The sequence below is a fragment of the Streptomyces sp. DH41 genome, from assembly GCF_029813785.1.
Lineage (GTDB): Bacteria > Actinomycetota > Actinomycetes > Streptomycetales > Streptomycetaceae > Streptomyces.
On the sequence record NZ_JARVKY010000009.1, the window covers coordinates 111,617 to 168,418 of the forward strand.

The 56,802-nt window shown below is 72.1% G+C and carries 50 protein-coding genes (1 of these 50 running past the window's edge); 32 read left to right on the forward strand and 18 right to left on the reverse strand.

Going from position 1 to position 56,802, the window contains the following annotated elements:
• Positions 1-604, reverse strand: the 5' portion of a protein-coding gene (locus QC283_RS17045) for a class I adenylate-forming enzyme family protein (protein WP_279562380.1). 1,040 nt of this gene lie to the left of the window's left edge; the window shows 604 of its 1,644 coding nt (coding positions 1-604); its start codon is at positions 602-604; the stop codon falls past the left edge of the window.
• Between the two features lie 385 nt (positions 605-989).
• Here QC283_RS17045 and QC283_RS17050 point away from each other — a divergent pair, with 385 nt between their 5' ends.
• The 10 genes from QC283_RS17050 to QC283_RS17095 all read left to right on the forward strand — a co-directional run bounded on the left by QC283_RS17050 (position 990) and on the right by QC283_RS17095 (position 15,352).
• Positions 990-2,609 carry an ABC transporter substrate-binding protein gene (locus QC283_RS17050; protein WP_279562381.1) on the forward strand — a complete coding sequence of 540 codons (1,620 nt, stop codon included), beginning with the start codon at positions 990-992 and terminating at the stop codon, positions 2,607-2,609.
• 47 nt (positions 2,610-2,656) lie between these two features.
• On the forward strand, positions 2,657-3,625 hold the full coding sequence (locus tag QC283_RS17055) for an ABC transporter permease (RefSeq protein WP_279562382.1): 969 nt from the start codon (positions 2,657-2,659) through the stop codon (positions 3,623-3,625).
• Positions 3,618-4,652 (forward strand): ABC transporter permease, encoded by a 1,035-nt coding sequence (locus QC283_RS17060; RefSeq protein ID WP_279562383.1) that lies wholly within the window; start codon positions 3,618-3,620, stop codon positions 4,650-4,652. Before QC283_RS17055 ends, QC283_RS17060 begins: the two co-directional genes overlap by 8 nt.
• A gap of 17 nt (positions 4,653-4,669) precedes the next feature.
• Positions 4,670-5,710, forward strand: coding sequence for an ABC transporter ATP-binding protein (locus tag QC283_RS17065; RefSeq protein WP_279562384.1), 1,041 nt, complete (start codon positions 4,670-4,672; stop codon positions 5,708-5,710).
• Positions 5,707-6,714 carry an ABC transporter ATP-binding protein gene (locus QC283_RS17070; protein ID WP_279562385.1) on the forward strand — a complete coding sequence of 336 codons (1,008 nt, stop codon included), beginning with the start codon at positions 5,707-5,709 and terminating at the stop codon, positions 6,712-6,714. The genes QC283_RS17065 and QC283_RS17070 overlap by 4 nt, the downstream gene beginning before the upstream one ends.
• Positions 6,711-7,973, forward strand: a complete 1,263-nt coding sequence (locus QC283_RS17075) for an NADH:flavin oxidoreductase (RefSeq protein ID WP_279562386.1) — start codon at positions 6,711-6,713, stop codon at positions 7,971-7,973. Before QC283_RS17070 ends, QC283_RS17075 begins: the two co-directional genes overlap by 4 nt.
• A gap of 38 nt (positions 7,974-8,011) precedes the next feature.
• Positions 8,012-9,403 carry an amidase gene (locus QC283_RS17080; RefSeq protein ID WP_279562387.1) on the forward strand — a complete coding sequence of 464 codons (1,392 nt, stop codon included), beginning with the start codon at positions 8,012-8,014 and terminating at the stop codon, positions 9,401-9,403.
• Between the two features lie 122 nt (positions 9,404-9,525).
• Positions 9,526-11,358 (forward strand): glycoside hydrolase family 35 protein, encoded by a 1,833-nt coding sequence (locus QC283_RS17085; protein ID WP_443032620.1) that lies wholly within the window; start codon positions 9,526-9,528, stop codon positions 11,356-11,358.
• Between the two features lie 423 nt (positions 11,359-11,781).
• Positions 11,782-12,807, forward strand: a complete 1,026-nt coding sequence (locus QC283_RS17090) for a LacI family DNA-binding transcriptional regulator (RefSeq protein WP_279562540.1) — start codon at positions 11,782-11,784, stop codon at positions 12,805-12,807.
• Positions 12,808-12,985: 178 nt separating this feature from the next.
• The gene (locus tag QC283_RS17095; RefSeq protein WP_279562389.1) at positions 12,986-15,352 is read left to right on the forward strand and encodes a beta-N-acetylglucosaminidase domain-containing protein; all 2,367 of its coding nucleotides are present in this window, start codon (positions 12,986-12,988) and stop codon (positions 15,350-15,352) included.
• On the opposite strand, the gene QC283_RS17100 is transcribed toward QC283_RS17095, so the two are convergent.
• The gene (locus QC283_RS17100; protein WP_279562390.1) at positions 15,346-15,783 is read right to left on the reverse strand and encodes a DoxX family protein; all 438 of its coding nucleotides are present in this window, start codon (positions 15,781-15,783) and stop codon (positions 15,346-15,348) included. The genes QC283_RS17095 and QC283_RS17100 overlap by 7 nt on opposite strands.
• A gap of 274 nt (positions 15,784-16,057) precedes the next feature.
• Between QC283_RS17100 and QC283_RS17105 the strand changes: the two genes are divergently transcribed.
• A complete protein-coding gene (locus tag QC283_RS17105) occupies positions 16,058-16,795 on the forward strand; it encodes a lytic polysaccharide monooxygenase (RefSeq protein WP_279562391.1) in 738 nt (245 codons plus the stop codon).
• Positions 16,796-16,864: 69 nt separating this feature from the next.
• Here QC283_RS17105 and QC283_RS17110 read toward each other — a convergent pair whose 3' ends face one another.
• Positions 16,865-18,487: an amidase gene (locus QC283_RS17110; RefSeq protein WP_279562392.1), complete on the reverse strand. Its 1,623-nt coding sequence runs from the start codon at positions 18,485-18,487 to the stop codon at positions 16,865-16,867.
• Between the two features lie 215 nt (positions 18,488-18,702).
• Here QC283_RS17110 and QC283_RS17115 point away from each other — a divergent pair, with 215 nt between their 5' ends.
• The 3 genes from QC283_RS17115 (at position 18,703) to QC283_RS17125 (ending at position 21,250) form a co-directional block, all read left to right on the forward strand.
• Complete coding sequence (locus QC283_RS17115) at positions 18,703-19,134, forward strand: NfeD family protein (RefSeq protein ID WP_279562393.1); 432 nt, start codon at positions 18,703-18,705, stop codon at positions 19,132-19,134.
• A gap of 2 nt (positions 19,135-19,136) precedes the next feature.
• The gene (locus QC283_RS17120; protein WP_279562394.1) at positions 19,137-20,183 is read left to right on the forward strand and encodes an SPFH domain-containing protein; all 1,047 of its coding nucleotides are present in this window, start codon (positions 19,137-19,139) and stop codon (positions 20,181-20,183) included.
• Positions 20,184-20,266: 83 nt separating this feature from the next.
• A complete protein-coding gene (locus QC283_RS17125; RefSeq protein WP_279562395.1) occupies positions 20,267-21,250 on the forward strand; it encodes a TerC family protein in 984 nt (327 codons plus the stop codon).
• 280 nt (positions 21,251-21,530) lie between these two features.
• Here the strand turns inward: QC283_RS17125 and QC283_RS17130 are convergent, their stop codons facing one another.
• Complete coding sequence (locus QC283_RS17130) at positions 21,531-22,424, reverse strand: DUF3152 domain-containing protein (protein ID WP_279562396.1); 894 nt, start codon at positions 22,422-22,424, stop codon at positions 21,531-21,533.
• Between the two features lie 113 nt (positions 22,425-22,537).
• Between QC283_RS17130 and QC283_RS17135 the strand changes: the two genes are divergently transcribed.
• The 5 genes from QC283_RS17135 to ctaF all read left to right on the forward strand — a co-directional run bounded on the left by QC283_RS17135 (position 22,538) and on the right by ctaF (position 27,816).
• Positions 22,538-23,227 carry a response regulator transcription factor gene (locus QC283_RS17135; RefSeq protein ID WP_279562397.1) on the forward strand — a complete coding sequence of 230 codons (690 nt, stop codon included), beginning with the start codon at positions 22,538-22,540 and terminating at the stop codon, positions 23,225-23,227.
• Between the two features lie 11 nt (positions 23,228-23,238).
• Complete coding sequence (locus tag QC283_RS17140) at positions 23,239-24,735, forward strand: sensor histidine kinase (RefSeq protein ID WP_279562398.1); 1,497 nt, start codon at positions 23,239-23,241, stop codon at positions 24,733-24,735.
• Positions 24,732-25,400: a hypothetical protein gene (locus tag QC283_RS17145; protein WP_279562399.1), complete on the forward strand. Its 669-nt coding sequence runs from the start codon at positions 24,732-24,734 to the stop codon at positions 25,398-25,400. Before QC283_RS17140 ends, QC283_RS17145 begins: the two co-directional genes overlap by 4 nt.
• A gap of 272 nt (positions 25,401-25,672) precedes the next feature.
• On the forward strand, positions 25,673-27,361 hold the full coding sequence (gene ctaD / locus QC283_RS17150) for an aa3-type cytochrome oxidase subunit I (protein ID WP_279562400.1): 1,689 nt from the start codon (positions 25,673-25,675) through the stop codon (positions 27,359-27,361).
• Positions 27,358-27,816 carry an aa3-type cytochrome oxidase subunit IV gene (ctaF, locus tag QC283_RS17155; protein ID WP_279562401.1) on the forward strand — a complete coding sequence of 153 codons (459 nt, stop codon included), beginning with the start codon at positions 27,358-27,360 and terminating at the stop codon, positions 27,814-27,816. The genes ctaD and ctaF overlap by 4 nt, the downstream gene beginning before the upstream one ends.
• Here the strand turns inward: ctaF and qcrB are convergent.
• From qcrB to QC283_RS17175, 4 genes are read right to left on the reverse strand one after another with little or no spacing between them, the layout of a single operon-like run.
• Positions 27,744-29,357, reverse strand: a complete 1,614-nt coding sequence (qcrB, locus tag QC283_RS17160) for a cytochrome bc1 complex cytochrome b subunit (RefSeq protein WP_279562402.1) — start codon at positions 29,355-29,357, stop codon at positions 27,744-27,746. The genes ctaF and qcrB overlap by 73 nt on opposite strands.
• Before the next feature lie 54 nt (positions 29,358-29,411).
• The gene (locus tag QC283_RS17165; RefSeq protein ID WP_279562403.1) at positions 29,412-29,762 is read right to left on the reverse strand and encodes a hypothetical protein; all 351 of its coding nucleotides are present in this window, start codon (positions 29,760-29,762) and stop codon (positions 29,412-29,414) included.
• Positions 29,763-29,797: 35 nt separating this feature from the next.
• Positions 29,798-30,154, reverse strand: a complete 357-nt coding sequence (locus QC283_RS17170) for a DUF6479 family protein (RefSeq protein WP_279562404.1) — start codon at positions 30,152-30,154, stop codon at positions 29,798-29,800.
• A gap of 37 nt (positions 30,155-30,191) precedes the next feature.
• A complete protein-coding gene (locus tag QC283_RS17175; protein WP_279562405.1) occupies positions 30,192-30,596 on the reverse strand; it encodes a ChaB family protein in 405 nt (134 codons plus the stop codon).
• A gap of 152 nt (positions 30,597-30,748) precedes the next feature.
• On the opposite strand from QC283_RS17175, the gene QC283_RS17180 reads away from it, so the two are divergent.
• The 4 genes from QC283_RS17180 to QC283_RS17195 all read left to right on the forward strand — a co-directional run bounded on the left by QC283_RS17180 (position 30,749) and on the right by QC283_RS17195 (position 35,729).
• On the forward strand, positions 30,749-31,126 hold the full coding sequence (locus tag QC283_RS17180) for a four-helix bundle copper-binding protein (RefSeq protein WP_279562406.1): 378 nt from the start codon (positions 30,749-30,751) through the stop codon (positions 31,124-31,126).
• 354 nt (positions 31,127-31,480) lie between these two features.
• Positions 31,481-33,700, forward strand: coding sequence for a serine/threonine-protein kinase (locus QC283_RS17185; protein ID WP_279562407.1), 2,220 nt, complete (start codon positions 31,481-31,483; stop codon positions 33,698-33,700).
• 178 nt (positions 33,701-33,878) lie between these two features.
• Complete coding sequence (locus QC283_RS17190) at positions 33,879-35,456, forward strand: phytoene desaturase family protein (RefSeq protein WP_279562408.1); 1,578 nt, start codon at positions 33,879-33,881, stop codon at positions 35,454-35,456.
• An 81-nt stretch (positions 35,457-35,537) separates the two neighbouring features.
• The gene (locus QC283_RS17195; protein WP_279562409.1) at positions 35,538-35,729 is read left to right on the forward strand and encodes a DUF2795 domain-containing protein; all 192 of its coding nucleotides are present in this window, start codon (positions 35,538-35,540) and stop codon (positions 35,727-35,729) included.
• 52 nt (positions 35,730-35,781) lie between these two features.
• On the opposite strand, the gene QC283_RS17200 is transcribed toward QC283_RS17195, so the two are convergent.
• Entirely contained in the window at positions 35,782-37,557 is a 1,776-nt protein-coding gene (locus QC283_RS17200; RefSeq protein ID WP_279562410.1) for a serine hydrolase, read from the reverse strand.
• A 270-nt stretch (positions 37,558-37,827) separates the two neighbouring features.
• On the opposite strand from QC283_RS17200, the gene QC283_RS17205 reads away from it, so the two are divergent.
• The 4 genes from QC283_RS17205 (at position 37,828) to QC283_RS17220 (ending at position 40,553) form a co-directional block, all read left to right on the forward strand.
• Positions 37,828-38,070, forward strand: a complete 243-nt coding sequence (locus QC283_RS17205) for a DUF397 domain-containing protein (protein ID WP_279562411.1) — start codon at positions 37,828-37,830, stop codon at positions 38,068-38,070.
• Between the two features lie 161 nt (positions 38,071-38,231).
• Positions 38,232-39,137 (forward strand): universal stress protein, encoded by a 906-nt coding sequence (locus QC283_RS17210; protein WP_279562412.1) that lies wholly within the window; start codon positions 38,232-38,234, stop codon positions 39,135-39,137.
• Between the two features lie 257 nt (positions 39,138-39,394).
• Complete coding sequence (locus QC283_RS17215; protein WP_279562413.1) at positions 39,395-39,997, forward strand: CGNR zinc finger domain-containing protein; 603 nt, start codon at positions 39,395-39,397, stop codon at positions 39,995-39,997.
• Between the two features lie 58 nt (positions 39,998-40,055).
• On the forward strand, positions 40,056-40,553 hold the full coding sequence (locus QC283_RS17220) for a hypothetical protein (protein WP_279562414.1): 498 nt from the start codon (positions 40,056-40,058) through the stop codon (positions 40,551-40,553).
• Between the two features lie 8 nt (positions 40,554-40,561).
• Here QC283_RS17220 and QC283_RS17225 read toward each other — a convergent pair whose 3' ends face one another.
• Positions 40,562-42,586, reverse strand: a complete 2,025-nt coding sequence (locus QC283_RS17225) for an N-acetylmuramoyl-L-alanine amidase (protein WP_443032626.1) — start codon at positions 42,584-42,586, stop codon at positions 40,562-40,564.
• Positions 42,587-42,758: 172 nt separating this feature from the next.
• Positions 42,759-43,901 carry an aminoglycoside phosphotransferase family protein gene (locus QC283_RS17230; protein ID WP_279562415.1) on the reverse strand — a complete coding sequence of 381 codons (1,143 nt, stop codon included), beginning with the start codon at positions 43,899-43,901 and terminating at the stop codon, positions 42,759-42,761.
• A 288-nt stretch (positions 43,902-44,189) separates the two neighbouring features.
• Here QC283_RS17230 and QC283_RS17235 point away from each other — a divergent pair, with 288 nt between their 5' ends.
• Complete coding sequence (locus QC283_RS17235) at positions 44,190-45,698, forward strand: DNA-binding protein NsdB (protein WP_279562416.1); 1,509 nt, start codon at positions 44,190-44,192, stop codon at positions 45,696-45,698.
• Positions 45,699-45,713: 15 nt separating this feature from the next.
• Here the strand turns inward: QC283_RS17235 and QC283_RS17240 are convergent, their stop codons facing one another.
• The 4 genes from QC283_RS17240 to QC283_RS17255 form a co-directional block, all read right to left on the reverse strand.
• Entirely contained in the window at positions 45,714-47,036 is a 1,323-nt protein-coding gene (locus QC283_RS17240; protein ID WP_279562417.1) for a PP2C family protein-serine/threonine phosphatase, read from the reverse strand.
• Positions 47,037-47,308: 272 nt separating this feature from the next.
• Positions 47,309-48,328 (reverse strand): Gfo/Idh/MocA family protein, encoded by a 1,020-nt coding sequence (locus QC283_RS17245; protein ID WP_279562418.1) that lies wholly within the window; start codon positions 48,326-48,328, stop codon positions 47,309-47,311.
• A gap of 118 nt (positions 48,329-48,446) precedes the next feature.
• The gene (locus tag QC283_RS17250; RefSeq protein WP_279562419.1) at positions 48,447-49,541 is read right to left on the reverse strand and encodes a baeRF3 domain-containing protein; all 1,095 of its coding nucleotides are present in this window, start codon (positions 49,539-49,541) and stop codon (positions 48,447-48,449) included.
• Positions 49,542-49,651: 110 nt separating this feature from the next.
• Positions 49,652-51,256, reverse strand: coding sequence for an alpha/beta hydrolase (locus tag QC283_RS17255; protein ID WP_279562420.1), 1,605 nt, complete (start codon positions 51,254-51,256; stop codon positions 49,652-49,654).
• Between the two features lie 257 nt (positions 51,257-51,513).
• Here QC283_RS17255 and QC283_RS17260 point away from each other — a divergent pair, with 257 nt between their 5' ends.
• A complete protein-coding gene (locus QC283_RS17260) occupies positions 51,514-52,290 on the forward strand; it encodes a chaplin (protein WP_279562421.1) in 777 nt (258 codons plus the stop codon).
• A gap of 178 nt (positions 52,291-52,468) precedes the next feature.
• Here QC283_RS17260 and QC283_RS17265 read toward each other — a convergent pair whose 3' ends face one another.
• Positions 52,469-52,954 (reverse strand): nucleoside deaminase, encoded by a 486-nt coding sequence (locus tag QC283_RS17265; RefSeq protein WP_279562422.1) that lies wholly within the window; start codon positions 52,952-52,954, stop codon positions 52,469-52,471.
• Between the two features lie 161 nt (positions 52,955-53,115).
• On the opposite strand from QC283_RS17265, the gene QC283_RS17270 reads away from it, so the two are divergent.
• Positions 53,116-54,075 carry an SDR family oxidoreductase gene (locus QC283_RS17270; RefSeq protein WP_279562423.1) on the forward strand — a complete coding sequence of 320 codons (960 nt, stop codon included), beginning with the start codon at positions 53,116-53,118 and terminating at the stop codon, positions 54,073-54,075.
• Positions 54,076-54,088: 13 nt separating this feature from the next.
• Here QC283_RS17270 and QC283_RS17275 read toward each other — a convergent pair whose 3' ends face one another.
• Entirely contained in the window at positions 54,089-54,358 is a 270-nt protein-coding gene (locus QC283_RS17275; RefSeq protein WP_279562424.1) for a GlsB/YeaQ/YmgE family stress response membrane protein, read from the reverse strand.
• Positions 54,359-54,495: 137 nt separating this feature from the next.
• A complete protein-coding gene (locus tag QC283_RS17280; RefSeq protein ID WP_279562425.1) occupies positions 54,496-54,936 on the reverse strand; it encodes an SPW repeat protein in 441 nt (146 codons plus the stop codon).
• 200 nt (positions 54,937-55,136) lie between these two features.
• Here QC283_RS17280 and QC283_RS17285 point away from each other — a divergent pair, with 200 nt between their 5' ends.
• Both QC283_RS17285 and QC283_RS17290 read left to right on the forward strand, forming a co-directional pair.
• A complete protein-coding gene (locus tag QC283_RS17285; protein WP_279562426.1) occupies positions 55,137-55,304 on the forward strand; it encodes a hypothetical protein in 168 nt (55 codons plus the stop codon).
• Positions 55,305-55,443: 139 nt separating this feature from the next.
• Positions 55,444-56,766, forward strand: coding sequence for an aldehyde dehydrogenase family protein (locus QC283_RS17290; RefSeq protein ID WP_279562427.1), 1,323 nt, complete (start codon positions 55,444-55,446; stop codon positions 56,764-56,766).
• Positions 56,767-56,802: the final 36 nt, after the last annotated feature.

Below are 56,802 nucleotides of genomic sequence, written 5' to 3' on the forward strand. Positions count from 1 at the left end.
AGGTGCCCGACGTGTAGAGGATGACGGCCGGGTCGTCCTCGGCGACGTCGGCGGACGGCAGCGGCGCGTCGGGACGGGCGGTGAGGAAGCGGCGTACGTCGTCCTCCAGCGACAGCACCGGCACCGGGCAGTCGGCCAGCTTCGCCGACTGCCTCGCGTCGGCCACCACCAGCGCCGGCTCCGCGTTGTCGATGCCGTGGGCCATCTCGCGCGCCGACCACCACCCGTTGAACCCTACGGCCACCGCACCGATCGACACCGTGGCCCAGAAGGTCTGGATCCACTCGGGGGAGTTGGCGGCGGCGATGGCCACCCGGTCGCCCTTGGCGACGCCGTACTCCTCGCGCAGCACCCGCGCCAGTGAGGCGACCTGGGCGGCGTGCTCGGCGAAGGTGATGCGCCGGTCCGCGGTGACGATGTAGTCGCGGCCGGCGTGCGCGACGGACGCGTGCAGCACCTCGTGCAGGGCCCGCTGCCGGTGGGTGAACACCGGCAGCCGGGTGCCCAGCACGTCGTCGTCGGCAAGCTCGAACGGGCCGCCCGGGCCGGTGAGCGCGGCCACGCGGGCAAGGGCGGCGGAGCGGTGATCCGTGTCGCTGGGCATCGGGGACTCCTGGTGCGTCGGGAACTCCACTGGGATCGCGGTCGAGGTCAGTGTCGGCCTCGGACGGGGCATCGCCGCCCGGCCGGTTCCGGTCACTGGGACACCGTGTCACGGCGCGGACGGGCCCCGAAGGGGCACCCCACCCGCGCGGGACCCGCCCCACCGGGCTCCCGGTGAGTGGGATGCGTCACGTCGGCTGGATTTCGTCGGCCGTAGCGTCCCCCCACCCGGCGTCCCCACCGGGCGTCCCGACCGGGCATCCCGACAGGGCGCCCTCCCGAGCGTCCCTCACCCGGCGTCCCCCACCGCATCCGGCCCCGGACCGCCCCCCGCCTCCCCCCACCGCTCCCGCTCCCCGCCAGTCACCGGACATCTGGAGGAACACATGAAGCGAGCACCACGGGCGCGAGCCCGCCTCGCCGCAGCCCTGGCCGCCGCGGCGATGCTCACCTCCGCGTGCGTCTCGCCCGACGACGGGGACAGCGGCAGCGGAGAGCAGCAGAAGGCCGAGCGCGGCCGCTACACCTTCGGGAGCGTCGGCGAGCAGCCCGACGGGGGCAAACCGGTCCGCGGCGGCACCCTGCACTTCGCGGACTACGCCGAGGCCCGCAGCCTCAGCCCTGCCGTCACCTACGCCACGGGCGCCTCCGGCGGCTCCGCGCTCGCCGCCGTCTACGACGTGCTGATGCGCTACGACACCGCCGCCCAGAAGTACGAACCGTGGCTGGCCGAATCCCTGCGCTCCGCCGACGACGCCAAGACCTGGACCCTGCAACTCCGCGACGGCGTCGAGTTCTCCGACGGCACCCCTCTCGACGCGAAGGCCGTCATCGCCAGCATCGAGTGGTACCAGGAGAACAAGGGCGCCGACACGGCCCTGCTCGCCCCGAACCTCGCGAAGATGGAAGCCCCCAACGACTCCACCGTCGTCTTCACCCTCCGCAACTCCTGGGCCACCTTCCCCGCGATGCTCGCCCAGGCACCCGGCATGATCGTGGCGCCCGCCGCGTACGCCGGAAAGACGTTCAAGCCGATCGGAGCCGGCGCCTTCACCCTGGGCGAGTACGCCCCCCAGGAGGAGATGGTCCTCAAGGCGAACAAGAACTACTGGAAGGGCGAGCCCCACCTCGACGCGCTCCGCTTCACCTGGCCGCAGTCCGACCGCGCCAAGCTGGAGGCGCTGAACGACGGCACGGCCGACGTGGTGTACATGCGCGGCCCCGACGTCGTCGACGAGGCGGTCAAGGAGGGCCACCCCGGCGAACTGACCCTGACCGGCCTCGGCAACATGGTCACCATCAACACCCGCGACGGCCGGCCCGGCGCCGACCTCCGGGTCCGCAAGGCCATGGCCCTGGCCCTCGACCCCGCCCTCGACACCGAACGCGCCTACGACGGCAAGGGCCTGCCCGGCCAGGAGATCTTCCCGCCCGAGTCGCGTTGGCACTCCGACGTGAAGCCGCTCGGCATCGACCTCGACCAGGCCAGGAAGCTCCTCGCCGAGGCCAAGAAGGACGGCTACGACGGCACCCTCACCTACATGGACGGCACCGACCCCGTCTCCCGGGCCAAGGCCGTCGTCACCAAGGCGATGCTGGAACGCGTCGGATTCAAGGTCGAACTGGACATGGTCTCCTCCATCGCCGACCGGGTCGCCAAGACCTACGTGGAGCACGACTTCGATATCAGCCGAGGCGCGGCGAGCGTCTCCGAGAGCGACCCCTACCACCGCCTGCAGAGCGTCCTGAACTCCAAGAGCTACGGCAACCCCGGCGGCTACGCCAACCCGAAGATGGACCAGCTGCTCGTGGAACTGCAGGGCGCGGCCGACGAGACACAGACCCAGCGGGTCCTCGACGACATCCAGACGCTGTTCAACGAGGACGTCCCGGTCGTCAACCTCGGTGCCAGCGCCGCCTTCACCGCCTGGGGCGAGAACGTGCACGGCATCGTGCCGACCGACGAGTACATGGCCCTCTTCGGCGAGGCCTGGATCAGCCAGTGACCCCCGCGGCCCCCGGCCCGGCCACGCCGGGCAGATCTGGAGGAACCATGAGTCCCGCCGCGCTGCGCCGACTGGCCCTTCGGGTGCTGGAACTCGTCGGCGTGCTGTTCATCGCGAGCATCGGGGTGTTCTCCCTGGTGGTCCTGATGCCCGGCGACCCCGCGGTCGACATCCTCGGGGCCGGCCGGGCCCCCGCCGAGTACGCCGCACTCCGCACCGAACTCGGCCTCGACGAGCCACTGGTCACCCGCTACCTCGACTGGCTGGGCGGCGTGCTCACCGGCGACCTCGGGCGGTCCGTCGTACCGCCGCAGAGCGACGTCATGGACCGGGTGCTGTCCGCGCTGCCCGTCAGCTTCGAGATCGCGGCACTCGGTCTGCTCATCGCCCTGCTGATCGCGGTGCCGCTGGCCATGTGGTCGGCGTACCGGGAGGGCTCGGCCGCCGACCGGATCATCGGCGCCGGCACTTTCGGCGTGCTGTCCGTGCCCAGCTTCCTGGCCGGACTGCTCCTGATCCTCGTCCTGGTCAACTCGGCCGGCTGGTTCCCGCGTTCCGAATGGGTACGGATCGGCGACGGCGACCTGCTGGGCAACCTGCACCACGCCTTCCTGCCCGCCCTGACCGTCGCCCTCGCCGAACTCGCCATGTTCACCCGGGTCCTGCGCGGCGACCTCATCGTCACCCTGCGCGAGGACTACATCCTCGCCGCCCGCGCCAAGGGCATGAGCCCGCTGCGCATCCTGTTCACCGACGCCCTGCGCCCCTCCTCGTTCTCCCTGGTCACCCTGCTCGGTCTCAGCCTCGGCCGGCTGATCGGCTCCACCGTCGTCGTCGAGTACCTCTTCTCGCTGCCCGGCATGGGAACGCTCATCGTCAACGCCGCCGGCCAGGGCGACTACCCGATGGTCCAGGGCGCCGTGCTCACCATCGCCGTGATCTACGTGGTGATCAACGCCGGCATCGACCTCTCCTACGGCTACCTCGACCCGAGGACGCGACGTGTCCATGTCTGACATCGCTCCGCGCACGCGGACCGCCTTCCCGCCGCCCCTGCTCACCGCCGCGACCCTGACCGTCGCCGGCCTCGTCCTGCTGGTCTTCGGCGCGACCACGCCCCAGCTGGTCACGCCCGCCAAGGCCGCCGTCGCGCTGCTCGGCCTCGGCGTGCTGCTCGCCGGCGCCTCCCGGCTCGGCAAGCTGTGGGCGGGGCCCGGCTTCGACGTGGTCTTCTGGTTCGGCGCGGGCTGGCTCCTGCTGCTCGGCCTCGCCATCCTCTGCGCGCCGTGGCTGCCGCTCGCCGAGGACCGGGACGTCGCGAGCACCGTCGCCGAACCCGTCTTCGCCACCCCGACGTTCACCGGCACCCACCCCCTCGGCACCAACGCCTTCGGCCTCGACCTGCTCGCCAGATCCCTGTACGGGGCCCGCTCCTCGCTGCTCATCTCCCTGTCCGCGGTGGCCCTCGGCACCGTGGTCGGCGGCGCGATCGGCATGGTCGCCGGCTACTTCCAGAAGACCGTCGACCGGGCGGTGGGCATCGCGACCAACTCGCTGCTCGCCGTGCCCCCGCTCATCCTGCTCATCGCCCTGGCCACCGTGCTCCAGCCGCACCTGCGCAACGTCGCCTTCTCACTGGCGCTGCTCACCATCCCCGGCATGGTGCGCCTGGCCCGCGCCACCACCATGGCCTACGCGAACCGGGAGTTCGTCGTCGCCGCCCGCGCCATGGGCGCCACCCGCTCCCGCATCCTCCTGCGCGAACTGTTGCCCAACGTGCTGCTGCCCGTGCTGTCCCTGGCCGTCGTGATGATCTCGGTGCTCATCGTCGCCGAGGCCTCCCTCAGCTTCCTCGGACTGGGCATCCAGCCGCCGGAACCGACCTGGGGAAACATGATCGCCGAGGGCGAGGGCGAGGTCTTCGAGGAGCACCCGCACATCGTGCTCGTGCCCGGCGCCTTCCTCTTCCTCACCGTGTTCGCCTTCAACATCGTCGGCGAGAAGGCTCGCGGACGCTGGGACTCCCGGAGCGTGAAACTGTGACCCCGGAGCGAGAGACCGTGACCACCACACCGGCGCCCGCCCCCGGCACCGACGCACCCCCGCTGCTGAGCGCCACCGACGTACGCACCGCCTTCCACACCCTGCGCGGCCCGGTGCAGGCCGTCGACGGCGTCTCCCTCACCCTGTCCGAGGGCGAGACCCTCGGCATCGTCGGCGAGTCGGGGTCGGGCAAGTCCGTGCTCGGCCGCACCCTCATGGGCCTGATCACCGACGGCCCCGGCACCACCGTCTCCGGCACCGTCCTGATCGGTGGCAAGGACGTCCACGCCCTCACCGCCGCTGGACGGCGAGCCCTGTGGGGCACCGACGTCGCCATGGTCTTCCAGGATCCGATGACCTCCCTGAACCCGGTGAAAAGGGTCGGCACCCACCTCACCGAGAGCCTCCGGCTCCATCTCGGCCTGAGCCGCGCCGAGGCGCGGGACCGGGCCGTCGACCTGCTCCGCCAGGTCGGCATCCCCGAGCCGTCCCGGCGCGCCGGCCAGTACCCGCACGAACTGTCCGGCGGCATGCGCCAGCGCGTCGTCATCGCCATGGCCCTCGCCTGCGGCCCCCGCCTGCTCATCGCCGACGAACCCACCACCGCGCTCGACGTCACGGTGCAGAAGCAGATCCTGGACCTGCTGGCCCTTCTCGCCGAGGAACTGCGCATGGCGACCGTCCTCATCAGCCACGACCTCGCCACCGTCGCGGGCCGCACCGACCGCGTCGCGGTCATGTACGCGGGTCGCCTCGTCGAGTACGCGGACACCGCCGCCGTCTTCGACCGCCCCCGCCACCCCTACAGCAGTGCCCTCATCGCGTCGATCCCGCGCCTGGACCTGCCCCCGCACACCCTGCTGCCCGCCATCGAGGGCCGCCCGCCCAACCTGCTGCACCCGCCCCCCGGATGCCGGTTCGCCCCGCGCTGCGACGCGGCGACCGACCGCTGCGCCACCGACGCCCCCGACCTCACCGGATACGCCGGTGACCGCGACGCCGGCGGCGTCGTCGCCTGCCACCACCCTCTGGGCGCCGCCGAGGAGGCCACCGTATGACCACCACCCGAGAGGCCCCCGCACTGACGGCGACCGACCTCGTAGTCGAGTTCCCGGCCGGACGAGGGCAGAAGGTGCACGCGGTCTCCGGCGTCACACTGGAGGTCGCGGCCGGCGAAACCCTCGGCATCCTGGGCGAGTCGGGCTGCGGCAAGTCCACCGTCGGCCGGTCCCTGATCCAACTGCCGCCCCCCGACTCGGGCACCGTCCGCCTCGGTGACGTCACCCTCACCGGCCTCGCCCCCGGTCAGCTGCGCCGGGCCCGCGCCCGGATGCAGATCATCATGCAGGACCCCGTCTCCGCCCTGAACCCGCGCCGCAGGGTCAGGGACCTGGTGTGGGAAGGCCCCTCGATCTGGGGCGCCGGCGACGACACCCGCGACAAGGACGCCCGCGTCGACGCCGCCCTGCGCGACGTCGGCCTCGACCCCGCGACCGTACGGGACCGCCGGCCGCACGAACTGTCCGGCGGCCAGTGCCAGCGGGTCTGCATCGCCCGCGCCCTCATGCTCGACCCCGAGGTCCTGATCTGCGACGAACCCGTCTCCAGCCTGGACGTGTCCGTGCAGGCGCAGATCCTCAACCTCCTTCAGACGACGACCCGTCGGCGCGCGCTGAGCATGGTCTTCATCGCCCACGACGTGTCCGTGGTGAAGAACATCAGCGACCGCGTCATGGTCATGTACCTCGGCAAGGTCTGCGAGGTCCTGCCCTCCGACGGAATGCAGCACGAGGCCGCGCACCCCTACACCCGGCTGCTGCTCGCTTCCCTCCCCGAAGCCCAGCTGGGCACCGCCGAGGCCGCCGCCGCCGCCACCGACGACGGTCCCGGTGCGGCCGCCGAGCTCCCCTCACCGCTGAACCCGCCCTCGGGCTGCCGCTTCCGCACCCGCTGCCCGCTGGCCACCGAACGGTGCGCCGCCGAGGAACCCGCCCCGCGCGAGATCCGCCCCGGCCACCGGATCGCCTGCCACCACGCCGAACCGAGGAGGAACCACCCGTGACCACCAGCGCCACGCCCCCCACCCCCGACGCCCCCCGCACTCCCGAGGCCCCCGACGTCCTGGCTCCCGCCAAGCTGGGCCCCGTCGAGCTGCGCAACCGCGTCATCAAGGCCGCCACCTACGAGGGGCTCAGCCACAAGTCCCTGGTCACCAAGGACCTCGTCGACTTCCACGTCGCCTACGCCCGCGGCGGCGTCGGCATGACGACCGTCGCCTACTGCGCGGTCGCCAAGGAGGGACGCACCGACCGCCACCAGATCCACTGGACCGACGAGGCGATGCCGGGCCTGCGGGTCCTCACCGACGCGGTGCACGCCGAGGGCGCCGCGGTCTCGGCGCAGATCGGCCACGGCGGTCCCGTCGCCAACCCCAAGGGCAACGGCGCTCCCGCCCTCTCCCCGTCCAGGCACTTCCACGCCACCACCATCAGCTGGGCCCAGGAGGCGTCCCTCGCCGACATCCGGCGCATCACCGAGGCACACGCCGAGGCCGCGCGCCGCGCCATCGAGGCCGGCTTCGACGCCGTCGAGGTGCACCTGGGCCACAACTACCTGGCCAGCTCCTTCCTCAGCCCTCGGGTCAACCACCGCACCGACGCCTACGGCGGCAGCCTGGAGAACCGCGCCCGGTTCGCCCGGGAGATCATGCGAGCCGTCCGCGACGCGGTCGGCGACCGCATCGCGGTCATCGCGAAGATGAACATGGACGACGGCGTGCCCGGCGGCTTCTGGCTCGACGAGGCCATCCCCGTGACGCAGTGGCTCGAACAGGACGGCACCGTCGACGCCCTGGAGATGACCGCGGGCAGCTCCCTGCTCAACCCGATGTACCTCTTCAAGGGCGATGCCCCGCTCAAGGAGTTCGCCGCGATCATGCCGCAGCCGATCAAGCTCGGCGTGAAGATGGTCGGCGGCCGGTTCCTGCACAGCTACCCCTACCGGGACGCCTACCTCCTCGAGGACGCCCGGCAGATCCGCGCCGCCGTGAAGCTGCCGATGATCCTGCTCGGCGGCATCACCGACAAGCCCGTCATGGACCTCGCGATGCGCGAGGGCTTCGAGTTCGTGGCCATGGCGCGGTCCCTGCTGCGGGAGCCCGACCTGGTCAACCGCCTGCGCGACGACGCCGCCACGCCGTCGCTGTGCATCCACTGCAACAAGTGCATGCCGACCAACTTCACCGGCACCCGCTGCGTCCTGGTCGACCGCGGCACCACCCGCCGCGACACCTGGGGCAAGCCCGCGGGGTACGTGGCGTGAGGGGCCCCGACGGTGAGGTGAGGGGTCCTGGCGGCGGCGTGAGGAGCCCCGACGCGGTCGCCACCGCGGCCTCCGTCCGCAACGGCGAGAGCGACGCCCGTACCGTCACCGAGCAGGCGATCGCCCGCATCGAGAAGCTCGACCCCGGCCTCAACGCGGTCGTGCACACCCGGTTCGAGGCAGCCCTCGCCGAAGTGGCCGCGGGCCTGCCCGACGGCCCGCTGCACGGCGTACCGCTGCTCGTCAAGGACCTCGGCACCGAGGTGGAGGGCCTGCCCGCGACGGGCGGCAGCCGCCTGTTCGCGGACGTCGTGGCCCGGGGCGACAGCGAACTCGTGGCCCGCTACCGGCGGGCCGGCGCGGTCGTCCTCGGTACCACCAACACCCCCGAACTGGGCCTCAACGCCTCCACCGAACCGGCGCTCTTGGGCCCCACCCGCAACCCGTGGAGCGGCGCGCACTCGGCAGGCGGCTCCAGCGGCGGCTCGGCGGCGGCGGTGGCGGCCGGTATGGTCCCGGTGGCACACGCCAGCGACGGCGGCGGCTCCATCCGCATCCCGGCGGCGGCCTGCGGACTGTTCGGACTCAAGCCCAGCCGGGGCCGCGTCTCACCCGCGCCCCGGCCCACCACCCTGTCGGGACTCGTCTCCGCACACCACGCCGTCACCACGACCGTCCGGGACAGCGCTCTGCTCCTCGACGTGGCCGCCGGCCCGTTGCCCGGCGACGCGTACGCCGCCCCGGAGCCGGCCGCGTCCTTCGCCGAACTGGCCCGCCGCGACCCGGGCCGGCTGCGGATCGGCCTGCTGACGGAGCTGCCGCAGGGCCCGGCCGTGCACCCGGAGTGCGCCGGGGCGGCGCGCGCGGCGGCCCGGCTGTGCGAACGGCTCGGCCACGAGGTCGTCGAGACCACCGCCCGCTACCACCCCGCCGACGTGGGCCGCACCTCGGGCGTTCTGATGGGCGCCGACCTCGTCGCCCAGATCGACGCCCGGCTCGCACACCTCGGCAGGCCCCTGGCCGACGACGACGTCGAGCCGTTCACCCGCGTCCTGTACGAGCACTACCGGGCCCTTCCCGCGGCCGACGTCAGCCGGGCGCTGCGCCGGGCCCAGGAGATCGGCTGGGAGATGGGCACGGTCTTCGGCGAGTTCGACGTCCTGCTCAGCCCGACCCTCGCGCAGCCGACCCCGCCGCTCGGCACCCTCGACACGGCCGACCCGGAGTCGATCTACCGGCACGCCTCCGTCTACGCCGCCTTCACCAGCGTCCACAACGTCACGGGGATGCCGGCGATGTCCGTCCCCTTCGGCCACGACCGTGCGAACGGTCTGCCGCTCGGCGTCCAGTTCGCCGCGGACCTGGGCGGAGAGGGAGTCCTGCTGGCCCTGGCGGCGCGGCTGGAGGAGGCGGCGCCTTGGAGAAGCTGATGGCATCGCTCTCATAGGAAAGGATCAGCGAGGCAGCAACTGCTGGCGTACGGAAACCGAGTGCATTGGCATCGATAACATTCTCTGCCATAGTTCCAACTTCCGACCGCTGGTGCCCTCCTATGTCCTCGCCCCCTCCCGACCGCTGGAGCCGTCACGTGAGCACGTCCCCGCCCGCCACCCTGACGTACGGCGACGGCGTCCTCCTGCGGGACGGGCGCCCGCACCGCGTCCTTTCGGGATCGCTGCACTACTTCAGGGTCCGCCCCGAGCAGTGGGCCGACCGGCTCCGGCGGCTGGCCGCCCTCGGCCTGAACACGGTGGACACCTACGTCCCGTGGAACTTCCACGAGCGCGCCGAGGGCGACATCCGCTTCGACGGCCCGCGCGACCTGGGCCGGTTCGCCCGGCTGGCCCAGGCGGAGGGACTGGACGTCATCGTGCGGCCGGGCCCGTACATCTGCGCCGAGTGGGACAACGGCGGGCTGCCCGCCTGGCTGACCGGCACGCCCGGCATGCGGCTGCGCACCTCCCACGGCCCCTTCCTGGCAGCGGTCGACCGCTGGTTCGACGAGCTGATCCCGCGCGTCGCCGACCTCCAGACCATCCGGGGCGGGCCGGTCGTGGCCGTACAGATCGAGAACGAGTACGGCAGCTACGGCGACGACCACGCCTACGTCCGCCATGTGCGTGACGCCCTCGTCGCGCGCGGAGTCACCGAACTGCTCTACACGGCGGACGGACCGACCCCGCTGATGCAGGACGGGGGCGCCCTGCCCGGCGAACTGGCCGCGGCGACCTTCGGCTCACGTCCCGACCGGGCCGCGGAGCTGCTGCGCTCACGCCGGCCCGGGGAGCCCTTCTTCTGCGCCGAGTTCTGGAACGGCTGGTTCGACCACTGGGGCGAGAAGCACCACATCCGGTCGGCGCGGAGCGCGGCCGAGACCGTCGGCGACATCCTCGACGAGGGCGGCTCCGTGAGCCTCTACATGGCGCACGGCGGCACCAACTTCGGCCTGTGGGCGGGCGCCAACCACGACGGCGGCCGGATCCGGCCGACCGTCACCAGCTACGACTCGGACGCCCCCATCGCCGAGAACGGCGCCCTGACGCCGAAGTTCCACGCCCTGAGGGAGAAGCTGACCGCGATCGACGGCGCCGGAGCCGAGCGTCCGCTGCCCGCCGATCCGCCGCTGCTGGCGCCCCGTCGGCTCCCGGTCACCCGGCACGCGGCCCTGCTGGACGCGCTGCGCGCGGCGGCCGAGCCGGTGCACGCACCGCTGCCGCTCAGCTTCGAGGAACTCTCCCTGGCCTCCGGCCTGGCACTCTACGAGGCCGAGCCGCTGTTGCCGCCGGGGGACCACGAGGTGACCGTCACGGGTCTGCACGACCGCGCCCAGGTTTTCGTCGACGGCACACCCGCCGCCGTACTGGACCGCGAGAGTTCCTCGTTCACGGTCGCCGGCACCGGAGCACCCGTCCGGCTGGCGCTGTTGGTGGAGAACCAGGGGCGGATCAACTACGGCCCCCTGCTCGGCCAGGGCAAGGGCATCCTCGGCGGGGTGCGGGTGGAACGCCGGCTGGTGCACGGCTGGACGATCCGTCCGCTGCCGCTCGACGAGTGGACACGGCAGGACACGGCCCGCGCCGCGGCGGCGGCACGGCCGGACGGCAGGGCGGGCTTCGCCACCGCCACGCTTACCGTGGACGAGCCCGCGGACACCTTCGTCGCCCTGCCGGGATTCGGCAAGGGATTCCTCTGGGTCAACGGCACCCTGCTGGGCCGGTACTGGGAGATCGGACCCCAGACCACGCTCTATCTGCCCGGCCCCCTGCTGCACCCCGGCGACAACACCCTGACCGTGCTGGAACTCGAACGCCTCGGTGACCGGATCACCCTGCACGACCGGCCCGACCTCGGACCGCAGGAGGAGTACGTCGAGACGTTCGAGTGAGTTCTCACATCCGCGCGCGTCGGCTCGGCGGGCGGCGGCGGGGCGTTCACCCGGGACAGCCCGTAGGCAGGTTCACCGGTACGCCGTACACGCGCATCTCCGCGGCGGCCGCCCACTGGGCCGAGTCGCGGTGTTGTCGCTGCTGTCCAGTTGCCACTCCGTCCTCTCGGCGTCGCCTACGGCTCACTGCACAGAACTGACCAGCCCGGATCTCTGCGCCGGCGGGAACTTGGCAGAGGAGGATGTTATCGATGCCAATGGTGCCCACGTGGCTAGACTGCCGAGCGGGACACCATCTGCTACGGCGCGGCCGGGGCCGCGTCGTCTCCGGAGAGGCGAGCGATGTCATCGGAAACACCGGGTGCCGGCAAGAGGCCCGTGAGCAGGCGGACGGCCGACGACGGCGTCGCGCGGCATCCCGGCATGGCCGACGTCGCCCGGCTCGCCGGGGTCTCCGCCCAGACGGTGTCCCGGACCCTGGCCGGCCACCCCAACGTCCAGCAGAGGACCCGCGCCAAGGTGCTCGCCGCCGTCGAACAGCTCGGCTACCGCAAGAACAACGCGGCGCGCGTGCTGTCGTCGGGGCGCAGCCGGACGATCGGGGTCGTGACGCTGCAGACCAACTTCTACTCGCGCACGAACCTGACGTTCGGCATCGAGACCGCGGCACGCGAGGCCGGGTACGCGGTCAGCACCGCGACCACCGCGTCGCTGGACACCGCGGCGATCGAGGGGGCGTTGTCCCGGCTGGCGGAGCAGGGCGTCGAGGGGGTCATCCTCTCGGTCCCGCTGGTCCATGTGAGTCCGAGGATCGAGCGGCTCACCCGCTCGGTGCCGACCGTCACCGTCGACGGATCGAGGACCTCGGCAACCGAGGTCGTCGCCGTCGACCAGACCCTGGCGGCACGTCTGGCGACACGTCACCTGATCGAGCTGGGCCACGAGACCGTCTGGCATGTCGCGGGGCCCCAGGAGTGGCTCGACGCCGCCAGCCGCCGCGTCGGCTGGCGCGACACCCTTCAGGCGGCCGGACTGTCCGTGCCGCCGGTGCTGGAGGGCGACTGGACACCGGCCTCCGGGTATCGCAACGGGCTGGTCCTGGGCAAGATCCCCGACGTCACCGCGGTGTTCGTGGCGAGCGACGAGATGGCCTTCGGGGTGATCCGCGCCCTGCACGAACTGGGCCGGCGGGTGCCGCAGGACATCTCCGTAGTGGGTGTGGACGACATCGCGCTGGCCGAGTACTGCTCGCCCTCGCTGACCACGGTGGCCCAGCCCTTCACCGAGATGGGAGCCCTCGCGGTCGCCCACCTGCTGCGGCACATCACGGACCCGGGCGCGGCGCCGGAGCCCGCGTCCGTCGAGCCCGAGTTGGTCGTCCGCGCCAGCACGGCGCCGGTCGGGCCGGCGGCGTTGGCCAGAGTAAAGGTGACCGGGCGAGAGGTCTAGACCCCATACGTCTTACCTCTGCCTGCCTCCATCCCTCATCATCGTCAGGACAGGGCAATTAATGGTCCAGACCATGCGTGGAGGTCTCATGGCAAGACGTGCGAAAGCCACCGCAGCGGCCGGTCTCTGCTTCGCAATCGCAAGCACCATGATGCTCGAGGCACTACCGGCCACCGCCGTGACGGAAACCGCCCTGACCGGTTCCGCCCCGACCGATGCCGCCGTGACCGATGCGGCCGACCACGCGGCCGCGTCCCCGCTGCCGCCGGTGTCACCGACCCCGCGGAACCTCGCCCGCGAGGGGCGTGACGCCGTGGTGACCGGCCGCGTGCTCGTCGTGGCCGACGAGGGTACGGACGCCGGTGCCCGCGACCGTCTCGTCCGGGAGCTGAGATCGCACGGCGCCCACCGGGTCGACATCGTCGCCCCCGAAGAGATCCCCGGTGCCGCCGCCGGCCTGCTCACCGTACGGCTCGGCCCGGCCACGCGCCCCGACATCGCGGCGGCACTGGGGGACACCCGGGCGCCCGGCCGCGACGAGGGCTACGCCCTGCGCGTCAAGGGAGCCCGGCCGGGCGCGGAGGTCACCCTCGGCGGCGAGGACGCGGCCGGGCAGTTCTACGCGGTGCAGACCCTGCGTCAGCTGTTCGTCCGGGCCGGCGGCAAGGCCTGGAAGGTCGCGGGTGCGCGGGTGAGCGACTTCCCGTCGATGCCGCTGCGGGGCACCATCGAGGGCTTCTACGGACAACCGTGGACGCACGCCGAACGCCTCGACCAGATGGACTTCTACGGAGACGTCAAGGCGAACACCTACATCTACGCGCCCAAGGACGACCCGCACCACCGGGGCAAGTGGCGCGAACCCTACCCGGCGGACAAGCTGAACGAACTGGGTGAGCTCGTGCGGCGGGCCACCGCCAATCACGTGCGCTTCACCTTCGCCGTCTCTCCGGGGGAGTCGATCTGCTACTCCGACCCCGCCGACCGCGAGGCCCTCAAGGCCAAACTCCAGGCGCTGTACGACCTGGGCACCCGCGCGTTCTCCATCCCGCTCGACGACATCAGCTACACCCGGTGGAACTGCGAGGCCGACCGGGAGGCGTTCGGCGACCCCGGCCGGGAAGCGGCCGCGCGGGCCCAGGTCGACCTGCTCAACGACGTCCAGCGCGACTTCGTCGCCACGCACGAGGGCGCCCAGCCGTTGCAGATGGTGCCCACCGAGTACGGCGACCTCACCGACACCGCCTACAAACAGACCCTGCGCAACACCCTGGACCCCGCGGTCGAGGTGATGTGGACCGGTACCGCCGTCGTACCACCGAAGATCACCAATGAGGAGGCAGACAAGGCGTCGGAGCTCTTCGGACGCAAGGTCTGCGTCTGGGACAACTATCCGGTCAACGACTTCGGCAACACCAGCGGCCGGCTGCTGCTCGCGCCCTACGACAAGCGTGAGGCGGGCCTGTCGGCGCACCTCTCCGGCGTCGTGGCCAACCCGATGAACCAGCCGTACGCCAGCAAGGTCGCCGTCTTCGGCACCGCGGACTTCGCCTGGAACGACGGCGCCTACGACGCGAGGAAGAACTGGCCGCGCGCCATGGCCTACCTCGCGGACGGCGACCGCGAGGCCACCGAGGCCCTGCTCGTCTTCGGCGACCTCGAACACCTGGCCCCCACCTTCGGCGCCACCCCCTGGCAGCCCCAGGCACCCGAACTCGCCCGCCGCGTGACGGAGTTCTGGACGTCATGGGACGAAGGGGACCGTGCCGCCGCCGTCACGGCACTGCGGGCCTACGCGACCACCGTCGAACGAGCCCCGGCCACCATCCGCGGCGGCGCGGTGGAGGAGGGGTTCACCGTCGACGCGGCCGACTGGCTGGACGCCACCGAACTGTGGGGCAAGGCGATGGTGAGGATGCTCGACGCCCTCGCGAAACGCCAGGCAGGGGACAAGGAGGCGTCGGACCGGCTGCTGGCCGAATCGAACGAACTCCAGCGGCAGGCCCGCGCCGTACGGGTGGACCCCCCGCGCAATTCCTGGGGCAAGGTCCAGCCCAAGGTCGGCGACGGAGTACTCGACTCCTTCCTCGTGCGGGCCGACGTCCGGCTGCGGTTGTGGGACACGGCGGGAGGCGGGAGGAACCTGGCCCTCGAGGGGACGGCGTCCGCGTCCAGCGTGGAGCGGAACCTCGACCACCTGGCTCCCCGGCACGTCAACGACGGGCTGACGGGCACCCGCTGGGCGTCGGGCTACTCGGACGACGAGTGGGTGCGGGTGGAGCTCTCCGCTCCGGCGACGGTCGCGGCGGTGACCGTCGCATGGGAGAGCGCGTGCGCGACGGAGTACACCGTCCAGACCTCCCCGGACGGCGTGAACTGGACCACCGCCTCCACACAGCGCCCGGACGCCTGCGGCAACGACGTCGTCCGGCTCGCCGCCACGGAGGCGGTGCGGTACGTCCGTGTGCGGGGTGTCGAGCGGAAGACCACCTGGGGCTACTCGATCCACGAGCTGGGCGTCTACGGAGAGCCCGTCTCTCAGTGAAGTGACGGCGCCCCGATCCGCCGGGCGCCGGTCCGTCGCCGGAGGCGGAGAAGGGGGGTGAGTGTCCAGCGGCCCGGGCCGATGGCGGCGAGGAGAAGAAAGGACCAGCAGAACATGACTGCCGGTTCGCCGCCGTTCTCGATGGGAAACAGCGCGTCGGCCTGGTGCTCGGTGAAGTAGGCGTACGCCATGGACCCGGAACACAGGACCGCGGCGGCCCGGGTCCCCAGACCGCACAGCACCAGTGCGCCGCCGAGCAGTTGGACGACCGCGGCCCACCAGCCGGGCCACTCGGCGAACCCGGGCCCGGCTCCGTGCGGACCACCCAGCACGTCGAACAGGGTCGCGGCTCCATGGCAGGCGAACAGCAGGCCTATGACCATGCGGAAGAGTCCGATCGCGTACTCACGGCTTCTTTCCAGCGCTTCCATCGTGGTGCTCCTCTCTCGTGGGCGACCTCGGGGGACCGGCCGCCGAAGGGGGACGCCGGGCCGGCCTGCGGTCCGAAGTCGGCGCCCGGGCTTGCCGGTTCACTTCGCTCAGGCACTTGACCGAATCCCGTCCATGGCTATGGTCTAGACCTAGTGCTGCTAGGTCTAGACCTATATCGGCCTCCGTCCTCGGTCACCGGTGCCACTCGCGCCGGTGACGGCAAGCCCCGCGGGGTGGACGGCGGCATGGACGTATCGGAAGAAAGGGCATGGCATGAACACGAAAAGACGGGTGGCTCTCGCGGTCGGAGCGCTGGTCGCACCCCTGCTCGCCGTCAGCCTGCCGGCGAGCACGGCGAACGCCCACGGCTGGGTGACCTCGCCCGGAAGCCGGCAGGACCAGTGCGCCGCGGGTGTCGTCGACTGCGGACAGATCAAGTACGAGCCGCAGAGCGTCGAGGGGCCGAAGGGCCTGAGCAGCTGCAGCGGCGGCAACAGCCAGTTCGCCGAACTCGACGACGACAGCCTGGGCTGGCGGGTCACGCCGGTCGGCGCGACGCACACCTTCACCTGGCACCACACGGCACGCCACGCCACCGACACCTGGCAGTACTTCATCGGGAACCAGAAGATCGCCGAATTCGACGGTCACGGCGCCCAGCCCGCCCCGGACGTCAGTCACCAGGTGGACTTCGGGGGCTTCACCGGCCGTCAGAAGGTACTCGCGGTCTGGAACGTGGCGGACACCGGCAACGCCTTCTACTCCTGCATCGACGTCAACATCGGCGGTGGCGGCGACGGCGGCGGTGACGGGGGAGGTGACGGCGGCGGCGGTGAGCCGGGCGACTGCGCCGCGGCGGCGTGGAACGCCGGGAGCGTCTACAACGGCGGCGACACCGTCTCCCTCGACGGGCACAACTGGCGCGCCAAATGGTGGGTGACGGGCGAGGAGCCCGGCACCACCGGTGAGTGGGGCGTCTGGGAGGACCTCGGCGCCTGCGCGGCCGGGTGAGCGACGCCGGGTCGGCGCGCGCTCGGCGGAGCGCGCGCCGACCCGGCCGAAGGCCCGCGGCCGGTACGGTCAGCGGTCGCTCGGCCGGGGCGCGCCGGACGGCGACGTGGGCAGGTACCGGGGTGCTCGCCAGGCGTCCAGCCGGTGCTCGACCGCCGCTCCCAGGGACAGCAGTTCGGCGTCCTGGTGGTCCCCGGCCATCAGGAGCAGACCGACCGGCAGCTCGCCCACGGACCCGGCGGGAACGGACAGCGACGGGTACCCGGCGACGGCCGCCGGGGTGGACGACGGGATCACGTCGTCGTCACCCCGCGCGCAGTCGGTCGTCCACGCGGGCGGATTCGCCGGGGAGGCGATGGCGTCCAGGTCGTGCGCGGCCATGGTCTCGTCGATGGACCGCCGGGAGAGATCCGTCAACTCGGCACGCATCGCCCGGTACTCGGGATCGGTGGTGGGAGGGGCCGCCAGCGCCTGCTCGAACAGTTCCTGACCGGCGAAACAGGTCTGTTCGGCCGGGTGGGCGCGGTTGAACTCGATCAGCTCGGCGAGGTTCCGGGGCCCGCCGCGGGTGGCGAGGTAGGCGTCGATGTCCCGGTGGAACTCGCTCAGCAGCGCCGGGAACTCGAGTTCGGCGAGGCGCTCCTGGTACGGCGGGGTCACCTCGACGACCCGGGCACCCGCGGCGCGCAGTCGTGCCGCCGTGCGGGTCATCAGGGCGTCCACCTCCGTGCCGAGCGAGGGAAGCCGCCACAGGCCGATCCGCTTGCCGCGCAGACCGCCGGGACGCGTGCCCGCGTCCGTGAGGCCGAGGGCGCCGCCGGCGCGCACGGTGTCACGGCCGCTGAGCACCGAAAGGGTGAGCGCCGTGTCGACCACGTTGCGCGCCATGGGGCCCGCCGTGTCCTGCTCGGCGGAGATCGGCACGACGCCCGACTGGCTGACCAGCCCGAGGCTAGGCTTGTGGCCGACCACCCCGTTCATCCCGGCCGGGCACACGATGGAGCCGTCCGTCTCGGTGCCGATCGCCACCTGGGCCAGTGACGCGGCGAGCGCGGCGGCCGAACCGGAGGACGATCCGCAGGGATTGCGGTCCAGGACGTAAGGGTTGTTCGTCTGTCCGCCGACCGCCGACCACCCCGACGTCGGCTTCGCCGCGCGGAAGTTGGCCCATTCGGACATGTTGGCCTTGCCGAGGATCACCGCGCCCGCTGCCCGCAGCCTTTCGACCAGGACCGCGTCCGTGTCCGGCGGGTCACCGGCCAGCGCCAGCGACCCGGCGGTCGTCGGCATGTCGCGGGTGTTCACGTTGTCCTTGAGCAGGACCGGGATGCCGTCCAGCGGGCCACGGACCGTGCCGCGACGATGCCTGGCGTCGCTGGCGGCGGCCTGCCGCAGGGCTGTCGGGCTGGTGCGCAGCACCGCGTTGATCCTGGGGTCGACGGCCTCGATCCGCCGCAGGTACGCCCGGGTCAGGGCCGACGAGGTCAGCGACCCGCGCTTCATGCGCGCCTGCAACTCGGGGATCGTCACCGTGTCGAGGTCCACTCCGTGGACGAGCGGCGCGCCGGCGGGCGGCGACGAACCGACGGCATGCGGTGCGGAGGCCTCCGCGCGCTGCCCCGGCGCACCCGCCGTCAAAAGGGGGACGACGACCAGGGCAGCGGTCACCGCCGCGAGATTTCGCTTCTTCATGAGGCACAGCCCACTCCACGGCACCACACGGCGCAAGGGGCCGTCCCATACCACGTTGACCCCCATGGCGGTGACCAGGGGGACCCTCTTCCGGCGCACGTTCTTCGGACAGACCGGTGACAGTACCGAATGGGTTCTGTTTTCCTGTAAGCAGGTGAAAATAGAGGTATACGTCCAGCCATTCGCGCACCCGCACCGTTCAGGAGGGGGTCGTCATGGATCCATGGCTGATCTGGTTGATCGTCGCGGCGGTTCTGATCGTGGCGGAGATCTTCACCCTCACCGCCGCGCTCGGAATGCTGGGTGCGGCCGCGCTGATCACCGCCGGGTCCGCGGCGGCCGGACTTTCACCGCCTTTCCAGTTCCTCGTTTTCACCGTCGTCGCCACGGTCACCGTTCTCTTCGTGCGCCCCGTCGCGCTGCGCCACGTCCTCCAGCCCCAGACGGAGCGGTTCGGTGTCGACGCCCTGGTCGGCCAGGCCGCCTACGTCGTCTCCGAGGTGACGGGTATGGAGGGCAGGGTCCGTATCGGCGGTGAGGAATGGACGGCCCGTTCCTATGACGAGACGCTGGTGATTCCTCGGGGAAAGACCGTCGACGTCATGGAGATCAGCGGGTCCACCGCCCTCGTCTACCCCCGGGAGTGACCATGGAAGCCTCGGCGTTTCTCGTCGCCGGTGTGATCGTCGCGCTTCTCGCGGTTTTCACCGTGGTGCGGGCGGTGCGCATCGTTCCGCAGGCCCGCGCCCGCAATGTCGAACGGCTCGGCCGCTACCTCCGCACGCTGAAACCCGGACTCAACCTCGTCATTCCGTACATCGACCGCGTCTATCCGGTGATCGATCTGCGGGAACAGGTCGTCTCCTTCAAACCGCAACCGGTCATCACCGAGGACAACCTGGTGGTCGAGATCGACACCGTGCTGTATTTCCAGGTGACCGATCCGCGTGCGGCCTTCTACGAGATCGCGAATTTCCTCCAGGCGGTGGAGCAGCTCACCGTCACCACCTTGCGCAATGTCGTCGGGTCCATGGATCTGGAGAAGACCCTCACCTCGCGCGACACCATCAACAACCAGCTCCGCGGGGTGCTCGACGAGGCCACCGGCAAGTGGGGGCTGCGAGTGAACCGGGTGGAGATCAAGGCCATCGACCCGCCGCAGTCCATCAAGGACGCCATGCAGAAGCAGATGCGGGCCGAACGGGACAAGCGGGCCGCGATCCTCGGCGCGGAAGGGCAGCGCCAGTCGCAGATCCTCACCGCCGAGGGTGACAAGCAGGCCGCCGTCCTGCGCGCGGAGGGCAACCGTACCGCCGAGATCCTCAAGGCCGAAGGGCAGTCCCGGGCCATCGACGAGGTCTTCCAGGCCGTGCACCGCAACGACCCCGACCCCAAGCTCCTCGCCTACCAGTACCTCCAGGTGCTGCCTCAGCTCGCGCAGGGCTCGGGCAGTACCTTCTGGGTCATCCCCAGCGAGGTCACCTCCGCGCTCCAGGGGGTGTCCCGCGCCTTCACCGAGGCTCTGCCGCAGTCGCCCGCCACCCGGGAGAAGCCCTCCGACGAGGGCGTCGCCCAGGCGGCCAGCGACACCGCGCAGGCCGCGGAGGCCGCCGCCCAGGCCCTCGCCGACGCGGCCAAGGCCAATGGCGTGACGTCCGAGGCACTGCGGCCCCGTCCGGTGACCGAGGACCGGTGAGCGGCGCGAACCACCCCGGCCGGCGTCACATGGGGCACACTCGTGTGTAGGGGTGTGTCCCTGCGGATCATTGCGAGGCCCGCATGTTCGATGTGCCGTTCTGGCTCTGGATAGCCTTCGCCGCAACCGTGGTCGTGTCGCTCGTCATCGACCTGCTGGCCCACCGCGGCGCTCATGTCATCGGGTTCAAGGAGGCGGCGGCCTGGAGCGCGCTGTGGGTGGGGCTCGCCCTCGTCTTCGGCGCGGTCGTCTTCCTCGTCCTCGGCACGACGGCGGGCACGGAGTACACCACCGCGTGGCTGCTGGAGAAGAGCCTTTCGGTCGACAACCTCTTCGTCTTCGCCCTGATCTTCGCCTATTTCAAAGTGCCCCGCGAATACCAGCACCGGGTTCTCTTCTTCGGCGTCATCGGCGCCCTGGTGTTCCGCGGCCTCTTCCTCGCCGCCGGCATCGCCGTGGTCAGCAGGTTCACCGCCGTTCTGTTCGTCTTCGCGGCCATCCTCTTCTACAGCGTCTACAAGATTCTCAAGGGCGAGGAGGAGAGCTTCGACCCGGGCAAGAGCTTCGCGGTCCGGCTCCTGCGCAAGGTCATCCCGGTGCGGGACACCTACGCGGGCCAGAAGTTCTTCGTGAAGGAAGCGGGCAAGCACGTGGCGACGCCCTTGCTCGCCGTCGTCGCCGCGATCGAAGCGGCCGACCTGATCTTCGCCGTGGACAGTGTGCCGGCGGTGCTCGCCGTCAGCGACGACACCTTCATCGTCTACACCAGCAACGCCTTCGCCATCCTGGGCCTGCGGGCCCTGTACTTCCTGCTGTCGGGGCTGCTGGACCGCTTCCACTACCTGAGCAAGGGCCTGGCGGTCATCCTCGGGTTCATCGGTGTCAAGCTCATCCTCCAGGCGACGCACAAGATGGTCAGCCCGTCCGTGCCGGAGATTCCGTCCCCGGTGAGCCTGGCGGTCATCGTCGTGATTCTCGCGGTATCGGTGATCCTGAGCCTGCGGCGCCCTGCCGACGAGACGAATGAGGGTAAAGTGGAAGCAAAAGCTTCCAAAAACTCTCACTGACGTGGACGTGAGGATCATGGACAGTCACACGCAGCGGACAGAAGCGACGCGGACCACAACGCGGGACGCCGAATCGCAGCAGACGCGGCAGACGGAATCGCAGCGTGGGAAAATCTGCCCGTCCTGCGGGCACCATGTCCCCGCGGAGATCAAACGACACAAGACTCTCGGGATCTACGTCCCGGAGTGGCACCCGGGCACCTGCCGGAATCCGGACTGCTCCTCGTCCGAACCCGACCGGCACCGGTGACTTCCCGGTTCTCCACAGCCGCCCGAGCGCTCAGCCGACGGCCGGCCCGGTGACGGGCCGGCCCTCGCCGTCGTAGGGCCAGACATTGGTCCGGCACCCGTGCAGCCCCTTGATCTGCTGCATCATCACCGGGGCCGGCCGCCCGGATCCGGGGCACCCCTCGTGGCCGTGACCGAGGAAGTGCCCGACCTCGTGGTTGATGATCAGAGCCCGGTAGGACGTCACGTCGTCGGCGTAGTACTGCGTGGCCAGCAGCCACCGCTTGAGGTTGACCATGACGTCCTGTCCCACGTTGCAGTTGACCTCGCCGCCGGTGTCCAGACCGTACTGGCCGCATATGTCGTCCACCGTCGCCGCCGTGGCCAGCCGTACCCGGAAGTCGGACGTGCCGCCGGAAACCCGCCGGAAGCCCACCTCCCCGTCGGCCGTCCAGCCCCGCTCGTCGGCCAGGATGTCCTCGACCTCGACCGCGACGTCCCGGGCCGATATCCCGATGCCGTCCTCGACCTGGACCACGTAGGTCAGCGTCCGTCCGCTCCCGCCGACCCGGTCGCCGCCGCCGCCCGCGGTGGCGAACGTCCCGGGTCCCGAAGACGGAATCGAGTCGGGGTCCGGGCTCTTCTCCGTCTCCTTCTCCTCCTCGGCCCCGGGCTCGTCCTTCTTCGCCTCCTGCGTTTCGACGGCCTCGCGTGACGCGGGCCGCTCGGAGGCCGAGGGCGCCCCCGCGGCATCGGAGGAGCCCCGGGAGGACTCCTGTGTCCGGTCCTCGAGGACAAGACCGCCGGCGAGCAGCAGCACGACGCCGGCTGCGAGTCCCACCCACAGCAACGGCGGCCTTCCGCCCCGTCTGCGGCGGGCGCGGCGCCCGCGGCGCCGACGGGCCGCGTCGGAGGACGGCGAGGGTGTCGAGCGGTGCGCGTTCATGATCACGAAGCCTGCACCGGCCGTGTGATCGTCCGTGGACGGCTTGTGGACCGCTGTGTAACAGCCGCCACCCGAGCGAGGGCGTTCGCACGTTCATACGCATACTGAGATCCATGCCACGGGTCCTGATCATCGAAGACGACCGCGCCGTCCGGGAGGGCGTGCGCCTCGCCCTGCGCCGCCAGGGACACGAGGTCGCCGCGGCCGCTACCGGCGAGGACGGACTGGAGCAGCTGCGGACCTTCAGGCCCGACGCCGTGATCCTCGACCTGATGCTGCCCGGCCTGTCGGGCCTGGAGGTGTGCCGTCGGATACGTGCCCACGACCAGCTGCCGATCATCATGGCCACCGCCCGCGGCGACGACACCGACATCGTCGTCGGCCTGGAGGCCGGCGCGGACGACTACGTGGTCAAGCCGGTCCGCGCCCGCGTACTGGACGCCCGCATCCGCGCGGTGCTGCGCCGTGTGGGCGGCGCGTCGGAGGACCACGGCACGTCCCGTCCCGAACACCACGGTGACCTGGTCATCGACCGGGCCGGGCTCACCGTCACCCACCAGGGACGGCCCGTCGCCCTCGGCCCCTCCGAACTGCGGCTGCTGCTCACCCTGTCCGCCTCGGCCGGGCAGGTGTTCAGCCGCCAGCAGCTCCTGGAAGCCGTGTGGGAGCACAACTACCACGGGGACGCACGGCTCGTGGACGCCTGCGTCAAGCGCCTGCGGTCCAAGATCGGCGAGCCCGCGGGCAGCCCCCGGTACGTCCACACCGTGCGCGGCTTCGGCTACCGTTTCGGGCCCCGGTGAGAGTTCCACGGGTGCCGCGCGCGCTGAGCGGCCTGCGCGTGCGGCTGGTGGTGGCCTTCACCCTGGTCGCCGTCGTGGCCACGGTGACCACCGGCGCGCTGACCTTCCGCGAGGCGCGTACCGGGGTCCTGCAGCAGAGCCAGGACACGGTGATCGAGGACTTCCGGCACCGGGTCAACACGCTGGTTCCCAACTACCGGTTCCCACCCGACGAGTCCGACCTGCGGTCGTTCGCCATCGACGTGTCGCGCGGCGGGCGGTCCCCGAGCTGGCGCGTGCTGGTCGCCTACCGGGAGACGAGTGCCACGTCGGTCCCCGGCGACCTGTTCCGGGAACTGTCCCCGGCGATGCGCGAGTCCGTCCGATCCCGCCGCGCCACGGTGTTCCAGCGGGTGACCCGGGACGGCCGCTCCGCACTCGTCGTCGGCATGCCCGTCACCTACGCGGGCCCGTACGGCACCGAACGGCGCGCCTCCGGACTCGAGGTCTACCTCACCGTCCCCCAGCAGGAGGAACAGGGCTACGTCGACGCGCTGGTCAGCGCGATCGAACGCGCCACCGTGCCCGCCCTGGCCCTGGCCGTACTGATCGCCCTCCTGGCCGCGCGCGGGGTGCTGCGGCCCGTGCGGGCGCTGCGGCGGGCGACCCGCAGTATCGCCGAAGGCCGCCTGGACACCCGGCTCGCGGTGCAGGGCTCCGACGAACTCGCCGATCTGTCCCGCACCTTCAACGAGACGGCCGCGGCGCTGGAGGGGTCGGTCTCGGAACTGCGCCGCATGGAGGCCGGCGCCCGTCGCTTCGCCGCGGACGTCTCGCACGAACTGCGCACCCCGCTCGCGGCGATGTCGGCGGTGACGGACGTGCTGGACGAGGACGCGGCCGGCCTGGACGACGACACCGCGATGGCGGTACGCCTCATCAGCGAGGAGACCACGAAGCTGGCCGGCCTGGTGGACGACCTGATGGAGATCTCCCGGTTCGACGCGGGCGCGGCCGCCCTGCACCTGGACGAGATCGACCTCTCCGAGTCCGTACGGCGCACGCTCGCCTCCCGCGGCTGGCTGCACACCGTGGAGACCAGCCTGCCGGAACCGGGCACGCTGCGGGGCCGGGTGGACCCGCGCCGCCTCGACGTCGTCGTCGCGAACCTCGTCGCCAACGCCTTTCGCCACGGCGCTCCACCCGTCCGACTCCGACTCCGCGCAGAGGACGGCCCCCACGCGGGGAGGCGGGCGGTCCTCGAGATCAGGGACGGCGGCGAGGGCATCCCCGACAGTGTCCTGCCGCACGTCTTCGACCGCTTCTACAAATCGGACAGCGCCCGGACCCGGAGCGAGGGCAGCGGCCTCGGCCTGGCCATCACCACGGAGAACGTACGCCTGCACGGCGGTACCGTCCGGGCGGCCAACCACCCGGACGGCGGCGCCGTCTTCACGGTCGTCCTCCCACTGCGACCGGACGACGCGCAGGACCGGGTGACGCACGAGGCGAAGGAGGAACAACCATGAACCCGCCGACGCCGACGCCGACGACCACGACGGGCCCGGACACGAGACCGTCCGCCGGCGGCTCCCGACTCGCGCTCCCCCTCCTGCTCACGGCGGTGCTGCTCCCGCTCTCCGCCTGCGGCATCCCCCCGACCGGTGTCGTCGAGGCGGGCGAACCCGCGACCGGTGTCCTGGAACCGGGCAGGGCCCCCACCCCGTCGAAGGCCGAGAGCGAGGCCGTACCCGTCCCCACGGTCCCGGTCTACTTCGTCGAGGACGGCGCTTTGGTGGCGGTGCCCCGCCCGGCGCCCGGCGGGACCGATCTGGGCAGCACCGTACTCACGCTGTTCGAGGGACCGGACGGCCCGGAACAGCGGGCGGGGCTGACGACCGAGCTGCCGCGGGCCTCCGTGGCCCCCACCATCCGGACCGACGGAGCGGCGGTCGTCGTCCAACTGCCGCGGAGCGCGGGAAGCCTCAGTGACACGGCAGTCGACCAGCTGGCCTGCACGGTCGCCGTCGCCCGGCTGCGCCAGGACCCGGCGCTGGGCAGCGCGCAGGTGACCGTGGAGCAGCCCGGCGGCCGACTGGCGGGCCGCTCCAGCGACGACTGCCCGCCGGGCGGGCCCCGGGAGGCCGACGGGACGGGCGGTGACGACGGCACCGGCGGGACCGGCGGCGGCTGACGCCGCCCGGGCGACCCGAGGGAGTTCGTCCTCCCCGCGCTGGAATCCAGGTCCCGGACGACGATCGCGAGGCCGTGGTGGACGGAGGGGGTACCCGCCAGGTGGCCCACCCCGACCGTCTCGGCACCATCCCCGCGCACAACCGGCGCGCACCGCCTGAGCTGGGGCAACCCGCGCGCGAGGCTTCCGTACGGGGGAGGGGCCGGATGCCCGGCCCCGGCCCCGGCGTGGCCGCACGCCTGGCCCCGTGACGCCTGGGTACCCTCCGCCGCATGGCGGTGGACAGGAGGACCGAGCCGCCGCGCCGGACACCGGCGCGGCCGCGGACGAACCGCACGCTCGGGCGGGCGCTGACCCGGTGGGCGACGACGACCGATCACAAGGTGATCGGCAACCTCTACATGACGACGTCCTTCGGGTTCTTCCTCTTCGGCGGCGTCCTGGCCCTGCTGATGCGCGGCGAACTGGCCCGCCCGGGGCTCCAACTGGTCACCAGTCACCAGTACAACCAACTCTTCACCATCCACGGCACGATCATGATGCTGCTGTTCGCGACCCCCCTGTTCGCCGGGTTCGCCAACGCGATCATGCCGCTGCAGATCGGCGCCCCGGACGTGGCGTTCCCCCGGCTCAACGCGCTCTCCTACTGGCTCTACCTGTTCGGCGGCCTGATGGTGGTGGCCGGGTTCCTGACGCCCCAGGGAGCGGCGGCCTTCGGCTGGTTCGCCTACGCGCCGCTGAACAGCGCGGTGTTCAGCCCCGGCACGGGCGGTGACCTGTGGACCATGGGCCTGGTGGTGACCGGTGTGTCCACCACACTCGGCGCGGTCAACTTCATCACCACCATCCTGTGTCTGCGCGCCCCCGGCATGACCATGTTCCGGATGCCGATCTTCACCTGGAACGTGCTGTTCACGTCGATCCTGGTGCTGCCGGCGTTCCCCGTGCTCACCGCCGCGCTGCTCGCGCTGGAGGCCGACCGGAAGTTCGGCGCGCACATCTTCGACGCGACGAACGGCGGGGCGCTGCTGTGGCAGCACCTGTTCTGGTTCTTCGGCCATCCCGAGGTGTACATCGTCGCGCTGCCGTTCTTCGGCATCGTCTCCGAGATCATCCCGGTGTTCAGCCGCAAGCCGATCTTCGGCTACGTCAGCCTGGTCGGCGCCACCATCGCGATCACCATGCTGTCGGCCGTGGTGTGGGCCCACCACATGTTCGCCACCGGGGCCGTGCTGCTGCCGTTCTTCTCGATGACCTCGTTCCTCATCGCGGTGCCGACGGGGGTGAAGTTCTTCAACTGGATCGGCACGATGACGCACGGCTCGCTGTCCTTCGAGACACCCATGCTCTGGTCGACGGGCTTCCTGGTGACGTTCCTGCTGGGCGGCATGAGCGGCGTGCTCATCGCCTCCCCGCCCCTGGACTTCCACCTGACGGACTCGTACTTCATCGTCGCCCATCTGCACTACGTGCTGTTCGGCACGGTCGTCTTCGCGATGTTCGCCGGCTTCTACTTCTGGTGGCCGAAGTTCACCGGCAGACTGCTCGACGAACGCCTCGGGAAGATCCACTTCTGGACGCTCTTCGTCGGCTTCCAGACCACGTTCCTCGTCCAGCACTGGCTCGGCCAGCAGGGAATGCCGCGCCGCTACGCCGACTACCTGGCCGCGGACGGCTTCACCACGCTGAACACCATCAGCTCCATCGGCGCCTTCCTGCTCGGCCTCTCCACGCTGCCGTTCCTCTACAACGTGTGGCGCACCCGCCAGTACGGCACGAAGGCCGAGCACGACGACCCCTGGGGCTACGGGCGTTCACTCGAATGGGCCACCGGCTGCCCGCCCCCGCGGCACAACTTCACGTCGCTGCCCCGGGTCCGCTCCGAATCCCCGGCGTTCGACCTGCACCACCCGGACATCGGCCGGCACGACCAGAGGCACGAGCAGAGGAAACAGCGGTGAGGACCGAGGCCCGTCTGTTCACCGGCGTGGCGGCGTTCTTCGCCGTCACCGCCGCCGCCTACGGCTGGTTCTCCCAGGAGCCGGCCGGTACCGCCGCGCTGGTCCTCGCCTTCCTGATGGGCTCGCTCATCGCGTTCTTCCTGCGTGTGCAGTACCGCAGGCGCGGCCTGCGGGCGCAGGACCGTGGTGACGCCGAGGTCCTGGACACCGCGGGCCCCCTGGACTTCTTCCCGCCGCACAGCCCCTGGCCCGTCACGGCCGCCCTGGGGGCCGTCGTCCTCGCGCTCGGCATCGTCTACGGCCTGTGGCTCGCGCTGATCGGCTTCGGCGTGCTCGCTTTCGCCGTGTCCGGCCTCGTCTTCCAGTACGCCGACCGGGACCCTCAGCGTTTCAACTCGCCCACGGACGACCCCCGTTCCGACTCCGGCTTCTCCACGTCGACCCGGTCGCCGTAGTACCACTCGCTGAGCGTCGCCCGCAGCCGTCCCACGTGCGGTGCGTCCCCGTCGGCAGCCGTCTGCGCGAGCGGCTCCGGCTCCTCGCTCGACCGCAGCACGTACCGCTCCTCGGCGTCGAGGGGTTCGTGGCTCTCGACGTAGCCGCCCGCGAGCGTCTGCCGCAGCTCGCCCGTCTCCTCGCCCTCGGCCAGCCGCTCCCGCTCCCGCTCCCGCAACGCCATGCAGACCCGCCTGGTGGTCATGAAGGAGACCGGCGGCAGCAGCACCAGGGAGGTCCGGAACACCCAGGTCAGCAGATTCAGCGGGATGTCGAAGACGTAGGCGAGGATGTCGTTGCCGCCGGCCAGGAGGAGAACCGCGTAGAAACAGATCGCGGCGACCCCCAGCCCGGTCCGCACGGGCTTGTCCCGGGGCCGGTCGCACAGATGGTGCTCCTCGTGATCGCCCGTCACCCAGCGCTCGAAGAACGGATACGCGTACAGCACCGCGAACAGGGCGCCCGGCAGCACGACCGCGGGCACCAGCACGTTCCACATGACGGTGTGGCCCGCCACCGCCGTCTCGAACGGCGGCATCAGCCGCAGCGAACCCTCCAGGAAGCCGACGTACCAGTCCGGCTGCGAGCCGAAGGAGACGATGTCCGGCCGGTAGGGGCCGTACGCCCAGATGGGGTTGATCTGCGACACCGCCGCGAGCAGCGTCAGCACGCCGAAGACCATGAAGAACAGGCCCGCCGAGTCCGTCACGAACTGCGGGAACATCGGTTTGCCCACCGCGTTGCGGTTGGTGCGGCCGCGCCCCGCCCACTGGGTGTGCTTCAGGTAGAAGACGAGAATCAGGTGGAGCGTGAGCAGCGCCAGCAGCAACCCGGGGACCAGCAGGATGTGCAGCGAGTACAGCCGCGGGATCACGTCCTCGCCGGGATACTCGCCGCCGAACACGAACATGCTGATATACGTGCCCACCACCGGGATGGACAGCATGATGCCCTGCGCGATGCGCAGCCCCGTCCCGGACAGCAGGTCGTCGGGGAGCGAGTAGCCGGCGAAGCCCTCGACGAGCGCCAGCAGGAAGAGCGTCACGCCGATCAGCCAGTTCACCTCACGCGGCCGGCGGAACGCCCCGGTGAAGAAGACCCGCAGCAGATGCACTCCGACGGCCGACAGGAACACCAGGGCTGCCCAGTGGTGCGACTGCCGGATCAGCAGCCCGCCACGGACGTCGAAACTGATGTCCACCGTCGAGCGGTAGGCCTCCGACATGCTCAGCCCGAGCAGGGGCTCGTACGACCCGTCGTAGACGACCTCCGTCATCGACGGCTTGAAGAAGAGGGTCAGCCAGACGCCGGTCAGCAGCAGTACGACGAAGCTGTAGAGGGCGATCTCGCCCAGCAGGAACGACCAGTGCTGGGGGAAGGCCTTGCGGAGCAGCCTCCCGCCTTCCAAGACGGGTAGCCGACCGTCGGCTACGTCGACGGTGCGTTCGGCCGCGTAGCGGGCCCGCGCGCCCGCGCGGGCCCTTCTCCTCTTCAACAGCACGGCGCATGGGTTCCCCGGCGCCCGCGCCGGAAACTACGCCGCGGCGGGTACGGACTACGTACGGTCACCCTTCGGCTTGCCCCGCTGGTCCGGTGTGCCGTGCGGCGGCGAGGAGAAGGGCTGCGGGGAGGTCGCGGGCGTCACGGGGGAGCCCGTCCGGCCCTGCCCCTGCTCCGGGCGTACCGCGCCCGGGTCGCCCGAGGACGGCTCCGCGCCGGACCGCAGCTGCTCCAGCCGGGCCGCCAGCAGCTCCGTGGCGGGCAGACGGTCGGCGTGCGACCTCTCGTACGCCAGCAGTTCCTCCACCTGCTCCGCGCCCAGCGAGCGGATACGGCTCTCCAGCCCGCCGATCGGCAGGTGGTCGTAGTCGGGCAACGGCAGGGTGTTGCGAGCGGGGTCCGCCATGATTCTCACTTCCCTCTGTACGACACCTCGGGGGCTCAGCGTCCGCCCGGTCCGCCACTGCCGAACGAACCGCTGCTGCCCTCGTCCCAGCGGGGCCGCTCCTGCCCGGGGGCGGTGTGGCTGCTCTGATGTCCGAGGTCGTGCGGCAGCGTCCGCTCGTCACTCTTCGGCATCTCGTCGGGCTCGCGCCGCTCCCGCGTCTCGTGGACGGGTCCCTCGTCGGGCATACGGGGCTGATCCTCCGGACGCGGCGGGGGCGACTCCCGGCGCTTCTGCCGGCTGCCGAACGCGAACGCGCCGATCAACAGGCCCACGACCACGACGGCCGCGGCACCGATGCCGATGGCGATCCCGCCGGAGCTGACGGCCAGGTCCATCCATGCGTTGGTCATGCGGCGCGGGTACCCCCGCTCCACGTCACCAACCCGCTCAGCCCGACCGGGATGCTCGCGTCTGCGAACGGTTCGCCTTCCGGATCGCCGTGAGCAGTTCCGCCTTCGACATCCGGGACCGGCCCTCGACGCCCAGCCGCTTGGCGACGCCGTACAGGTGCTCCTTGGAGGCCTTCTCGTCGACACCCTCGCCGCTGTGGCCGCCCTGCCCGCGGGGCCGCCCGGACCGCGGGTCGGAGGGGCCCTTGCGGCCGCCCTCCTTGCGCTCCCAGTGGTCGCCGACCTTCTCGTACGTGTGCTTCAGCGCCCCGTACGCCACCCGGTGGGCCCGCTCGCCCTCGCCGTACTCCTCAACGGCCGAGTCGTGGGCCTCGATCCAGGTGCGCTGTGCGTGACGGGGGGAGCGCTCCAGGGTCGACGGCAGTTCCTGTCGTCCCGGCATGTCGTGCACCTCCGTGTGCGGTCGACGTCATCGCTGTCACCAGCTTCACAAGGTCCACGGGTGCCCGGCGGCCCACCCGGAAAACGGGCCGGAAGCCTTGGGAACACCGGGCCCGGCGGTTTGGCGGCGTCCGCAGCGGCAACCCGCGCCATGTGACATCGACGACGACTTCCCAGCAGGAACTGTTCCGCTTCCTCGAAGACCGCTTCGCTTGTGCACAGGCGTGCACCGAGTGCGCACGGGCGTGCGCACTGCGGGCGAGCCTCGTGGACCCGGACGGGACCGAGAATCAGGAGCTCGTACGACGCAAGGGCATCATGTGCGCGGAGGTGTGCGACGCCACCTGCCGGGTGCTGTCCGAACAGAACCAGGTGGACGAGTCCGCGATCCGCGTCCAGCTGGAGTGGTGCCGGCAGGTGTGCCTGGAGAGCGCGCACGTCTTCGACGAGCACCCGGGCGCCGAGGAGAGCGCCCAGGCGTGCCGCGCCTGCGCCCGGGCCTGCGGGGAGTTCCTCGCCACCCTGCGCTGAGGCACGGGCCGCCGCCGGGCGGACCGAGGCCCACCTGAACCCTCGCACGCGAGCCGATGTGGCAGCGGGCCGCACATCTGGCGTACGACCCTCCTACCGCCGTACGCGCACGAGTTCTACGACGGACCGTCCCCCGCACCCACCACCCTCACCCGGCGTCCGCGCGTCACGGGCGCCCGCCGTGAGATGTTCCCGCACGTCCGCGCCGACAGCCGCCGCCCAAACACCTTCCGTCGGCCATGGCACCGCTCGGACCGGCCGCGCGCCCGGCACCATACAAACCCGGACCATAAACCGCCATACTGGACCGGCCAGGGGAGGGCGGGGCGGACTGCTACGGGGGCGGGCGGCGAGATGGGGGACAGCACGCTGATCCAGGGCCGGTACCGGCTGCTGGAGCGCATCGGACGCGGTGGCATGGGCGAGGTGTGGCGGGCGAAGGACGAGTCCTTGGGCCGTCGCGTCGCCGTCAAGTGCCTGAAACCGCTGGGCACGCAGCACGACCACTCCTTCACCCGCGTCCTGCGGGAGAGGTTCCGGCGCGAGGCCCGGGTGGCCGCCGCGCTCCAGCACCGCGGGGTCACCGTCGTACACGACTTCGGCGAGTGGGACGGCATGCTGTTCCTGGTGATGGAGCTGCTGGAGGGCCGCGACCTGAGCCGGCTCCTGGAGGACAACAAGCATCATCCGCTGCCGGTCCCCGACGTCGTCGACATCGCGGAACAGGTCGCCTCCGCGCTCGCGTACACCCACGAACAGGGCATCGTGCACCGCGACCTGAAGCCCGCGAACATCGTCCGGCTCGGCGACGGCACCGTGAAGATCTGCGACTTCGGCATCGCCCGGCTCGGCCACGACGTCGGGTTCACCGCCCGGCTGACCGGCACCGGCATCGCCATGGGCACCCCGCACTACATGTCGCCGGAGCAGATCGGCGGCGACGAGGTCGACCGGCGCAGCGACCTGTACTCGCTGGGCTGCGTGCTCTACGAGATCGCCACCGGCGTCCCGCCCTTCGACCTCGACGACGCCTGGGCGATCCTGGTCGGCCACCGCGACACCGAGCCCGAACCGCCGCGCACCCACCGCGCGGAACTGCCCGCCTACCTGGACCGGATCATCCTGGACCTGCTGGCCAAGCGGCCCGAGCGGCGCCCGGACGACGCCCGGGAGCTGGGCCGCCGGATCACCGCCGGCCGCACGGTACCGGCGTACGTGCCGGCCGGGCCGGCATCCCGGACGCGGACGCCCCAGCCGGTCGGAGGGCGGGCCGTGCTGCCGTCCTGGACCCGTGGCATGACCACCGGCCACAAGGCGACCGGCACCGGGCCGCGCTCCACCCCCCCGGACCCCGCCGCCGGCCTCTCCGGCGAGTGGATTCCGCGCCCCGCCGGCGAGGCCGCCGCGCCCGCCCCCGACGAGCGGCCGGCCCCGGCGCCCGAAGCGGTCGCCGCGCTGGCCGGGCGGCACAACGCGGGCCTGAGCCTGGGGCGGCTCGGCCGCTGGGAGGAGGCGGGTGAGGTACACCGCGCGGTCGCCGACGAGCGCGAGAGCCTGCTCGGCGCCGACCACCCCGACACGCTCGCCAGCCGCTACGAGATCGCCTTCACCCTCAGCCGCACCGGCCACCCCGCCGACGCCCTGCGCGCGTACAAACGCGTCGCCGAGGCCAGGATCCGGGTACTGGGCCCCGACCACACCGACACGCTCGCCGTCCGCCAGGAGATGGCGTACGCCCTGGGCCGGCTGGGCCGGCACGCCGACGCCCACCAGGTCTACACGTCGGTCCTCGCCGCCCGCGAGCGTGTCATGGGCGCCGACCACCCCGACACCCTGCGCTGCCGGCACAACCTGGCCTTCAACCTGGGCCGGCTCGGCCGCCCGGAGGACGCCCACCGCATGGCCCGCGAGGTGGCCGCGGCCCGTGCCCGTGTGCTCGGCCCCGACCATCCCGACACGCTCGTCACCCGCTACGAGGTGGCCTACGAACTGGGCCGGCTGGGCCGCTGGCAGGAGGCCCTCGCGACCTACCGGGAGGTGGCCGAGGCCCGCGGGAGGGCACTGGGCCCCGAGCACGCCGACACCCTCGCCGCCCGCTACGAGATAGGCATCAGCCTCGGCCGCCTCGGCCGCAGCGCCGAAGCGCTGGCGCTGTACGAGGAGCTGATCGACGACCGCACCCGCGCCCAGGGGCCCGACCATCCCGAGACCCTGCGGGCCCGGCACGGCCTGGGCGTCAACCTCGGCCGGCTCGGCCGCTGGGAGGAGGCCCTCACCGAGTCCCGCGAGGTGTGCGCGATCCGCGAACGCGTCCTCGGCCCCGACCATCCGGACACCCTGGTCAGCCGACGCGAGGTCGCCGTCGGCCTGGGCTGGCTGGGCCGCTGGTCCGCCGCCCTGACCGAGTACCGCGGGGTCGCCACCGCCCGCGAACGCCTCCTGGGCCGCGACCACCCCGACACCCTCGCGGGCCGCGACGACGAGGCCCACTGCCTGGAGCAACTCGGCCGGGGCGCCGAGGCCGTGGAGCTGTACCGCATGGTGGCGGTACAGCGCAGAGCGGGAGCCCGCTGAGCCGGGGCCGCGAGCCGGGGCCGCGAGCCGGTCCGGCGCCGGACCGGCCGGCCGTCCGGACGCCGCCACACGCCTGCCGCCGGCCGGCCCGTGGGCACCGCGCCCGGCCCGGTCACCGTCGGCCACCTGCCCCACCGCACCCCTGGCAGCCCGCTCCCACCCCGTGTTACCAAGGGCCATGACCCCGCCCACCGCGCCCCCGACATCCCGCACCTACGACGCCGTCGTCGTCGGCGGTGGCCACAACGGCCTGGTCGCCGCCGCCTACCTGGCCCGGGCCGGCCGCTCCGTACTGGTGCTGGAACGGCTGGACCACACCGGGGGCGCGGCCGTCTCCACGCGGCCGTTCGCCGGGGTCGACGCCCGGCTGTCGCGGTACTCGTACCTGGTCAGCCTGTTGCCGAAGAAGATCGTGCGGGACCTGGACCTTGACTTCCGGGTGCGCGGGCGCGGCGTCTCCTCGTACACGCCGGTCGAACGGGACGGCCGGCCCACCGGGCTCCTCGTCGGCGGGGGCGAGCGTCGGACACGGGAGTCCTTCGCCCGGCTCACCGGGTCGGACCGGGAGTACACGGCCTGGCAGCGGTTCTACGCCATGACCGGCCGGGTCGCCCAGCGGGTCTTCCCGACCCTCACCGAGCCGCTGCCCACCCGGGACGAGCTGCGCCGCAGGGTCGACGACGAGGCGGCCTGGCGAGCCCTGTTCGAGGAGCCGATCGGGGTCGCGATCGAGGAGCACTTCGCCGACGACCTGGTCCGGGGAGTGGCCCTCACCGACGCTCTGATCGGCACCTTCGCCGACGCCCACGAGCCGTCCCTGAGCCAGAACCGCTGCTTCCTGTACCACGTGATCGGCGGCGGCACCGGTGCCTGGGACGTGCCGGTCGGCGGCATGGGCGCCCTCACCGACGCCCTGGCCGACGCGGCACGCGCCGCGGGCGCGGTGCTCGCCACCGGCCACGAGGCGGTGCGGATCGACACGGACGGGCGAGCGGCCGAGGTCACCTACCGTTCGGCCGACGGCGAGGGCGTGGCGGCCGCACGCCACGTCCTGGTGAACGCCTCACCGCGGGAACTGGCGGCGCTCACGGGGCAGGCAACGCCGCCGCCCGCCGAGGGTGCCCAGCTCAAGGTCAACATGCTGCTGACGCGGCTGCCGGAACTGCGCGACCCCGCGGCCGACCCGCGCGAGGCCTTCGCCGGCACCTTCCACATCGCCGAGGGCTACGAGCAACTGGCCACCGCCTACGCCCGGTCCGCGGCCGGCGAACCGCCCGCCGTCCCGCCCTCCGAGATCTACTGCCACTCCCTGACCGACCCCACGATCCTGGGTCCGGACCCGGCCGCGAAGGGCATGCACACGCTCACCCTGTTCGGCCTGCACACACCCGCCCGCCTCTTCGCCCGGGACAACGACGCCGTACGCGAGGAACTGCTGAGGTCGACCCTCGCCCAGCTCGACGCCCACCTGGCCGAGCCCCTCGCGGACTGCCTGGCGACCGACGCCGACGGGCGGCCCTGCGTCGAGGCCAGGTCGCCGCTCGACCTGGAGCGCGACCTGCGCCTGCCGGGCGGCAACATCTTCCACCGCGATCTCAGCTGGCCCCACGCCCAGGAGGGCACCGGCCACTGGGGCGTGGAGACCGGTCAGGCCAACGTACTGCTGTGCGGCGCGGGCGCGGTGCGCGGGGGAGGGGTCAGCGGGGTGCCGGGCCACAACGCGGCGATGGCGGTGCTGGAGCGGACGCCGAACTGACGGCGCATGCGTCGGACGGGGCTGGGTACCGCGACATAGCGGACATTCCGCATCTGTCACCCGCACGACAAGGAGCCTGCCATGGCGGACCTCAGCCCCATCGACCTGCAGAAGGCCCTCAGCGGCATGGACTACCCGGCGGACAAGAAGTCGCTCGTCGACTGCGCCCGCAAGAACAAGGCCGACGGCAAGGTGGTGAGCCGCCTCGACGGCCTGAAGGAGAACAACTTCGACGGACCGAACGAGGTCCAGAAGGCCGTCTTCAACGACTAGCGGACACGGACGGCGGACGCGGACGGCGGAAGGCGAACGGCCGCCTACTGGATCAGTCGGCCGACGCCGTCCACCCCACCGCCTCGATCCGCGCCGCGTCCGCGGGGCGCGCGTCGTGGAACAGGACGTCGCCCGCCGCCTCGGCGCGCAATCCGTCGACATACGCCCCGCGCCCCACGTACAGCCGGTCGGTCGTGTACCGCCAGCGCAGCGTGAGTCCCCGGGCGGCCGGGAGACCGGCCGTCAGCCGGTGCCACGCGCGGCCCGACCAGCCGGTGGCCGACCCGGCCGCATGCTCCAGCGGTGCCTCGCCTCGGCGCGTGGTGGTGAACGGGACGGGCTCCCACGTGGTGCCGTCGTCGGTCGTGCTCTCCAGAACGAGGGCGTCCGACCCGGGTTCGGTGTCCCACCACAGTGCGCAGCGCAGCCGCGCCCCGCCGGTGGACGTGTCCAGCACGGGCAGCGTGAGCGTCGCCGTCGTGGAACCCGCCGTCCCGGAGAACCACGCCGTACGCCCGTGCGCGGGACGTACCGGCACGGCCCGCGCCAGGTGGGTGCCGGCCGCGACTCTGGGAGCCGACCCCGAGCGCCAACCGCGCACCGGGTGAACCGAGTTGCCCAGCACCACCAGGAACGAGTCGGTCGTCGGGTCGAGCACCAGCGAGGTGCCCGTGAAGCCGGTGTGCCCGGCCGTGCGCGGGGTCGCCATGGCACCCATGTACCAGTGCTGGTACAGCTCGAAGCCGAGGCCGTGCTCGTCCCCCGGGAAGTCGGTGTTGAAGTCGGTGAACATCAGCTCCACCGACTCCGGCCGCAGGATGCGCGCCCGGCCGTAGGAGCCGCCGTTGAGCAGCGCACGGCCGAGTACCGCCAGGTCCCAGGCGCAGGAGAACACCCCCGCGTGACCCGCCACACCGCCGAGACTGAACGCGTTCTCGTCGTGCACCTCGCCCCACACCAGCCCCCGGTCGAGACCGGACCAGGGCAGGCGGGCGTCCTCGGTGGCCGCGATCCGCGGTCTCCAGGAGGCGGGCGGGTTGTAGCGGGTGCGGTCGAGACCGAGCGGACGGGTGATCTGCTCGCGCAGCAGGACGTCCAGGGTCCGGCCCGTGATCTCCTCCAGCACCAGCTGGAGCGAGATCATGTTCAGATCCGAGTACAGGTACGCCGTGCCGGGCGGACTGACGGGTGCCTCGTCGTAGACGAGCCGCACCCTTTCCTCGTACGTGGGCGCGCTGTACAGCGGGATCCACGCCCGGAAGCCGGAGGTGTGCGTCAGCAGCTGCCGGACCGTCATGTCCTGCTTGCCCGCGCGCCCGAAGCCCGGCAGGTACGAGGCGACCGGCGCGTCCAGCTCCAGCGCGCCCCGCTCCAGCTGCTGCACCGCGAGGATCGAGGTGAACAGCTTGGAGATCGACGCCAGGTCGAACACCGTGTCCTCGGCCATCGGGATCTGCTCCCCGGCCGGGAACTCGACACCGGTGTCGGTCTGCTCGTCGTAGGCCCGGTAGCGCACCGCCATGCCGATCGGCTCGTGCAGGGCCACCGTGCCGCCCCGACCGGCGAGGAGCACGGCGCCCGCGTACCACGGGTGCTCGGGAGACGGGCCGAGGAACGTTTCGGCGTCGGTGACGAGCTGACGCAGATGGCCCGGGAGCAGCCCGGCGCGCTCGGCGGAGCCGCGCCGCAGAGTGGGGCGGCGGCCCTTGTCGCCGACCGCCTCGGCCGGCCCGGCCGCGAACGGCGCGATGGCCAGGGCGCCGCCCAGGGCCAGGGCGCCTGCGCCCAGTTGGCGCCGCGTGAATCCGCTCGTCGCCTGTCCGGCCATCGAAGAGCCTCCCGCCACCGAAGCTGAAAGTATCTTTCCCGGATCGCCGTGCGGAGTGAAACTTTCCTGTCAGTGACGGGGTCGTGTCAATGGGGCGTGCGATGCGGAGCCCCTCCCCGCCCGCCGAGGCCGCCCGGTCGGCGCTGCCGCGTGCGACGGAGGGGAACCACGGCGCCGATCCTCCGAAAGGCACCCGTCACGTGGCCTGTCGGCGGCCGGACCCGATCGCTAGGCTGACCCGCGGACGACGAAATCGGGAGGAGCACGGACGTGGCCGAGAGCACCACCCAACAGCGCCCGCTCATGGGCTGGGACAAGCCGGAGCTGGATCTCAGCGACGCGCAGTGGCAGTCGAGCAGCCGGGGCCTGGGGGATGTCCAGATCGCCTTTGTCGAGGGGTTCATCGCCATGCGGAACAGCGGCAGCCCGCAAAGCCCGTCCCTGATCTTCACCCCCGCGGAATGGGGCGCGTTCGTCTCCGGAGCGCGGGAAGGGGAGTTCGACCTCACGTGAGAGGCCTGCCGGGGAGGTGAGCCGGGCGGATCCGTCCGGCCGATCCGGGGGTGTTGCACCCCATTTTCCGGACACGCGACCGTGAGCGCCCTTTCGGGCCGACGCCTGAGCGAGGCTGACGCCATGAAGGTGAACGGTCGTACTCCGGAGGTGAGGAACCCATGAGCACCACCCTGCCGGTCATCGCGGCGGTCGACGGTTCGGACGACAGCCTGCGCGCCCTCGACTGGGCTCTCGACACCGCCCACCGGCGCGAGGCACGTCTGCGGGTGGTGCATGTGCGCCAGTACGCCGCCTGGGCGCAGACCGACGTCCTGGTGGCGGGCCCGCCGGACACGGGCGAGGACCCGGTGCTCGACCAGGCCCGCGAGCACCTCCAGGGACGGGCCTTCGCGGTGGCGACGGAGTACGTCGGCATGGAGGGCGTACCGAGTGCGGCCCTGCCGGAACTGGGCGCCGACGCCCAGTTGCTGGTGCTCGGCTCCCGGGGCCGCGGCGGCTTCGCCAGCCTGCTGCTCGGCTCCAACGGCCTGGCCGCCGCCCGCGACGCCGAGTGCCCCGTCGTCGTGGTGCCCCGCCCCGGACGCGAGGTCCACGGCGAGGCGCCCGCCGCCCAGGGGCCCCGGGTGGTCGTCGGCCTGCACGTGGACAGCCCCGACGACGCCACGCTGTCCTTCGCCTTCGCCGAGGCCGCACTGCGCGGCGCCCGCCTCCAGGTGGTCGCCGCCTACCCGTGGCCGGTGCAGACCTGGGCCGCCGCAGGCCAGATCATGCCCCCGGTGATCGACGAGGTCTCCATCGAGAGCGAGACCCGGGTCCTGGCCGACGGCTTCCTCGCCCCGTACCGGGAACGCCACCCCGACGTCCGGGCCGAACCGTACGTCGTGCCCGGCGACGCCGCCGGACACCTCGTCGCCGCCTCCCGCGACGCCGAGCTGGTCGTCGTAGGCCGCCACCGCCGACGCCTGCTGGCCCCGGCGCGCATGATGGGTTCGGTCACCCACGCCGTCCTGCTGCACGCGGTCTCCCCGGTCGCGGTGGTGCCGCCGGCTGTGCCGGAGGGGTGAGGGCGCGTACGGCCCACGACTCCGCCCAAGGGCCACGGTCCCGGGGGACCGGGCGCGGAACGACGAGGCACCGGGGGAAGGGGAGGGACCGCCGCGGGCCCACGCCCCGCGCCCGAGGTGTGACGGGCTCGTCGGGAGGGCAGGGGCGGGTGGCCGGTCCCTGGCGAGGACACGGGTCGCCGTCGCCCCGCGCGCGGCGCCCCGAGGCTTCCACACCCCCCTGCCTCCGGCGGAACCCGGTGCCTATCATCGGCCCCATGCAGGACTCGCCCGCCAGTGACACCCGGATCGCCCTCGACCTCGCGCTGACCGTCCGGCACGACGGGCACGGCGGTGTCGCCGACGACCTCGGCGACGTCGCCGGGCTCACCACCTGGGTCCGGGCCCACCCCGGCACCGTGCCGGACGCCGAGGCCTTCACCGCCGACGAGCCCGTCCTGGCCGGCGTCCGCGAGGTACGCGCCGCCGCCCGCGCGCTCTTCGCCCGCACCGTGCGCCCCGGCGAGCCGAGCCCCGCCGACGCCGCCCGCCTGCCGTCCGTCCCCGAGGCCCTGCGGCGTCTGAACACGGCCGCCGCCCGTACACCCACCGTCCCCGTCCTGGACTGGTCCGACGGCGCCGCACCCGTCGTGCGTACGGAGCCCGCGCACAGCGGCCGGCCCGACCTCGCCGCGGCCCTCGCACAGGCCGTGATCGGCTTCCTCGCGGGGCCCGACCGGCAGCGGCTGCGGGCCTGCCACGCACCGCGCTGTGTGCGCTACTTCCTCAAGGAGCACCCCCGCCAGGAGTGGTGCAAGCCGTCCTGCGGCAACCGGGCCCGGGTGGCCCGCCACCACGAACGCCAAAAGCGGACCGGGTAGCCCGCCCGGACACCCGCCCGCACGCCGTTCGCGGGCTCCGGCCACGTACCATGGCGGCATGTCGTTCCTCCGCCGCCGCAGCGCCACGCCCGCCGGGCCCGACTTCGACGTACTGGCCATGGACCCCGGCGACTGGCCCGGGAACCTGGGCGCCGGCCTGCTGCCCGCGCCCGACGGCAGCTGCCAGGGCGTCTTCCTGCGCTACGACCTCTTCGGCGGCCGCGGCCCCGCGATGATCATCGGCAACCTGCCGACCGGCTCCCCGGCCCGCGAGGTCCCCGAGGGGGAGATCCCCTTCGAGGTCGCCCAGCTGCTGCTGGCGCTGGAGAACGACGAGGAGATCACGGTCGCCGGCGCCGAGGACGTGCCGGTGATGCAGGGCGACAACCTGCTCATCGTGCGCCGCCTCAAGCTCTCCGAGAGCCGGATCTCCTGCGTGCAGTTCGACCGCAGCGACGGCGTCCTGGTGACCATCGCCGCCTGGGACCGCCCCATCACCGACGACCTGTACGCCCTGCTGAAGCCGCTCCCGGCGGAGCTTTTCCAGCAGGGCTGACCCGGCCGCTACCTCTCGGTCGTGAGCGTGACGTCGGCGGCGCGCACGTACCCGACCCGGTGGCCGTACTGGATCTCGTAGTACATGTCCTCGCCGGTCACCACCCGGTGGGAGGCCGCGTCGAAGGTGACCGCGTAGTAGTACTCGCCGGGCACCTTCTCACCGACCACGTACTTCTGCCCCTTCGGCAGCCGGTACGGCAGCGGTGACACGGCCTGCGCGGGCACGTCCGCCGGGTAGGCGGCCTTCTCCGGGTAGGCGCGTCCGTACACCGGGACGCTCTCCAGGCCCTCCCTCGGAGTGATCACCCGGCCCGAGGCGGGCACCGCCGCCGGGTTCTTCCTCGGGTTGTGGAACCAGGCCTTCTGACCCAGGTACCAGATGGCCGTCCAGTCGCCCCAGCGGTCGGCCACCGCGTACTGCTGGCCCGTGGAGACCCGGGAGGACAGGTCGTTCACCCCGGTCGTCGGAGTGGTGCCCAGACCGACGTCCTTGATCAGGGGCGCGTTCACGTCGTGGTCGGAGTACAGCCGCACCTCGCTGGAACCGTGCGCCGCGCAGGGCACGCCCTTCGTCTCGCAGCCGGTGTACTCGGGACGGTTGGTGGCGTAGTCGGGGCGGATCGTCACCAGGGTGGACTTCTTGCCGGCGGTCGGAGTGAAGGGGCGGCCCAGGAGCCGGAAGTAGTGCCCCCAGTCCCAGTACGGGCCCGGGTCGGTGTGCATGCCCGGGATCGTCGCGGTGGTCGTGCCGGGGACGTTGCCGTGGCCCAGGATGTGCTGCCGGTCCAGCGGGATGTCGTACTTCTTGGCCAGGTACTTCACCAGCCGCGCCGACGAGCGGTACATCGCCTCCGTGTACCAGGCGTCCGGATCCGCCAGGAAACCCTCGTGCTCCAGGCCGATCGACTTCGCGTTGACGTACCAGTTGCCCGCGTGCCACGCCACGTCCTTCGCCTTCACATGCTGGGCGATGTGGCCGTCGGTGGAGCGCAGGGTGTAGTTCCACGACACGTAGGTCGGGTCCTGGACCATGTTGAGCACCCCGTTCCAGGCGCCCTCCGTGTCGTGCACGACGATGTACCGGACACGCTGGGAGGCCGGCCGGTTCCCCAGGTCGTGGTTGCCGTAGTCGCCGTCCCCGAACTCCTCGTACGGTGCCGGGATCCACTCGCAGGACACCGTCCTCGGGCACTCGGTACCGGCGGCGGAGGCGGCGCGCAGACCCGCGCCCGCGAGCTGCGAGACGTCCGGAGTCACGTCGGGGCGGGCGGCCAGGACGACCCGCTGCCCGGCGTCCGTGGTCCGCCGCTCGCCCGCGCGGATCACCTCGTAGACGTCGTTCGCGTACGCCGCCGCCGTCGCGGAATCACCCGCGCCCGAGAAGCGGGCCACCGCCCCGTACCAGTCGGCCGGGTCGGCGCTGAGCGGTTCGCCCAGTTCCCGCTGGGCCGCGGCGAGCAGCGCGGCACCGCCGGACACGTTCGCGGCCGGGTCCTCGCGCAGCTCGGCGGGGCTCAGCCCGGTCAGCTCGGCCGCCTTCGGCAGCGTGGTCAGCCGGGCCGGCAGGTCGGTGGGGACCTGGACCGGCGCTGTCGGGTGCAACGGGGCGCGGGCGTCGTCGCCGCGCGGGTCCTCGGCGCCCTCGCTGTGGTGCGAGGCCCCGGCCAGTGCCGTGCGCGCGTCGGTGAGGTGCAGCGGGCCGTAGCCGCCACTCACGCTCGGCGCGCCGCGGTGCGCGTCCCAGCGGGACTGGAGGTAGGAGACGCCGAGCAGGACGCTCTGCGGTACCTGGTACTCGGCCGCCGCGGTGGCGAACGCCCGTTGGAGGCGGTCCGGTCCGGGCGGGGCGCCGGAGGGCCGGGCGGCGGACGGCGCCGCGCCGAGCAACGGCAGCAGCAGTGCCGCGGTGGCCAGGGCGGGCACGACGGGGGAACCTCGCAAAACGGCCTCCTGTGACGGTCGGGCGTGGCGGGGCGTGCGGGGCCGGGCGTGGGTCAGTGGTACCCGGCGGTCCGACGATCCGTCAATCATGCCGTCCAAACGGAGATTCCCCACGTCAGCCGGGGGACGGGCGGGTTTCGTGGCGGCGGCTCACGGGCCTGCGCGGCGTCAGTGGCGTACACCAGTGGCCACCGCGAGATCAGGACGCACAAAATCCGCGGTGCGCCCTCGAAGGGCACACCGCGGACCGTCGTCCTTCGTGTCAGCGCGTGCCGACCGCCGCGCGCACCGCCCGCCGGGCCATCTGGCAGTCGTCGTGCAGCCGGCGCAGCAGCAGCCGCTGTTCCTCGCCGGACGGCGCGGCACCCGGGTGGGCCGACGCCGGCGGTGCCGGGACCGTCTCGTGCATCGAACGCTGCACGGCCGTCTCGTACGTACGGATCTCCCGGGTCAGCACCAGCATCAGGTTCACCAGGAACGCGTCGCGTGCGGCGGTCCCCGCCGACTGGGCGATCTGGCTGATCTGGCGGCGGGCCGCCGGGGCGTCACCGAGGACCGCCCACAGGGTCGCGAGGTCGTAACCGGGGAGATACCAGCCCGCGTGCTCCCAGTCCACCAGCACTGGACCGGCCGGTGACATGAGGACGTTGGACAGCAGTGCGTCACCGTGGCAGAACTGGCCCATGCCCTGGCGTCCGCCCGCGTGCGCGATGCCGTGCAGCAGCTTCTGCAGGTCGCCCAGGTCCCGGTCGGTGAGCAGCCCCAGCTCGTGATAGCGGGAGATCCGGGCCGCGTAGTCCAGCGGGGCGTCGAAGGTGCCGGCCGGCGGCCGCCAGGCGTTGAGCCGGCAGATCGCGCCGAGCACCGCTCTGATGTCCGCCCGCGGCGGGGCTTCCAGCGGGTGCCGCTGCAGCGCCGCCACCCGCCCCGGCATCCGCTCGATCACCAGCGTGCAGTTGTCCGGATCCGCTGCGATCAGCCTCGGTACCCGCACTGGGGGGCGGTGCCGGACGAACGAGCGGTATGCCCCTATCTCGTGCCTGATCCGCTCCGCCCACGCGGGGGAGTGGTCCAGTAAGCACTTGGCGACCGCCGTACTGCGCCCGGTCGTACCGACCAGGAGCACGGACCGCCCGTTGCGGCGCAGTACCTGCACCGGGGCGAACTCCGGGCAGATCCGGTGCACGGAGGCGATCGCCGCGCGCAGTTGGGCGCCATGAGGGCCGGACAGGTCGATTCTCCCGCTGAGCGGCTGCGTGCCGGGACCCGCGCCGTGCCGCGCCCTGCCCGCCCCGAGCACCGGGGCCGCCGGACGAGCGGGGGCGAGATAGGGGCCGCCGCCCGCCGCCGGGCGGGGGTGCAGCGAACGCTGCGGGGCGGACACGGAGGACGATGCTGCGTACATGGGCGAGACAGATCCCTTCGTGTGCCTGCTGTACCTGTCTGAAGCGGTGCCCGACCGTCGTGTACGGAAGGGAACGCCATCTGAGAGCCGTCGCGCCGCCCGCCCGGCCGCCCGGGGGCCACCCTGGGGAGTAACCCCGCGGCGACCGGGTCGGGGTGGCGCATTCCTACCTGACACCGGGCCGCCCGTGGCACACCATCTGGCGCACCCTGGCGAACGGTGGCGAATAGTCGCCCGGCAACCCGCACGGGGCTACATTCAACTCAGCCGAGAACCTGGGGGCTTGACGTGAGCGGCGAACCCAACACCCGTCTGACGGACCTGTTCGGCCTGGCCGGCTGGTCCAAGGGCGAGCTCGCGAGGCTGGTCAACCGGCAGGCGGCGGCCATGGGCCACCCCCAGCTGGCGACCGACACCTCGCGGGTGCGGCGGTGGATCGACATGGGAGAGATCCCGCGTGATCCGGTGCCGCGGGTGCTGGCGGTTCTGTTCACCGAGCGTCTCGGCCGTGTCGTGACCATCGAGGACCTCGGTCTGGTCCGGCACGGGCGTGCGGGGAAACGGTCACGCGGCGGGAGCGAGGAGCATCCCGACGGAGTGCCGTGGGCGCCCGAGCGGACTGCGGCGGTCCTCACCGAATTCACGGGAATGGACCTCATGCTCAACCGACGCGGCTTGGTGGGCGCGGGCGCCGCGCTCGCCGCGGGATCAGCACTCAGCAACGCCATGCACGACTGGCTGCACACCGACCCGGCACTGGTTGCCGACGCTCCCGACCTCCACCATCCCCTGCACGCCGACCCCGCCGGGTTCGACCGCTACGAGGCCGCCCCCATCGGGTCGCAGGAAGTGGAGGAACTGGAGCGCTCGGTCGAGGTGTTCCGCGCCTGGGACGCCGCCCGTGGCGGCGGGCTCCAGCGCAAGGCCGTGGTGGGCCAGCTCAACGAGGTGGGAGGCATGCTCGCCTACCACCACCCACCCCATCTGCAGCGACGCCTGTGGGGCGTCGCAGCCAACCTCGCCGTCCTCGCGGGCTGGATGTCGCACGACGTCGGCCTGGAACCCACGGCCCAGAAGTACTTCGTCATCGCCGCCCACGCCGCGCGCGAGGGCGGCGACCGGCCCCGGGCCGGCGAGGCGCTCTCCCGGGCGGCCCGTCAGATGGTCCATCTGGGCCGGGCCGACGACGCGCTCGACCTGATGAAGCTCGCCGAGTCCGGTTCCGGCGAGGAGGTGCTGCCGCGCACCAAGGCCATGCTCTACACCATCGAGGCCTGGGCCCAGGCCTCCATGGGCAAGGGCCAGGCGATGCGCCGCACCCTGGGGCGGGCCGAGGACCTCTTCGTCTCCGACAAGGCGGACGTGCCGCCGCCGGACTGGATGCAGACGTTCAAGGAGGAGGATCTGTACGGCATGCAGGCCCTGGCCTACCGGACGCTCGCCGAGTTCGAGCCCGGGGCCGCCGCACACGCGCAGCACTACGCGGAGAAGGCCCTGGCCCTGCGTATCGACGGCCGGCAGCGATCGAAGATCTTCGACTATCTGTCCATGGCCTCCGCCTGCTTCATCGCCGACGACCCCGAACAGGCGGACAGGTACGCGCGCCTCGCCCTGGTGTCGATGGGGTCCAACTCCTCCCAGCGGACCTGGGACCGGCTGCGTCAGATGTACCGGCTCACCGCCCAGTACGCCGACTATCCGAGGATCCAGGAACTGCGCGAGGAGATCGAACTGGCGCTGCCGAAGAACAGGCCGTCCAAGGGGAAGGGGAGGGGCGGCGACACCGCTCCCGCGTAGCGTGCGACGCGTCGACTAGGACGTCACCCGGGCCATCAGCACGCAGGAGTCCTCCTGGCCCAGGTACTCGCCGCACTTTTCCGTCACGACGCGTACGCCGTCCTGTGCCGAGTCCACCTCGGTCAGGCGGGGGGCCAGGCAGAGGAGTCGCCGCACGTCCGCGGGCGCGAGTCCGCCGGTGTACAGGAGCAGCAGGTCGCCGGCTCGGAGGGTCGCCCCGGCCTGTCCGGCCAGCTCGCGCCCCGTCCCCTCGCGGAACAGCAGCGGGACGGGGTGTCCGACGGGTGCCCACGCCAGCGTGCGGGTGTGGGGCCGGTAACCGCAGTACAGGGCGGAGCGCACGGGGGGCAGGGCGGCGTCCTCGAGTAACCGGTCGACGCGGTCCGGGAGTTGCGCGGGGCGCGTGCCCGCCGTCGCCAGGCCGCGCAGGGCGCCGATCAGCACCGTCGGGCCCTGTGCTCCCTCGGCGCTCGGACCGGCGAGGTCGCCGACGCTGAGCAGGGTCTCGTCGTCGGCGAGGGGGCACGCGTCGTACCAGGCGCCGCACCCGGGCGCGTGGGTCCTCGACGGCAGGTACCCGGCGGCCAGGTCCAGGCCCGGCCGCCCCTGGTGCGGGAACCGCAGGAGGCCGTGCCAGGGCGGCGGCACGGCTTCCCGCGGTTCGACCGCGGCCCGTTGCCCGGCGTCCGCGGGCAGCGGGCGGCGTCGGAGCGAGTCACGGGTCTCGCTCACCGCCCGCTGACTGCGGCGCAGTTCGCTGACGTCCCGCAGTACCGCCCACATCGAGGCGGTACTGCCGTCGGCGTCGAGCACGGGCTCGCCCATCATGTGCACGGTGCGTACGGTGTCGTCGGGGCGTACGACGCGGAACTCGCCGTCGATGGGCCGGCCGTCGACGAGGCAGTCCGTGACCATCGCGGTCAGCGTGGGCCGGTCCTCGGCCAGGACCAGGGACGGGAGTTCGTCGAGGCTGAGCGGGGCGGCGGTGTCGTCGAGGCCGAGGATGTGGAAGAGCTCGCCGGACCACTCCGCCTCGTCCGTCAGCAGGTTCCACTCCGCGCTGCCGACCCGGCTGAGCAGCGAACCGGGCCGTGGCGCGGGCGCCGGTCCGTCCCGCAGCTGCGCCAGGTGCTCGTCGATGTCGCTGAGTTGGTGCAGCGCCAGGTCGTACAGGGCGCGCTGCCAGCGTCCGCGGGGGTCCGTTCCGTCGTCCTGGCTGCCTCGCCGTACCGCGTCCACGTCGCCCCGCAGCCGCCGCGCCTGCGATATCAGGGACTCGACCGAGCCGTGTCCCGGCGGCTGGGCGGCCGGGAGGTCCGCGAAGAGATGGGACGACATGACGCACTCCGATGTGCAGACGGTACGACCAGGGCGGAACCGAGGCTGGCGGAAGGACCGCTACGACTGTTGCACAGCCCGCGACGCCCCGTAAGGGATTTGGCGACACACGATACGGTGGTGCTTCTGGCATATGCCATAGTCTTCCCGGAGTGACTTCGAACCCCGGATGGCGTACGCGAAACCACGGGCAAGTCGTAGAATCCGTACGGGACTTGACGGGCGACGAGGCCTGTCGGCGTCGTCGCCCTGGTGTTCGGTGAACCCCTGTTCTAAGACGGGTCGTGCAGTGCGGGGCGGGGTGCCAGTTCGACGGGTGTGCGCGCTCCCGTCTCCAGGGCCCGTACGCCGGCCTCGGCGACGGCGGAGGCGGCGTACCCGTCCCAGGTGCCCGGGCCGGTGACGCGGCCCCGCCGGGTGGCGTCGACCCAGGCCCGCACCTCGCGGTCGTAGGCGTCCGCGAACCGTACGAGGTAGTCCTGCGGCACCTCCTCGCGGGCACCGCCCCCCGCCGTCACCACCATGGTGCGCGCGTCACCGATCCGGGCGCTGCCCGCCTCGCAGACGGCCTCGCAGCGCACCTCGTAGCCGAAGCCGCAGTTGACGAAGATCTCCACGTCGACCAGTGCGCCGCCTTCGGCCTCGAAGAGCACGAGCTGCGGATCGAGCAGCCCCTCGGGCGCCCCCGCGGACGGGCGCGGGCGGAGCACCGTCACCGCGGTCAGCTCCTGCCCGAGCAGCCAGCGAGCCGCGTCGATCTCGTGCGAGACGGAGCTGGTGACCAGCATCGACGAGGTGAAGTGCGACGGGGAGGACACGTTGCGGTGGACGCAGTGCAGCATCAGGGGCCGGCCCAGCCGCCCGCCGTCCAGCAGCGACTTGAGCTGCCGGTACTCGGCGTCGTACCTCCGCATGAACCCGATCTGCGCCAGCCTCCGGCCCAGCCGCGCCTCCGCCTCCACCACACGCAGCGCGCCCGCGGAGTCCGGCACCATCGGCTTCTCGCACAGCACCGGCAGCCCCCGCGCGAAGGCGGCCAGCAACGCCTCCTCGTGCACCTCGCCCGGCGAGGCGATCAGTACCGCCTCGACGCCCGGCGCGTCGAGCGCGGCCTCGACGTCCGTGTGCACGACGACGCCGTCGATTCCGCCCACGGCGGCCTTCGCCCGCTCGGCGTCGGGATCCGCCACCGCGGCGACCCTGGCGCCGCTCACCACCGCGTCGAGGCGTCGTACGTGATCGGCGCCCATGTGCCCCGCGCCCAGGACCGCCACACCCAGAAGATCGCTCACGCTCCGCCGGCTCCTTCCCCGTTCGCCGCACGACCCGCCGAGGAGCGGGTATGTGTACGGCGAACAGGGTTTCATGGTCGTCAAGAGGGGCGGAGTCGCCGGACCGGCCAGGCGGGCGTCAGTACCGCAGCACCCCCGCGATACCGTCCGCCTCCCCGAGCGCGCCGTCCGGCACGAAGCGGACGTCGGCGCCGGTCTGAAGGCACTGCTCGACGATCTCGTCCACGATGTCCTCGCGGGCGTCGAGGTCGCCGCCGTCCGCCGGGACCAGATGCTCGCCGTCGTCGCGCACGGTCACCCGGAAGTTCTCCTCCACGGCGAGCAGCCGTACGCGGCCGGTGCGGGCGCTCTCCCACAACTCGTCGACGCCGGCCGCGAAGTCCTTGCGCCCGCGGGCCGCCTCCAACTCCCTGACCACGGCCTCGACCCAGCCGCGTGCCTCATCGTCGAGCACCGGCCGCACCGCCTGCCACACGGCCTCCGCCGTACCGTGCGCGAGGCCGCCGTGCGGGACGGGTACCGCGTCCCGCACGGTGCTCCCGGCCTCCTCCAGCAGGGACAGCGCGGCCTGCGGGCCGGTGACGTACAGCGGCCGGGGATGCGCGCGCAGGACCCTGCCCATCGCGGCGTCTGCCTCGCGCAGGAACCGGCGGGTGCCCTCGTCCCGGAAGGCGCTCGGCGCGTCACCGATCCGTTCCTGGCGTTCGGGGTCGAAGTTCTCCGGCGGCCGGTCGAGGGGGAAGCCACCGGTGCGGTCCTCGACGACCCGCCCCGCGCCGCCGCTCCACAGCGTGACGCGGTCGGCGGCGACCGACAGCACCCAGAACGGCCGCTCGGCGGCCTGCGCGGCGACGAGGTTGCGGGTCAGGAAGGTGTCCGACAGGACCACGCGCTCGGGAACGGAACGGGCGAGCGTCCAGACCTGGTGCTCGCCGGGGGCGGCGAAGAGGGCCAGGCCGTCCTCGGCGTACGTCAGATCGACCTCGGCGAGGGCCCGGTCGAGTTCCCGGGACACCTCCATACGCCGTTCGCGGGTGACCGCCGGATCGTCCTCCAGTTGCTTCTTGGCCTCGGCGACCACGTTGCGCAGCCGGACGGGGTCCTGGGCGTTGTCCGGTTCGCGGCGGTGCGTCGGCGTCAGTACGGACACGGCCGGGTACGGGCGGGGGCGCCGTAGTTCGGCGAGGGTGTCGGGACTCAGATCGTGCTCCATGTCAGCACGATAGGACCGATGGACGTATCGGGCATTCGGAGCAAATCGCCTTGCCGGTTCGACCGGCCGGTCCTGTCGTCCGGATCAGCCGTCCGGATCAGCCGTCCGGATCAGTCGTCGTCCTGGGAGGTCCGGGAGGCCTCGGGGCCGCAGGAGCTGCCGTCGGGCGGCAGGGTGCCGTAGAGCAGGAAGTCGTCGATCTTGCGGTGCACGCACTCGGAGGACGCGTAACCGGTGTGCCCTTCGCCCTTGTTGTCCAGAACCACGGCCGGGGGGCCGAGTCGCTCGGCCGTCTCCACGGTCCAGCGGTACGGGGTGGCCGGGTCGCCCCGGGTGCCGACCAGCAGCATCTTCGCGGTGTCGAGGTCCTTCACGTCGTCCCGGACGAAGTCGGTCCCCTTGGGCCGGCCGTAGCACATGAGCACCTGGGTGAGCCGGTACCGGCCGAAGACCGGCGAGGCCTCCTCGTACCGTGCGCGCAGCCGGCCCAGGGACGCCGCGACCCGGTCGGCGCCGGGCCGGTCGGGGTCGTCGGCGCAGTTGATCGCCATCAGGGCGGCCGGCAGGTTGTCCATGGGGACGTCCTCCTGGTCGGTGAGGCCGCCGCCGGCGTCCGCGGCACCCCGCGCGCGGACCGGGAAGGTGACGCCGCCGGACACGAAGCCCTCCAGGCCGCGGGTGTCACCGTCCTCGAGCAGCTGGGCGAGCGCCCGCTCCAGCGTGGGCCACAGCTCCTGGCTGTACAGCGCCTGACCGATCGCGCCCACCATGTCCTGTCCCGAGAAGGGCTCGCCGAAGCCCGTCGGAACCGGGTCGGAGTCGAGCGAGGCGACGAGCTGGACGACCTGCCGGCGGGCGGCCCTGGCGTCCTGCCCGAACGGGCAGGCGATGTCCTCCACACACCAGTCGAGGAAGTTCTCCAGCGCGGTCTGCTGCCCCCGCGCGCCCGCCAGCCCCTGCTCGGTCAGCGGTTCCGTCAGCGTGTCCACCCCGTCCAGCACCATCCGGCCGACCTTGTCGGGGAACTGGGCGGCGTAGACCGCGCCCAGCCGGGTTCCGTAGGAGAAACCGAGGTAGTTGAGCCGGTCGTCGCCGAGCGCTTGGCGCATCACGTCCATGTCACGGGCGGCGTTGACCGTGCCTATGTGGGGCAGCACGGGGCCGGAGTGCTTCGCGCACTCGGCGGCCGCGTCCCGCAGGCGCCTGAGCACGTCCTTCGGGTCGGTGAGCTTCTTGTCCCCGTCCGTGGCCTCCATGATGTCCAGCGTGGCGGGGCCGCAGGTGACCGGCGAGGACCGGCCGACGCCGCGGGGGTCGAAGGTCACCACGTCGTAGCCGTTGGTCAGATGCATGAAGTCCTTGCCGCCGGAGGAGAGTTCGTTCACCCCGGAGCCGCCCGGCCCGCCGAAGTTCAGCAGCACCGAGCCACGCGAGTCACCGGTCGCCCGGTACCGGGCGAGGGCCACGTCGAGCGTTCCCGCCTTGGGCCGGTCGTAGTCGAGGGGGACGGTGACCTTCCCGCACTGCAGGTCCTTCGGCACGTCCATGCCCTCGCACGCCGACCATGTGATCCTCTGGTCGTAGAACCGGGACAGGCCGGGCCCGGGACCGTCCGCGGTCGCGGCGGGCAGTCCCGCGCCCAGCATGGCCAGCCCGAGCGCGCCGGTGACCGCGCAGCGCCGGACCGAGGGCCGAGTCGACAGCTTGGCCAGCATCGATGCCTCCCGGACGCCCCGTCGCGGACCGGTGGTCGGCGCCCTCGATCACCATAAGCGGGCCCCGCGGACCTCGCCTCCGGACCGTCTCGCCAAGGGAACGGAGCGCTACGGAGGGCAGGGTGCTTTGCCGCTTGTTCGACAAAATGGCCACTCGATGGAGTGAAAGGCCTATAAGCCATAACTCGGATGGTGCGTCCGCGTTTTAACCGGTGCGGGCGAGCGCCCGTGACCATGTCTGGAAGGCAGGGAACCTCATGAGAAGGGTTACCCGAAACGGTGTGCTCGCCGTCGCCGCCTCTGGCGCGCTGGCCGTGACGATGCCGGCGTACGCGTTCGCGTCCGGCGGCGCAGCCGCGGACGGCACCGCGGCCGGCTCGCCCGGGCTGATCTCCGGCAACACCGTCCAGCTCCCGGTGGACGTGCCGGTCAACGTGTGCGGGAACACGGTGAACGTGGCGGGGCTCCTCAACCCGGCCGCGGGCAACAGCTGCGCCAACACCGGGGGGAGCGGTACGGCACACAAGGGGGCGGGTGCTTCCGCCGGCACCGGAGCGTCCGGTACGGGCACGTCGGGCACCGGCACGTCCGGCACCGGCATGTCCGGCGGCGCGGTCGCCGAGGGCGGCGCCGAGGATTCGCCGGGCGTGCTCTCCGGCAACGGGGTGCGGCTGCCGGTCCATCTCCCGGTGAACGTCAGCGGCAACACCGTCAACGTCGTGGGCATCGGCAACCCGGCCGTCGGCAACGAGTCGGTGAACACCTCCGGCGAGGACCCCGGGCCCGCGCAGCCTCCTGTGAGGCCGGAGCCGGAGCCGGATCCGAAGCCTGATTCGGAGCCTGAGCCGTCCGTGCCCGAGAAGGAGCGCGCCCAGGCGGAGCCGGTGCCGCACGGCCTCTCACCGCAGGCGTCGGCGTCCCTCGCCCACACCGGTGCGGACCAGACCCTGTCCGCTCTGGCCGGCGGCGCCGCACTCGTGCTGGGCGGAGTCGTCCTCCACCGGCGGTTCCGGCAGCCGGGGGCCGGGGTCTGACCGAGCGTGGACGGCCGTCCCGAGGCGCCGGACAGCACGCCGCCGGGACGTTCCGCTACGCCGCGGAAGCCGTGCGGCGTAGCGGGAACGTGAACAGGTTCGGCGTCGTCGGGACGTGTCCGCCAGCGCCGGGACGCGTCCGCCGTCGCCCGGTGACTTCGTCCGCGATCCCTACCGCTCAGGTTCGCGCCTCGTGGAACCGGCGGTGCAACGCGCGGACCTCCGCGGCCAGTTCCGGTACGGGGCCGTCCACGGTCACACCGGGCGCCACCTCCCGCACCGCCAGTGTCCGCACCGGCGGTGCGGGGACGCCCAGTTCCGCCAGCCAGCCCCCGAGCTGCTCCGACGAGGCGACGTACACGATGCGTCCCAGGCCCACCCAGGCGTGCGCGGCCGCGCACATCGGGCAGTGCTCGCCGGAGGTGTACACCGTGGCGGCGGCCCGCTCGCCGGGAGTGAGGTGGGCGGCGGACCAGCGCGCGAGCTCGAACTCCGGGTGACGAGTGCGGTCGCCGGAGGCCACGCGATTGTGGTCCTCGGCCAGCACCGTGCCGTCCGCGCCGACCAGGACCGACCCGAACGGCTCGTCGCCGGCCTCCAGTGCCTCGCGCGCCAGCTCCACGCAACGACGCAGGTACGACAGTTCGGTGTCCTTCACGACCATGCGCACGGCCCTCCTCGACGACGTCAATAGCCCCCGCAGCCTACGTCGCCGACGACGCGTTGCTATGACGCATCACGAGAGTTATAGTCTCTAACTAAGGCGATAGGCGCTAGTAGCGCTCTCGCCGACAGCGCAGAGATCTCGAAGTGAAGGGGACCGCCATGTCCGCCGCCATCCCGCAGTCGCACGTCTCGCACGTCGTCCTGGGGTCCGGCCCCGCCGGTACAGAGCTCGCTCGTGAACTGGTGCGCAGGGGGCATCCCGTCCGTCTCGTCGACCGGAAGGGCGAAGGTCCCGGGATCGAGGGCGTCGAGCGGTCCGCCGCCGACGTGAGCACGGCCGAGGGCGCCAGGGCCGCGATAGGCGACGCCGCCGTCGTGTACCACTGCGTCAACGTCGCCTATCACCTCCAGACCGAGGTGATGCCGCGCATCCAGGAGGCCGTGCTGGCCGCCGTCGAGGCGACCGGGGCCCGGCTGGTCGTGCTCGACACGCTGTACCCGTACGGGGAGACCGGGGGAGCGGTGATGACCGAGAACAGTCCCTGGCAGGCGACCAGCCGCAAGGGACGGATGCGTGCCGAGCTCGACGAGCGGTATCTCGCCGCGCACCGGGCCGGCCGGGCTCGCGTGGTGCTCGGTCGCAGCGCCGACTTCGTCGGTCCCGGCGTGCTCAACTCGACCCTCGGTGCCGCCGTCTTCCCTGGCGCGCTCACCGGCGGTGACGTCCCCGGGCTGGGCGACATCGACCTGCCGCACAGCTACACCGGCATCCGGGACGTGGCGGCCGGCCTCGCGACGCTCGGTGAGCGCCCCGAGGGGGACGGCCGTGTGTGGCACCTGCCCACCGCTCCGGCCGTCAGCACGCGCGAGATCTACACACTGATCGAGAAGCGGGTGGGCCGGCCGCTGAATGTCGTGGTGCTGGCGGAGCCGCGCCCCTTCGGCCCGTTCGACGAGCGTTTCATGGCCGAGTACGCGGAGATGTTCTATCAGCACACGGAGCCCCAGATCGTGGACTCCACCGCCTTCGAGCAGTTCTTCGGGGTGACCCCGACGCCGCTCGCGGAGACCGTGGAGGCCACCGTGACCTGGTACGAGCAGTGGCTCGGGAGCCGGTGACGGCCCCGCGTCCTCAGCGGCGCGGGCGCGGCCGTGACCGGTCCAGCGCGGCCACGCCGAGCGCGGCCAGGCCGATCTGGATGAGCCACTCGACCCAGTCGACGCCGTTGGTGTCGGCCACGTCGAAGGCCGCCGCGACCCATGATCCGACCAGCGCGGCCAGGATGCCGACACCGATCGTCCACAGAACGCCGATGCGCTGACGGCCCGGGACGACGAGTCGGCCCAGGACGCCGATGACGATACCGATGACGATGGCACTGATGATGCCGCCGATTTCCATCTCCGCCCCTTCTTGTCAAGAGCCCCGCGGTAGTGCGTGTGCCCGCTGCGGGCGGGCGCAGTCCCGACGAGGCTTCGGGGCGTGCGCGAGCCGGTCCGCGTGTGCGGGCCGGCTCGGGGTTTTCCCTTCCCGTGCGTCTAGGGCTTGCGCATGCTCTTCGCCGCCGTAGCGGCGCACACCGTCCCCAGCGCCAGGGTCAGCGCGCCGATGATGATGTTGTTCCAGATGACGCCGGCGTCCGGGCTCGTGCCGACGATCCACGGCGAGATGATCATCCAGATGCCCATGGCGCACATGGCCCCGCTGAGGCCGTACATGCGTTCCGGGGCGCGGGTGAATCCCAGGGCCAGCAGGCCGATGGCGATTCCTATGATCAGGTTGTGGGCCACGAGTGAGGGCTGGCTGGTGGTGAAGTGGAGTATCCACGGGGACACGGCACAGTAGAGGCCGAGCAGGAATACCGGCCCGTCCACGAGTGCCACGTCCCGACCACCGAGCATGCGGGCATAGCGTGCCTGCATCTCCGGAGCGTCGGGGTGGCTGGTCATGTCACCTCGGGTGTGCGAGACGTTGGCCATGAGTCGTCTCCTTCGACTTGCCGGGCCGACCGCGTCTGGTGCGGTGTGCGGTTACGCCGTATGTGTCCATTCTGCTCTTATTTCTCCCTTATGTGTAGTCGTGGGCAGAGTGGACATGTCCACGCGGATCGCGGGCAGGCGCAGAGGTGAGAGGGCGTGCGAGCGTGCAGCGGACGACGACCGCGGAGGTGACCGCCACTATGGGCGCGAAGGTGTTGGAACGGTTTCCGGCGGGGTCGCCGCGCGGCTCGTGGCCGGCGGAGGAGTGTGCCGCGCGCCGTCGTGCGCAGGGTGAGCCCGCGACCGTCGTGATGGACCTGAAGTCGGACGCCTTCCTGGTGGTGGTCCAGGCCCGCGACGAGGACTGAACACTGAGGGCCGAACGCGACCCGGGAATGTATTTTGGTGTCTGAAAGGTTGGCAATTACATCCAGTCGTTCCGGCGCGTCCGGCGCGACCAGGCGTCCAGCCGATCTCCGCACCATCAGCGCACCAGCGAGGCACCCCTTGAACCACCCCGCCCCCGAGCAGCCCGTCGACGTCGTGGCCCGTCTGCGCGCCACCTTCCGCACCGGCCGTACCAAGCCCGTCGAGTGGCGCACCGCACAGCTGCGCCGGCTGCGCGCACTGCTCACGGAGCACGGCCCCGACCTGGAGGCGGCGCTCCACGCCGACCTCGGCAAGAGTGCCGCCGAGGCCCAGCGCACGGAGATCGGCTTCACCGTGCGCGAGATCGACCACACCCTCGACCACCTCACCGACTGGCTGCGCCCCGAGCCCGCCCCCGTCCCGGCGCACCTCGGTGCCGACGCCACGGCCTGGACGCAGTACGACCCCCTCGGTGTCATCCTCGTCATCGCCCCCTGGAACTACCCGGCCCAGCTCCTGCTCGCGCCGGTGGTCGGCGCCCTGGCCGCGGGCAACACGGTGGTCGCGAAGCCGAGTGAGCTGGCCCCGGCCACCTCCGCTGCACTGGCCCGCCTGCTGCCCCAGTATCTGGACACCGAGGCCGTGGCCGTCGTCGAGGGCGGGATCCCCGAGACCACGGCCCTGCTCGCCGAGCGCTTCGACCACGTCTTCTACACCGGCAACGGCACCGTCGGCCGCATCGTCATGCGCGCCGCCGCCGAGCACCTCACCCCGGTCACCCTCGAACTCGGCGGCAAGTCCCCCGCGTTCGTCGACCGCGACGCCGACCTCGACCTCGTCGCCGCCCGGCTGGCCGGCGGCAAGTTCCTCAACGCGGGCCAGACCTGCGTGGCCCCCGACTACGTGCTCACCGATCCGGAGACCGCCGCCGCCCTGGAACCGGCGCTGGTCCGCGCCGTCGAGGGTTTGTACGGCGCCGACCCGGCGCGGTCGGCGGAGTACGCGCGGATCGTCAACGAGCGCCACTTCGACCGGCTGACCGGCCTGTTGGACTCCGGCCGGGTGGTCGTCGGCGGCGGCAGCGACCGTACGCGGAAGTACATCGCGCCGACCGTGCTCGCCGACGTGGCGCCCGAGGCGCCGGTGATGCGCGAGGAGATCTTCGGCCCGATCCTGCCGATCGTCACCGTGCCGGGCTTGGGCGAGGCGATCGATTTCGTCAACGACCGCGACAAGCCGCTGGCCCTCTACGTCTTCAGCGAGTCCGACACGACCCGGGAGCGGTTCGCCGCCGAGACATCCTCCGGCGGCCTCGGCCACGGGCTGCCGCTCGCCCATCTCACCGTCTCCGACCTGCCCTTCGGCGGAGTGGGGGAGAGCGGCATGGGCAGTTACCACGGTCGCTACTCCATCGAGACGTTCAGCCACCGCAAGGCGGTCCTGAAGAAGCCGCTGAACTGAGCGGCCGACCGTTCCACGCCAACCCGGCCGCAAACC

What these genes read in the sequence shown, in the direction of transcription:
- QC283_RS17090 (WP_279562540.1), top strand. Translation starts at nt 11,782, where the DNA reads ATGGCCGACGTCGCCCGGCTCGCCGGGGTCTCCGCCCAGACGGTGTCC.
- QC283_RS17125 (WP_279562395.1), top strand. Translation starts at nt 20,267, where the DNA reads ATGTTCGATGTGCCGTTCTGGCTCTGGATAGCCTTCGCCGCAACCGTG.
- QC283_RS17175 (WP_279562405.1), bottom strand. Translation starts at nt 30,596, where the DNA reads ATGCCGGGACGACAGGAACTGCCGTCGACCCTGGAGCGCTCCCCCCGT.
- QC283_RS17190 (WP_279562408.1), top strand. Translation starts at nt 33,879, where the DNA reads ATGACCCCGCCCACCGCGCCCCCGACATCCCGCACCTACGACGCCGTC.
- QC283_RS17225 (WP_443032626.1), bottom strand. Translation starts at nt 42,586, where the DNA reads ATGATTGACGGATCGTCGGACCGCCGGGTACCACTGACCCACGCCCGG.
- QC283_RS17130 (WP_279562396.1), bottom strand. Translation starts at nt 22,424, where the DNA reads ATGAACGCGCACCGCTCGACACCCTCGCCGTCCTCCGACGCGGCCCGT.
- QC283_RS17275 (WP_279562424.1), bottom strand. Translation starts at nt 54,358, where the DNA reads ATGGAAATCGGCGGCATCATCAGTGCCATCGTCATCGGTATCGTCATC.
- QC283_RS17265 (WP_279562422.1), bottom strand. Translation starts at nt 52,954, where the DNA reads ATGGTCGTGAAGGACACCGAACTGTCGTACCTGCGTCGTTGCGTGGAG.
- QC283_RS17115 (WP_279562393.1), top strand. Translation starts at nt 18,703, where the DNA reads ATGGATCCATGGCTGATCTGGTTGATCGTCGCGGCGGTTCTGATCGTG.
- QC283_RS17240 (WP_279562417.1), bottom strand. Translation starts at nt 47,036, where the DNA reads ATGTCGTCCCATCTCTTCGCGGACCTCCCGGCCGCCCAGCCGCCGGGA.
- QC283_RS17255 (WP_279562420.1), bottom strand. Translation starts at nt 51,256, where the DNA reads ATGCTGGCCAAGCTGTCGACTCGGCCCTCGGTCCGGCGCTGCGCGGTC.
- QC283_RS17055 (WP_279562382.1), top strand. Translation starts at nt 2,657, where the DNA reads ATGAGTCCCGCCGCGCTGCGCCGACTGGCCCTTCGGGTGCTGGAACTC.
- ctaD (WP_279562400.1), top strand. Translation starts at nt 25,673, where the DNA reads ATGGCGGTGGACAGGAGGACCGAGCCGCCGCGCCGGACACCGGCGCGG.
- QC283_RS17070 (WP_279562385.1), top strand. Translation starts at nt 5,707, where the DNA reads ATGACCACCACCCGAGAGGCCCCCGCACTGACGGCGACCGACCTCGTA.
- QC283_RS17230 (WP_279562415.1), bottom strand. Translation starts at nt 43,901, where the DNA reads ATGTACGCAGCATCGTCCTCCGTGTCCGCCCCGCAGCGTTCGCTGCAC.
- QC283_RS17165 (WP_279562403.1), bottom strand. Translation starts at nt 29,762, where the DNA reads ATGGCGGACCCCGCTCGCAACACCCTGCCGTTGCCCGACTACGACCAC.
- QC283_RS17050 (WP_279562381.1), top strand. Translation starts at nt 990, where the DNA reads ATGAAGCGAGCACCACGGGCGCGAGCCCGCCTCGCCGCAGCCCTGGCC.
- QC283_RS17185 (WP_279562407.1), top strand. Translation starts at nt 31,481, where the DNA reads ATGGGGGACAGCACGCTGATCCAGGGCCGGTACCGGCTGCTGGAGCGC.
- QC283_RS17170 (WP_279562404.1), bottom strand. Translation starts at nt 30,154, where the DNA reads ATGACCAACGCATGGATGGACCTGGCCGTCAGCTCCGGCGGGATCGCC.
- QC283_RS17270 (WP_279562423.1), top strand. Translation starts at nt 53,116, where the DNA reads ATGTCCGCCGCCATCCCGCAGTCGCACGTCTCGCACGTCGTCCTGGGG.
- QC283_RS17110 (WP_279562392.1), bottom strand. Translation starts at nt 18,487, where the DNA reads ATGAAGAAGCGAAATCTCGCGGCGGTGACCGCTGCCCTGGTCGTCGTC.
- QC283_RS17285 (WP_279562426.1), top strand. Translation starts at nt 55,137, where the DNA reads ATGGGCGCGAAGGTGTTGGAACGGTTTCCGGCGGGGTCGCCGCGCGGC.
- QC283_RS17280 (WP_279562425.1), bottom strand. Translation starts at nt 54,936, where the DNA reads ATGGCCAACGTCTCGCACACCCGAGGTGACATGACCAGCCACCCCGAC.
- QC283_RS17145 (WP_279562399.1), top strand. Translation starts at nt 24,732, where the DNA reads ATGAACCCGCCGACGCCGACGCCGACGACCACGACGGGCCCGGACACG.
- QC283_RS17135 (WP_279562397.1), top strand. Translation starts at nt 22,538, where the DNA reads ATGCCACGGGTCCTGATCATCGAAGACGACCGCGCCGTCCGGGAGGGC.
- QC283_RS17085 (WP_443032620.1), top strand. Translation starts at nt 9,526, where the DNA reads ATGTCCTCGCCCCCTCCCGACCGCTGGAGCCGTCACGTGAGCACGTCC.
- QC283_RS17060 (WP_279562383.1), top strand. Translation starts at nt 3,618, where the DNA reads ATGTCTGACATCGCTCCGCGCACGCGGACCGCCTTCCCGCCGCCCCTG.
- QC283_RS17100 (WP_279562390.1), bottom strand. Translation starts at nt 15,783, where the DNA reads ATGGAAGCGCTGGAAAGAAGCCGTGAGTACGCGATCGGACTCTTCCGC.
- QC283_RS17200 (WP_279562410.1), bottom strand. Translation starts at nt 37,557, where the DNA reads ATGGCCGGACAGGCGACGAGCGGATTCACGCGGCGCCAACTGGGCGCA.
- QC283_RS17260 (WP_279562421.1), top strand. Translation starts at nt 51,514, where the DNA reads ATGAGAAGGGTTACCCGAAACGGTGTGCTCGCCGTCGCCGCCTCTGGC.
- QC283_RS17105 (WP_279562391.1), top strand. Translation starts at nt 16,058, where the DNA reads ATGAACACGAAAAGACGGGTGGCTCTCGCGGTCGGAGCGCTGGTCGCA.
- QC283_RS17210 (WP_279562412.1), top strand. Translation starts at nt 38,232, where the DNA reads ATGAGCACCACCCTGCCGGTCATCGCGGCGGTCGACGGTTCGGACGAC.
- QC283_RS17195 (WP_279562409.1), top strand. Translation starts at nt 35,538, where the DNA reads ATGGCGGACCTCAGCCCCATCGACCTGCAGAAGGCCCTCAGCGGCATG.
- QC283_RS17250 (WP_279562419.1), bottom strand. Translation starts at nt 49,541, where the DNA reads ATGGAGCACGATCTGAGTCCCGACACCCTCGCCGAACTACGGCGCCCC.
- QC283_RS17120 (WP_279562394.1), top strand. Translation starts at nt 19,137, where the DNA reads ATGGAAGCCTCGGCGTTTCTCGTCGCCGGTGTGATCGTCGCGCTTCTC.
- QC283_RS17220 (WP_279562414.1), top strand. Translation starts at nt 40,056, where the DNA reads ATGTCGTTCCTCCGCCGCCGCAGCGCCACGCCCGCCGGGCCCGACTTC.
- QC283_RS17215 (WP_279562413.1), top strand. Translation starts at nt 39,395, where the DNA reads ATGCAGGACTCGCCCGCCAGTGACACCCGGATCGCCCTCGACCTCGCG.